The sequence below is a fragment of the Streptomyces sp. V3I7 genome (genome assembly GCF_030817495.1).
Taxonomy (GTDB): Bacteria; Actinomycetota; Actinomycetes; order Streptomycetales; family Streptomycetaceae; genus Streptomyces.
Window position 1 is genome coordinate 2,954,497 of the sequence record NZ_JAUSZK010000001.1, and the last position, 56,836, is coordinate 3,011,332.

General features: G+C 72.6%; 49 protein-coding genes (2 of these 49 running past the window's edge). 18 read left to right on the forward strand and 31 right to left on the reverse strand.

Annotation, left to right across the window (positions count from 1 at the left end):
* Nucleotides 1-20: the 5' portion of an MFS transporter gene (locus QFZ74_RS13625; RefSeq protein ID WP_307621088.1), read on the reverse strand. 1,294 nt of this gene lie to the left of the window's left edge; only the first 20 of its 1,314 coding nucleotides appear in the window; it begins with the start codon at nt 18-20; its stop codon lies off the left edge, out of view.
* A gap of 71 nt (nt 21-91) precedes the next feature.
* On the opposite strand from QFZ74_RS13625, the gene QFZ74_RS13630 reads away from it, so the two are divergent.
* Nucleotides 92-1,105: a GlxA family transcriptional regulator gene (locus tag QFZ74_RS13630; RefSeq protein WP_307621089.1), complete on the forward strand. Its 1,014-nt coding sequence runs from the start codon at nt 92-94 to the stop codon at nt 1,103-1,105.
* A gap of 264 nt (nt 1,106-1,369) precedes the next feature.
* On the opposite strand, the gene QFZ74_RS13635 is transcribed toward QFZ74_RS13630, so the two are convergent.
* Nucleotides 1,370-1,834 (reverse strand): ATP-binding protein, encoded by a 465-nt coding sequence (locus QFZ74_RS13635; RefSeq protein WP_307624142.1) that lies wholly within the window; start codon nt 1,832-1,834, stop codon nt 1,370-1,372.
* Nucleotides 1,835-2,457: 623 nt separating this feature from the next.
* Complete coding sequence (locus QFZ74_RS13640; protein WP_307621090.1) at nt 2,458-2,874, reverse strand: STAS domain-containing protein; 417 nt, start codon at nt 2,872-2,874, stop codon at nt 2,458-2,460.
* A 308-nt stretch (nt 2,875-3,182) separates the two neighbouring features.
* Between QFZ74_RS13640 and QFZ74_RS13645 the strand changes: the two genes are divergently transcribed.
* Both QFZ74_RS13645 and QFZ74_RS13650 read left to right on the forward strand, forming a co-directional pair.
* Nucleotides 3,183-3,776, forward strand: a complete 594-nt coding sequence (locus QFZ74_RS13645) for a sigma-70 family RNA polymerase sigma factor (protein ID WP_307621091.1) — start codon at nt 3,183-3,185, stop codon at nt 3,774-3,776.
* On the forward strand, nt 3,773-5,083 hold the full coding sequence (locus QFZ74_RS13650) for a maleylpyruvate isomerase N-terminal domain-containing protein (RefSeq protein WP_373462382.1): 1,311 nt from the start codon (nt 3,773-3,775) through the stop codon (nt 5,081-5,083). The genes QFZ74_RS13645 and QFZ74_RS13650 overlap by 4 nt, the downstream gene beginning before the upstream one ends.
* 39 nt (nt 5,084-5,122) lie before the next feature.
* On the opposite strand, the gene purU is transcribed toward QFZ74_RS13650, so the two are convergent.
* The gene (purU, locus tag QFZ74_RS13655) at nt 5,123-6,004 is read right to left on the reverse strand and encodes a formyltetrahydrofolate deformylase (protein ID WP_307621092.1); all 882 of its coding nucleotides are present in this window, start codon (nt 6,002-6,004) and stop codon (nt 5,123-5,125) included.
* A 46-nt stretch (nt 6,005-6,050) separates the two neighbouring features.
* Nucleotides 6,051-6,551, reverse strand: coding sequence for a hypothetical protein (locus tag QFZ74_RS13660; RefSeq protein ID WP_307621093.1), 501 nt, complete (start codon nt 6,549-6,551; stop codon nt 6,051-6,053).
* A gap of 117 nt (nt 6,552-6,668) precedes the next feature.
* On the opposite strand from QFZ74_RS13660, the gene QFZ74_RS13665 reads away from it, so the two are divergent.
* Nucleotides 6,669-7,979, forward strand: a complete 1,311-nt coding sequence (locus QFZ74_RS13665; protein ID WP_307621094.1) for an ABC transporter substrate-binding protein — start codon at nt 6,669-6,671, stop codon at nt 7,977-7,979.
* A gap of 41 nt (nt 7,980-8,020) precedes the next feature.
* Here the strand turns inward: QFZ74_RS13665 and QFZ74_RS13670 are convergent, their stop codons facing one another.
* Nucleotides 8,021-9,646, reverse strand: coding sequence for a hypothetical protein (locus QFZ74_RS13670; RefSeq protein WP_307621095.1), 1,626 nt, complete (start codon nt 9,644-9,646; stop codon nt 8,021-8,023).
* Between the two features lie 201 nt (nt 9,647-9,847).
* Nucleotides 9,848-11,233, reverse strand: a complete 1,386-nt coding sequence (locus tag QFZ74_RS13675; protein WP_307621096.1) for a transcriptional regulator — start codon at nt 11,231-11,233, stop codon at nt 9,848-9,850.
* A gap of 378 nt (nt 11,234-11,611) precedes the next feature.
* Between QFZ74_RS13675 and QFZ74_RS13680 the strand changes: the two genes are divergently transcribed.
* Genes QFZ74_RS13680 through QFZ74_RS13690 form a run of 3 tightly spaced genes read left to right on the forward strand, consistent with a single transcriptional unit; the run spans nt 11,612 to nt 14,740 of the window.
* Nucleotides 11,612-12,265: a bifunctional DNA primase/polymerase gene (locus QFZ74_RS13680; protein WP_307621097.1), complete on the forward strand. Its 654-nt coding sequence runs from the start codon at nt 11,612-11,614 to the stop codon at nt 12,263-12,265.
* Between the two features lie 43 nt (nt 12,266-12,308).
* On the forward strand, nt 12,309-13,103 hold the full coding sequence (locus QFZ74_RS13685; protein WP_307621098.1) for an ABC transporter ATP-binding protein: 795 nt from the start codon (nt 12,309-12,311) through the stop codon (nt 13,101-13,103).
* Entirely contained in the window at nt 13,100-14,740 is a 1,641-nt protein-coding gene (locus QFZ74_RS13690; RefSeq protein WP_307621099.1) for a transporter, read from the forward strand. Before QFZ74_RS13685 ends, QFZ74_RS13690 begins: the two co-directional genes overlap by 4 nt.
* A 143-nt stretch (nt 14,741-14,883) precedes the next feature.
* Here the strand turns inward: QFZ74_RS13690 and QFZ74_RS13695 are convergent, their stop codons facing one another.
* Both QFZ74_RS13695 and QFZ74_RS13700 read right to left on the reverse strand, forming a co-directional pair.
* Nucleotides 14,884-15,741 carry an alpha/beta fold hydrolase gene (locus QFZ74_RS13695; RefSeq protein ID WP_307621100.1) on the reverse strand — a complete coding sequence of 286 codons (858 nt, stop codon included), beginning with the start codon at nt 15,739-15,741 and terminating at the stop codon, nt 14,884-14,886.
* A 580-nt stretch (nt 15,742-16,321) separates the two neighbouring features.
* Nucleotides 16,322-17,014, reverse strand: coding sequence for a metal-dependent transcriptional regulator (locus QFZ74_RS13700; protein WP_307621101.1), 693 nt, complete (start codon nt 17,012-17,014; stop codon nt 16,322-16,324).
* A 242-nt stretch (nt 17,015-17,256) separates the two neighbouring features.
* On the opposite strand from QFZ74_RS13700, the gene QFZ74_RS13705 reads away from it, so the two are divergent.
* Nucleotides 17,257-18,012 carry an SIS domain-containing protein gene (locus tag QFZ74_RS13705; protein WP_307621102.1) on the forward strand — a complete coding sequence of 252 codons (756 nt, stop codon included), beginning with the start codon at nt 17,257-17,259 and terminating at the stop codon, nt 18,010-18,012.
* Nucleotides 18,013-18,028: 16 nt separating this feature from the next.
* On the opposite strand, the gene QFZ74_RS13710 is transcribed toward QFZ74_RS13705, so the two are convergent.
* Complete coding sequence (locus tag QFZ74_RS13710) at nt 18,029-19,417, reverse strand: PAS domain-containing protein (protein ID WP_307621103.1); 1,389 nt, start codon at nt 19,415-19,417, stop codon at nt 18,029-18,031.
* Nucleotides 19,418-19,852: 435 nt separating this feature from the next.
* Complete coding sequence (gene pdxH, locus QFZ74_RS13715; RefSeq protein ID WP_373462481.1) at nt 19,853-20,491, reverse strand: pyridoxamine 5'-phosphate oxidase; 639 nt, start codon at nt 20,489-20,491, stop codon at nt 19,853-19,855.
* A 268-nt stretch (nt 20,492-20,759) separates the two neighbouring features.
* On the opposite strand from pdxH, the gene QFZ74_RS13720 reads away from it, so the two are divergent.
* A complete protein-coding gene (locus QFZ74_RS13720; RefSeq protein WP_307621105.1) occupies nt 20,760-21,869 on the forward strand; it encodes a citrate synthase 2 in 1,110 nt (369 codons plus the stop codon).
* Nucleotides 21,870-21,928: 59 nt separating this feature from the next.
* Here QFZ74_RS13720 and QFZ74_RS13725 read toward each other — a convergent pair whose 3' ends face one another.
* The 10 genes from QFZ74_RS13725 to QFZ74_RS13770 all read right to left on the reverse strand — a co-directional run bounded on the left by QFZ74_RS13725 (nt 21,929) and on the right by QFZ74_RS13770 (nt 34,559).
* Nucleotides 21,929-22,957: an isopenicillin N synthase family oxygenase gene (locus QFZ74_RS13725; protein ID WP_307621106.1), complete on the reverse strand. Its 1,029-nt coding sequence runs from the start codon at nt 22,955-22,957 to the stop codon at nt 21,929-21,931.
* 299 nt (nt 22,958-23,256) lie between these two features.
* Complete coding sequence (locus QFZ74_RS13730) at nt 23,257-23,856, reverse strand: TetR/AcrR family transcriptional regulator (RefSeq protein ID WP_307621107.1); 600 nt, start codon at nt 23,854-23,856, stop codon at nt 23,257-23,259.
* Nucleotides 23,844-24,578, reverse strand: coding sequence for an enoyl-CoA hydratase family protein (locus QFZ74_RS13735; protein ID WP_307621108.1), 735 nt, complete (start codon nt 24,576-24,578; stop codon nt 23,844-23,846). The genes QFZ74_RS13730 and QFZ74_RS13735 overlap by 13 nt, the downstream gene beginning before the upstream one ends.
* Nucleotides 24,575-26,188 (reverse strand): 4-coumarate--CoA ligase family protein, encoded by a 1,614-nt coding sequence (locus QFZ74_RS13740; protein WP_307621109.1) that lies wholly within the window; start codon nt 26,186-26,188, stop codon nt 24,575-24,577. The genes QFZ74_RS13735 and QFZ74_RS13740 overlap by 4 nt, the downstream gene beginning before the upstream one ends.
* A gap of 52 nt (nt 26,189-26,240) precedes the next feature.
* Nucleotides 26,241-27,401, reverse strand: coding sequence for an acyl-CoA dehydrogenase family protein (locus QFZ74_RS13745; protein ID WP_307621110.1), 1,161 nt, complete (start codon nt 27,399-27,401; stop codon nt 26,241-26,243).
* A gap of 54 nt (nt 27,402-27,455) precedes the next feature.
* Nucleotides 27,456-29,360: a biotin carboxylase N-terminal domain-containing protein gene (locus QFZ74_RS13750; RefSeq protein ID WP_307621111.1), complete on the reverse strand. Its 1,905-nt coding sequence runs from the start codon at nt 29,358-29,360 to the stop codon at nt 27,456-27,458.
* Between the two features lie 5 nt (nt 29,361-29,365).
* Nucleotides 29,366-30,964 (reverse strand): acyl-CoA carboxylase subunit beta, encoded by a 1,599-nt coding sequence (locus tag QFZ74_RS13755; RefSeq protein ID WP_307621112.1) that lies wholly within the window; start codon nt 30,962-30,964, stop codon nt 29,366-29,368.
* A complete protein-coding gene (locus QFZ74_RS13760; protein WP_307621113.1) occupies nt 30,961-32,649 on the reverse strand; it encodes an acyclic terpene utilization AtuA family protein in 1,689 nt (562 codons plus the stop codon). The genes QFZ74_RS13755 and QFZ74_RS13760 overlap by 4 nt, the downstream gene beginning before the upstream one ends.
* On the reverse strand, nt 32,646-33,440 hold the full coding sequence (locus tag QFZ74_RS13765; protein ID WP_307621114.1) for a TIGR03084 family metal-binding protein: 795 nt from the start codon (nt 33,438-33,440) through the stop codon (nt 32,646-32,648). Before QFZ74_RS13765 ends, QFZ74_RS13760 begins: the two co-directional genes overlap by 4 nt.
* A gap of 138 nt (nt 33,441-33,578) precedes the next feature.
* Nucleotides 33,579-34,559, reverse strand: a complete 981-nt coding sequence (locus QFZ74_RS13770) for a DMT family transporter (RefSeq protein ID WP_307621115.1) — start codon at nt 34,557-34,559, stop codon at nt 33,579-33,581.
* Nucleotides 34,560-34,842: 283 nt separating this feature from the next.
* On the opposite strand from QFZ74_RS13770, the gene QFZ74_RS13775 reads away from it, so the two are divergent.
* Nucleotides 34,843-35,724, forward strand: coding sequence for a septum formation family protein (locus QFZ74_RS13775; RefSeq protein WP_307621116.1), 882 nt, complete (start codon nt 34,843-34,845; stop codon nt 35,722-35,724).
* 78 nt (nt 35,725-35,802) lie between these two features.
* Here QFZ74_RS13775 and QFZ74_RS13780 read toward each other — a convergent pair whose 3' ends face one another.
* Complete coding sequence (locus QFZ74_RS13780) at nt 35,803-38,604, reverse strand: FAD-binding and (Fe-S)-binding domain-containing protein (protein ID WP_307621117.1); 2,802 nt, start codon at nt 38,602-38,604, stop codon at nt 35,803-35,805.
* 207 nt (nt 38,605-38,811) lie between these two features.
* On the opposite strand from QFZ74_RS13780, the gene serC reads away from it, so the two are divergent.
* Complete coding sequence (serC, locus tag QFZ74_RS13785) at nt 38,812-39,930, forward strand: phosphoserine transaminase (protein ID WP_307621118.1); 1,119 nt, start codon at nt 38,812-38,814, stop codon at nt 39,928-39,930.
* A gap of 22 nt (nt 39,931-39,952) precedes the next feature.
* Here serC and QFZ74_RS13790 read toward each other — a convergent pair whose 3' ends face one another.
* Nucleotides 39,953-40,930, reverse strand: coding sequence for a WD40 repeat domain-containing protein (locus tag QFZ74_RS13790; RefSeq protein WP_307621119.1), 978 nt, complete (start codon nt 40,928-40,930; stop codon nt 39,953-39,955).
* 103 nt (nt 40,931-41,033) lie between these two features.
* On the opposite strand from QFZ74_RS13790, the gene QFZ74_RS13795 reads away from it, so the two are divergent.
* Both QFZ74_RS13795 and QFZ74_RS13800 read left to right on the forward strand, forming a co-directional pair.
* The gene (locus tag QFZ74_RS13795; protein WP_307621120.1) at nt 41,034-41,720 is read left to right on the forward strand and encodes an SGNH/GDSL hydrolase family protein; all 687 of its coding nucleotides are present in this window, start codon (nt 41,034-41,036) and stop codon (nt 41,718-41,720) included.
* Between the two features lie 88 nt (nt 41,721-41,808).
* Nucleotides 41,809-42,396, forward strand: coding sequence for a Uma2 family endonuclease (locus tag QFZ74_RS13800; RefSeq protein ID WP_307621121.1), 588 nt, complete (start codon nt 41,809-41,811; stop codon nt 42,394-42,396).
* Between the two features lie 39 nt (nt 42,397-42,435).
* On the opposite strand, the gene QFZ74_RS13805 is transcribed toward QFZ74_RS13800, so the two are convergent.
* Nucleotides 42,436-43,425 carry an aldo/keto reductase gene (locus QFZ74_RS13805; protein WP_307621122.1) on the reverse strand — a complete coding sequence of 330 codons (990 nt, stop codon included), beginning with the start codon at nt 43,423-43,425 and terminating at the stop codon, nt 42,436-42,438.
* A gap of 133 nt (nt 43,426-43,558) precedes the next feature.
* Between QFZ74_RS13805 and QFZ74_RS13810 the strand changes: the two genes are divergently transcribed.
* On the forward strand, nt 43,559-43,843 hold the full coding sequence (locus tag QFZ74_RS13810; protein ID WP_307621123.1) for a hypothetical protein: 285 nt from the start codon (nt 43,559-43,561) through the stop codon (nt 43,841-43,843).
* 126 nt (nt 43,844-43,969) lie between these two features.
* Here QFZ74_RS13810 and thpR read toward each other — a convergent pair whose 3' ends face one another.
* Nucleotides 43,970-44,542, reverse strand: a complete 573-nt coding sequence (gene thpR / locus QFZ74_RS13815; RefSeq protein ID WP_307621124.1) for an RNA 2',3'-cyclic phosphodiesterase — start codon at nt 44,540-44,542, stop codon at nt 43,970-43,972.
* A 39-nt stretch (nt 44,543-44,581) separates the two neighbouring features.
* On the opposite strand from thpR, the gene QFZ74_RS13820 reads away from it, so the two are divergent.
* Complete coding sequence (locus tag QFZ74_RS13820) at nt 44,582-45,094, forward strand: GNAT family N-acetyltransferase (RefSeq protein ID WP_307621125.1); 513 nt, start codon at nt 44,582-44,584, stop codon at nt 45,092-45,094.
* A gap of 39 nt (nt 45,095-45,133) precedes the next feature.
* On the opposite strand, the gene QFZ74_RS13825 is transcribed toward QFZ74_RS13820, so the two are convergent.
* Nucleotides 45,134-46,474: an MFS transporter gene (locus QFZ74_RS13825; RefSeq protein ID WP_307621126.1), complete on the reverse strand. Its 1,341-nt coding sequence runs from the start codon at nt 46,472-46,474 to the stop codon at nt 45,134-45,136.
* A 24-nt stretch (nt 46,475-46,498) separates the two neighbouring features.
* The gene (locus QFZ74_RS13830; RefSeq protein WP_307621127.1) at nt 46,499-46,936 is read right to left on the reverse strand and encodes a MarR family winged helix-turn-helix transcriptional regulator; all 438 of its coding nucleotides are present in this window, start codon (nt 46,934-46,936) and stop codon (nt 46,499-46,501) included.
* Between the two features lie 139 nt (nt 46,937-47,075).
* On the opposite strand from QFZ74_RS13830, the gene QFZ74_RS13835 reads away from it, so the two are divergent.
* Nucleotides 47,076-47,264, forward strand: coding sequence for a ribbon-helix-helix protein, CopG family (locus QFZ74_RS13835; protein ID WP_307624144.1), 189 nt, complete (start codon nt 47,076-47,078; stop codon nt 47,262-47,264).
* A 40-nt stretch (nt 47,265-47,304) separates the two neighbouring features.
* On the opposite strand, the gene QFZ74_RS13840 is transcribed toward QFZ74_RS13835, so the two are convergent.
* Nucleotides 47,305-48,756 carry an NCS2 family permease gene (locus tag QFZ74_RS13840; RefSeq protein ID WP_307621128.1) on the reverse strand — a complete coding sequence of 484 codons (1,452 nt, stop codon included), beginning with the start codon at nt 48,754-48,756 and terminating at the stop codon, nt 47,305-47,307.
* Nucleotides 48,757-48,938: 182 nt separating this feature from the next.
* On the opposite strand from QFZ74_RS13840, the gene QFZ74_RS13845 reads away from it, so the two are divergent.
* Complete coding sequence (locus QFZ74_RS13845) at nt 48,939-49,223, forward strand: DUF2530 domain-containing protein (protein WP_307621129.1); 285 nt, start codon at nt 48,939-48,941, stop codon at nt 49,221-49,223.
* 108 nt (nt 49,224-49,331) lie between these two features.
* Entirely contained in the window at nt 49,332-51,728 is a 2,397-nt protein-coding gene (locus QFZ74_RS13850; RefSeq protein WP_307621130.1) for an HAD-IC family P-type ATPase, read from the forward strand.
* Between the two features lie 21 nt (nt 51,729-51,749).
* Here the strand turns inward: QFZ74_RS13850 and QFZ74_RS13855 are convergent, their stop codons facing one another.
* From QFZ74_RS13855 to QFZ74_RS13865, 3 genes are all read right to left on the reverse strand, one after another.
* Nucleotides 51,750-52,580 carry a hypothetical protein gene (locus tag QFZ74_RS13855; protein ID WP_307621131.1) on the reverse strand — a complete coding sequence of 277 codons (831 nt, stop codon included), beginning with the start codon at nt 52,578-52,580 and terminating at the stop codon, nt 51,750-51,752.
* A 237-nt stretch (nt 52,581-52,817) separates the two neighbouring features.
* Entirely contained in the window at nt 52,818-53,750 is a 933-nt protein-coding gene (locus tag QFZ74_RS13860) for a hypothetical protein (RefSeq protein WP_307621132.1), read from the reverse strand.
* A gap of 181 nt (nt 53,751-53,931) precedes the next feature.
* Nucleotides 53,932-56,836: the 3' portion of a sacsin N-terminal ATP-binding-like domain-containing protein gene (locus tag QFZ74_RS13865; RefSeq protein ID WP_307624145.1), read on the reverse strand. It continues 245 nt past the right edge of the window; 2,905 of the gene's 3,150 nt are visible here — the last part of the coding sequence; the start codon falls outside the window, past its right edge; the stop codon is at nt 53,932-53,934.

Below are 56,836 nucleotides of genomic sequence, written 5' to 3' on the forward strand. Positions count from 1 at the left end.
GCTTCGGTTGTCTGGGTCACGTCTCAGAGCTTCCGATGCGGGAGCCGCTCCATCGAGTGGCCGGAGGGACAGCGTTCGTTAGGATCGGGCCATGTGCCGTGAGCCGGAGTTCCGTCCGCACCGCGTCGTCGTCCTCGCCCTGGACGGCCTGCTTCCCTTCGAACTGGGCATCCCCCACCGCATCTTCGGCCGCCCCGAGGACGCCGCGGGGCGGCGGCTGTACGAGGTCGTGACCTGCTCGGTGCGGTCGCCGGGCCGGGTCAGGACGGACGCCGACTTCGCCATCGAGGTCGAGAACGGCCCCGAGACGCTGGCCACCGCCGACACCGTCGTCATCCCGGCGTCGTACCGGCTGGGCCCGGTCTTCGACGAGGGCGTGCTGACCGAGGAACTGGCCGCCGCGCTGGCGCTCGTCCGCCCCGGCACCCGGCTCGCCTCCATCTGCACGGGCGTGTACGTCCTCGCCGCCGCCGGCCTCCTCGACGGGCGCCGGGCGACCACGCACTGGGCCGACGCCGAGCACCTCCAGCGGATGTTCCCCCGGGTCCGGGTGGACGCGGACGTGCTGTTCATCGACGACGGCGACGTGCTCACCTCGGCCGGGGTCGCCGCCGGGATCGATCTGTGCCTGCACATGGTGCGCCGCGACCACGGCACCGCGGTCGCCAACGAGGTCGCCCGCCGCACGGTCGTACCGCCGCACCGCGACGGCGGCCAGGCGCAGTACGTCCACCGCCCGGTGCCGGACCCTCAGCTCGCCACCACGACCGCCGCCCGCGCCTGGGCGCTGGGCCGGCTGCACGAGCCCATCCAGCTGCGCGACCTGGCCGAGCAGGAGGCGATGTCGGTACGCACGTTCACGCGCCGCTTCCGTGAGGAGGCCGGCGTCAGCCCCGGGCAGTGGCTCACCCAGCAGCGCGTCGAACGCGCGCGGCAGCTGCTGGAGTCGACGGATCTGTCGGTCGACCAGGTGGCCCGGGACGCGGGCTTCGGCACGGCGCAGTCGATGCGCCAGCATCTGCAGCAGGCGCTGGGGGTCACCCCGACCGCGTACCGGCGGACGTTCCGGGCCGCGGTGGGTCCGGGGGGTACGGAGATCCCGTAGCCCAGGGGCGAGGGGTGACGGGATGCCGACTGGCGGCGCGACCCGCTCCGAGCCCGGTTCCGGTGCGCCGCCATCCGGCTCGACCCACACTCGGCGAGGATCTCCGTCACCAAGACCCTCGCCGTCCCCTCGCGGCGAATCGTTGACCACAAGCGTCATCAATCGGTCACGAGGCGTCAACACCCGTACCGGCATTCGTCGTTTACATCCCGAATGCCGTGGGTGTGATGCGAGGCACCACCGGCGCACCACCGCGCAACCGCGCTACACGGCCTCGAAGGCCAGCCCCTCGTACAGCGACAGCCCGCATCCGTACGCCACCGCTGCGCTCTCCCGGGCCGGCGAACAGCGGTCCAGTTCGCACCAGATGCGCTTGCCCGCCCCCTCGGGGCTCCAGCCCCAGCGGTCCGCCAGGCCGTCGACGAGCGCGAGCCCGCGGCCGCCGGTCGCCTCGCCGCCCGCGCACCGCGGCACGGGCGCGCGGGTGCTGGCGTCGGCCACCTCCAGGCGCACGGTGGCCGCCTCCGCGGCCGTGCCCGGCAGGGACAGCCGCAGCACGGCCGGGCGGCCGGTGTGCACCACGGCGTTGGTGACCAGTTCGGAGACGAGCAGGACCAGGGTCTCGGCCAGCGGCTCGTCCGCCGCTATACCCGATCCGGCGAGCCGGGACCGGGCCCATCTCCGCGCCCGCCCCACCTCTGCGGGGTCGGGCCGGACCTCCAGCTGCACTTGAAGCACCTGCACCGTTCACACCATCCGAACCGGCGGACACATGAACCCACGCCGGGCGCACACGGCGACAACAGTCGCGCGCGCCGCGGCAAGGGCCACGATCGTAGCCATTTTCTGCATGGCCAGAACAACGGCCTGAACAACGGCCAGAACAAGGGTCACGGAATGTGATTCCCTTACGAGACAGCATGGTTGACGTACAGTCACGCCAACAAGCGCTTCGGGCATATTCCAGCGCGAAGGAGTACGCGTGCGGCATACTGTGCGACGCTCACCGCGGGAACTCGAACGAGCGAGGGAAAAGACCCCGGTCACCCGGTTTTCGGCGGCGCACACCGTCTGCTGCGGGGCCGCCCCGGGGGCAGCGCCGGCATGGCTCGTACTCGGAACCACTCGCATCCCACACAAGGTACCGGAGGGGACGGCCGACTCCGGGCTGTGACGAGTCACGCCTGGGACACAACCCGATATCGACACGCGGTGACCCCCTGATGCCACGATCCGTGACATCGATCAGGCGCGCGAGGAATACCGGCGGAGGGGCCCCGGGAATTCAACGGGGGAAGCCGAAAAGAGAGTTGTCCCGGAATGCGGATCAAGAAAGCGAAAGGGGCGGCGCGTCAGGCGGAGAGCGGGCTCGACTCCTCGGAGAGAGCGGCGTCGAGGTCGGGGTAGACGTCGAACAGGCGCCGTACGCCGAGGGCCGCGAGGACGCGGTTCACGTGCGAACTCCCGCCGCTGTCGGCCTCGCTCTGGCGGGCCTCGGTACCGTCCGCGCCGCGGGCGGGCAGTATGAGCCGCAGCCTGCCCCGGCAGGAGCGCATCAGGCGGCGGGTGGCGATGAGCACACCGACGCCGCTGGAGTCGCAGAAGAAGACCGCGTCGAGATCGAGGACGAGGCTGTGCTGCCCCTCGGCCACCGCGTCGTGCACCCGCTGGCGCAGTGTGGGCGAGGTCATCAGGTCCAGTTCGCCGGACACCCGCAGGACGGCCCACCCGCTCCGCTCGACGCTGGTCACCTTGAATGCCACGGCCATGCCCTCCGCTCGCCGGATCACCCGGAACCGCCCAGAAACGGAAGCAGCTCCTACGCTTCTTTCCGCGCGGCTGCCCAGCGGCCGTTCCCTGAAACCCCGGGGGCAAAACAGAAAGTGATCAACAAGGGGCTTGTTTCGGTCACACCCAGTCAGGTTCGATCGAACTGGTTCCACTACCACCTCCAACCTCCGCCGGGGCGCGCATTGCCATAAAGGGGCGTGCGCTCTCGTGGGCGCCGACTACATTCGGGGAGACGGGGAACACACGTCGGCCGGGCCGGACCGGGTCTCGGGGAGGGAGGGGCCGCATGGCGCAGCAGGACGCGCCGCCCCGACGGGACCGCAAGATGCAGCAGCGGCTCGCGCGCGGCGAGGCGGCCGCCCTCGGCGAGTTCTATGACCGGTTCGCTTCGCTCGTGCACAACCACGCCCATCGCGTGCTCGGCGACGAGCGGGCCGCCGACCGCGTCACCCGCGAGGTGTTCGCCCATGTGTGGGAGCACCCTGACGCGTACGACCCCAAGCAGGGCCCGCTGCGCACCTGGGTCGCCGAGCTGACGCACCGGCTCGCCGTGCAGCGGCTGCGCGCCGACGGGACCGCCGCCCTCACCGACGGCGGCGGCTCCGGGGAGCTGCCCGCGGAGGTCTCCGCGGCGGAGCTGGAGCGCAAGGTGCGCCACGCCTCGGTCGCCGCCCGCGCCGACTACATCGTCCACTCCATGCCGGCCCCGCTGCGCACCGCCCTGGAGCTGGCCTACTTCGAGCGCCGCGACTACCGCCAGACCGCCGCCGACCTCGGGGTCACCGAGGACGAGGCGCGCCGCCGGCTCCGGCTGGGCCTGCAGCTGCTCTCCACCGCCCACGACGCCGGTACGCCGCCGGAGTACGGCGGTGCCCTGTGACCGGGGCGGGGCGCGACGCGCGCGAGTGGGACACGGGCGGCGGCGACGGCGAGGGGAGCGGCGGTGGGGCGCCGCCGCCGGGTCCCGGCGGCCCGGGCGGGCACCGGCCGCCGCGCATTCCGGTGCCCCGCGCCTCCGTCGAGGACGGCGGACGTCCGCTGCCCGAGCCGGCCGATGCCGCCCCTGCGCCGCTCGTCCTCTCGCACGACGTGCTGCGCGCGCTGCTCGGGGCGTGGGCGCTGGCCGCCTGCTCGGCCGCGGAGACGGAGGCCGTCGAGGAGCACCTCGGCGACTGCGGCATGTGCGCGGACGAGGCGCGGCGGCTGCGCGAGGCGGTCGGCCTGCTCCGGCCGCCCGAGAGCCTCGACCTCGACCCGGCGCTGCGCACCCGCGTCCTTGAGGGCTGCCTCGACCGGCGCCCGCCGCGCATCCCGGTGCCCGAGTGGGCGACGCCGTACGACGCCGAGACCGCGCGGCTCGACGCGCTGCTGCAGGACTTCGGGGACGCGGAGTGGCACGCGCCCGTGCGCTTACGGTGGTTCGAGGGCGACGAGGCGGCGAGCCGCCGTACGACCGTCGCCGGGGTGATCGCGCATCTGCTGTCGGTCGACGGGCTGGTCGCGACCGCGCTGGGCCTCGCGGACCCGCTCGGGGACACGCCGGGCGAGGACGCGGTGGGGCCGGCCGCGCGCACCGAGGCGTTCTGGCGGGCGTCCCACCACCCGGCGACCCGCGCGGTGCGCACGCCGTGGCGGGAGCAGAGCCACCACCTCGTACGGACGGTGTCCTTCACGGGCAGCGGCTCGGGCCGGCTCGCCGTCTCCTACGGGGACTTCGGCCTGCCGTTGCGCGACGCGATGCTGGACCGCGCCTTCGAGTGCTGGGTGCACGCGGAGGACATCGCGGAGGCGGTGTCCTACCCGTACAAGCCGCCCGCGCCGCGTCACCGGCACCGCATGATCGACCTGGCCGCCCGCATGCTGCCGACCGCGCTCGCGGCGCGCCGTCAGGCGGGGCAGGCCTCGCCCCTGCCGTCCCGGCACCTCGTGCCCGCGGGCGAACCGGGCCGCAGCCTGCGCCTGGAGATCGAGGGCAGCGGCGGCGGCCACTGGCTGATCCCGCTGGACTCCCCGGGCGCGGTGGGCTCCGCCGACCACGAGGTGGCCCATGTCGCCCTGGACGACGTCGAGTTCTGCCGCCTCGCTGCCGGCCATGTCTCCCCCGAGGAGGCCGCCGCGGGCCAGCTCGGCGACCGCGAGGCCATCAGGGACGTGCTGTTCGCGACGGCGGGCCTGAGCCGGATGTGAGCCTGACGCAGGCCCCTCCCGCCGCAGGCGGCCTCGTTCCTACGCGAACACCACCGTGCGGCGGCCGTTGAGAAGGATGCGGCGTTCCGCGTGCCACTTGACGGCACGGGCCAGGGCCTGGCACTCGACGTCGCGGCCGACGGCGACCAACTGGTCCGGGGTGGCCTCGTGGCCGACGCGCTCGACCTCCTGCTCGATGATCGGGCCCTCGTCGAGGTCGGCGGTGACGTAGTGGGCGGTGGCGCCGATCAGCTTCACGCCGCGGGTGTGCGCCTGGTGGTAGGGCTTGGCGCCCTTGAAGCTCGGCAGGAAGGAGTGGTGGATGTTGATGATCCGGCCGCTGAGCGCCTTGCACAGGTCGTCCGAGAGGACCTGCATGTAGCGGGCCAGGACGACCAGTTCGACGTTCTCCTCGCGGACGATCTCCAGCAGCCGCGCCTCGGCCTGGGACTTCGTGTCCTTCGTCACCGGGATGTGGTGGAAGGGGATGCCGTAGGAGCCCACCAGCTCGGCGAAGTCGGTGTGGTTGGAGACCACGGCCGCGATCTCCACCGGGAGCGCGCCGGTGCGGGCGCGGAAGAGCAGGTCGTTCAGGCAGTGGCCGAACTTGCTGACCATCAGGACGATGCGCATCTTCTCGTCGGCCCGGTTGATCTGCCAGTCCATCTGGAAGGAGTCACCGATGGCCGCGAAGCTCGCGCGCAGCTTGTCCACCGTGAGGGGGGCGTCCGCGGAGAAGTGGACGCGCATGAAGAACAGTCCCGTGTCGTGGTCCCCGAACTGCTGGCTGTCCTCGATGTTGCAGCCGGTCATGAACAGATAGCTCGACACGGCGTGCACGATCCCCTTCCGGTCCGGGCAGGACAGCGTGAGGACGTACTGGTCGGCCGCGACCTCGGGGCGGGTGGACTGCTCGTTCATGCAGCACAGGGTCCCATACGGGGCCGCGCGCACGAGCAACCGTCCGCTAGGCGGACCGAGTCATGATCTGGAGCACCTCGAGGCTGCGCGGCGGCGCGTCGACCTCGTCCTCGTCGCCAGTCGCCATCCGGACGTGCGCGTCGCGTGCCGCGCGCACCGCCTCGGGCCACGCGTGGTGTTCGAGGTACGCCGAGACCGGGGCGTCCGGCCCGACCTGGTGCATGATCCGCAGCACCCGGAGTACGGCGGTGTCGACGAGCGCCGCCTCCTGCGAGTCCCGGAAGATCGTGCCGACGTACTTCTCGGCGGACCAGTTGTCCAGCCAGGTGTCCTCGACCAGCCGGTACACGGCGTCGGTGACGTCGCCGTACCCGTCCACACCTGCCAGCCAGACCTCCCGCTGGAACACCGGATCGGAGAGCATGTGCAGCGCGGAGCGCACGTTGCAGCGCCAGCGCCACCAGGGCATGTCGTTGAGCGGCATGCCGCCCATGGTGGATGAGCGACGGCCGCGACGGGAAGAGTTCTCCGAACCTTGCACGGTCACCGATCGTACGTTCCCGGCCGTGCGCCCCGGACCGGCCCCCGTAATTCACCTCAGGGTCACCCGCAGTTGACCACGGGTCACTGCCGGGTTAGTGATGTGGCGGAATGGTGTGGGCCCATGACCGGCAGGCGACTCCCCCGCAAGACCGTCCTCCCCACCCTCACCCGGCCCGTCAGAACCGCCGCGCTGGCGGCGGCCGCGCTGGCGGCGTGCGGGTCACTCATCGCCGGCTGCGGGCTCGTCCCCGGCATCACGGCGGGCGCCGGGGACGACACCGTCAAGGTGATGACGTGGGCCCCGGAGGGGACCGGGGCGACCAACAAGCCGGGCATGCCCGCCATGGCCCGCGCCTACGCCCGCTGGATCAACGCCCATGGCGGCATCGTCGGCCGCGAGCTGAAGGTCCTCACCTGCAACGACCACAACGACAACGTCGGCGCCGCGAAGTGCGCCCGGCGCGCGGTGGACGCGGACGTCGTCGCGGTCGTCGGCTCCTACAGCCAGTTCGGCGACTCCTACCTCGCCCCGCTGGAGAGCGCCGGCATCCCCTACATAGGCGGCTACGGCGTCACGAACGACGAGTTCACCAGCACCGTCTCCTACCCGGTCAACGGCGGCCAGCCCACGCTCCTCGCCGGTCTCGGCAAGGCCCTCGCCGGCGGCTGCGGCCCCGTCGCCCTGGTACGCCCCGACAGCATCGCGGGCGACGAGCTGCCCACCCTGCTCGACTCGGGCCTGACGTCCGGCAGCCACCAGGCGGCGCACGACCAGCTCGCCCCCGAGGACGCCACCGAGTACGGCGGCCACGCCGACCGGGCGCTGCGCGAGGCGACCGGGACCGTCGGGAAGAAGGGGTGCGTGGTGCCCGCGCTCGGGGACCGCACGGACACCTTCATGGACTCCTTCCGGCGCGCCCGCGCGGACTTCGCGCCGGTGCGGACCGCCACCGTGCTCGGCAGCGTCGACCAGACGGTGATCAACGCGACGGGCGGCGCGAACGGCCCGTACGAGGGGGCGTACATCACGGGCTGGTACCCGGTGGCCTCGGACGCCCGCTGGGACCCGATGAAGAAGGTGATCAACGAGCAGGCCTTCGGCGACAACCGCATCGACCCCGCGGACGCCGGAGTGGAGACCACGTGGATCGCCTACACGGTGCTGAAGGCCGTCCTGGAGAGGCTCGGCACCGGTGAGGTGAGCGCCGACACCGTGCGGCACACCCTCGACGACGGGCTCCGGGTGAACACCGGCGGCCTCACGCCCACGCTCCACTGGTCCGACGGCGGCAAGCTCGCCGCCGTCGGCTTCCCCCGCCTGGTCAACACCGACGTGACGCTCCAGGTCGTACGACAGGGCCAGCTGGTGTCGGCCCGGCGCGGCGGTGCCGTGGACGTGACGAGGATGCTGGACGCCGCCGACATCGGCTGAGGCGGACCGGTCCCGGCCGCCTCAGCCGCGTCCGCGCCGGCTCACAGCTGGGTGGGCTGGCGCGGGGTCAGGCCGTACTTCTTCGCGATCGTGTTCCACAGCGACGCCGCCTTGGCCTTCTGGGCGCTGGCGGTGCCGCTCTCCCGGTTGCCGGCCAGCTGCTGCGCGGTGCTGCGGGCCTGGCCCTTGTGGCAGCCGTGCTTGCCGGCGACCTGGCCGGCCCACGCCGCGTAGTGGTTGTCGGCCGCGGCCGAGGCCTGCCACGCCTTGGTGAGGGCGTCGGTCAGCGCGGCGTGGTTCGGCAGCTGGTCGACGTTCAGCTTGGACAGGCTGGCGACCAGGCCGGTGCGCTGCTTGGCGGCGTTGCGCAGGCCGGCGGCGGCCTGGCCGAGGTTGCGGCAGGACTTCACGGCGGCCACCGAGTTGATCACCGCGGCGCGGCTGCTGCCGCTGTCGGAGAGCAGCTTGTCCAGGGCGACGGCCTGCTCGCGGGCCGCGTCGGTGGAGGGCGACGCCTCGGCCGCGGGGGCGGAGGCGGCGACGGTCTTGTTCTTGCCCTCGTCCTTGTCGCTGTCCCCGCCGCCGCTCAGCAGCGCACCGGCGCCGATGCCGAGGACGACGATGCCGACGCCGACGGCGGCGATGACCGGCACGCGCGAGCCGGTGCGCCCGCCGCCCCGGCCGCCCCCGTCCACCGGGGCGTACGCCGGCGGCTGGCCGTAGGGAGTCTGCGGCTGACCGTAGGGGGTCTGCGGCTGACCGTAGGGGGCCTGCGGCTGACCGTAGGGGGCCTGCGGCTGACCGTAGGGGGCCTGCGGCTGACCGTAGGGGGTCTGCGGCTGGACCTGCGGAAGCTGCTGGGTGAACGCGGGCATGCCGGCGTCCCCGCGGAAGAGGTTGTCGAACTCGGCGGGCGGCTGCCGGTCCCCGCCCGCGCCGTACCCGCCGGCGACCGGAGGGATGTACTGGGTGGCGTCCGCACCGGCGGACGGCTGCGGCTGCGGCTGCGCGCCGTGGCCCAGGAACTGCGTCTGCGCGCCCCCGGCCTCGGGCGGCAGCGCCCCCGGACCCACGGGCGGCAGGAACTGGGTGGCCCCGTCGTCGGCGGGCGCGGAGGCGGCCACCGGCGGCAGGTACTGGGTGGCGCCGTCGGCCATGGCGGGGGCGCCGGGCGCGAGGTAGGGGTTGGCGCCGCCGGCGGCCGGAGGCAGCGGGGGCGCGGCGGGCGGCAGCGGCGCCGCGGCCGCGTGACCGCCGGGGAGGTACGGCTGGCGCGGATCGGGGGCGCCCTGGCCGTACGGGGGCTGCGCGCCCGCGCCGTAGGCCTGGCCGCCGTACGGGGAGCCCTCGGGCGGCAGGGCGCCGGCGCCGGAGGCGTCCTGACCGGACTGGTGCCACTGCACGGGCTGCTGCTCCGGGGTGCCCCACTCCTGGGCGGGCGGCGGGCCCCAGGCGTGGCCCTGGTCGTGCTGGGGCTGCTGCTGCTCGGGCCCCCACGGCTGGCCCCACGCCTGACCTCCGGACGGGGCCGCGGCCGGGCTCGGGCCGACCGGGGCGACCGGGTGGGCGGGGCCACCGCCCGGTATGCCCGGCAGCAGGGGCTCGCCACCGTCGGAGGGCAGCACGATGCCTTCGCGTGCGGGCTCGCCCTGTCCACTCTGCGTCACCGGGACTCCTACGAATGGGGGACTTCGGAATGTCGGCTCACGCTACCGGGTCCCCCGAGCCGGGTGCCACGCCGCACCGGGCGAGATCTTTTTCCCTGTGACAGTTGCAACAAACTCACCTGTGACCACGGTAACAAAAGCGGTCCCCAGGCCGTTACTTATGTCACCTGCGTATGTCACCTCTCGCCCGTCCGGCGGCTCTCACGCGGCGGTCCGCAGATCCAGCCGCGCGCCGAACTCCCGTACCACCGCCTCGTCCCGGTACGGCTCCAGCCGCTGCTGGAAGTCCTCCAGATACTCGGCGCCCCGGTTGGAGCGCAGCTTCTCCAGCAACTCGACCGCCCTGAGCGCCGTATGGCAGCCCTGTTCGACCTCGCGCTGCTGGACCTGGGCGGTGGCGAGCAGCACATAGCCGATGGCCCGCCGCCGCGCCCGCGTCTCGGGGTGGCCGTCCAGCGACTCCTGCGCGCAGCGGGCCGCCGCCTCGGCCTGGCCCAGGTCACGGTGGCAGTGCGCCAACTCGTCGGCCAGATAGGCCTGGTCGAAGTGCGCGATCCACACCGGGTCGTCCCCCGCCGCCGGATCGGCCGCCTCCATGGCGGCGACGGCCCGCCCGGACGCCACCTGGGCCGCCCGTACGTCGCCCATCAACGCGTGCCCGCGCGCCTCGGCGGCGTGGAACATCGCCTCCGCGCGCGGGGGGACCCGACCGCGCGCGCCCTCCTGGGCGGCGCGCGCCAACTGCGCGATCTCGCGCGGGTTTCCGAGCTGCGCGGCGAGATGGCTCATGGACGCGGCGAGCACATAGCCGCCGTACCCGCGGTCGCCCGCCGCCTGCGCCAGGCGCAGCGACTGGATGTAGTAGCGCTGGGCCAGCCCCGGTTGGCCGGTGTCGACGGCCATGTAACCGGCGAGTTCGGTCAGTCGGGCCACCGCCGCGAACAGATCGCGGCCGACCGCCTCCCGGTAGGAGCCGGCGAGCAGGCCGGAGACGACGCTGTTGAGGTAGTGCACGACGACGGGGCGCACATGCCCGCTGCCGTACTGGTGGTCGAGGCCGGTCAGCGCCTGGGTCATGGCGCGGACGGCGGCCACGTCGGACTGCCCCACGCGCGGCCCCGCCTGGCGCGCCACCTGGGCGTCCGGTGCCGTGATCAGCCAGTCGCGGCTGGGCTCGACCAGCGCGGACGCGGCGGCGGACGAGCCGGACAGGAAGTCCCTGCGGCCCACGTCGCTGCGCCACAGCTCGCAGACCTGCTCGATGGCGCCGAGGACCGTCGGCGAGAACTGCAGGCCGACGCCGGAGGCGAGGTTCTTGCCGTTGGCCATGCCGATCTCGTCGATGGTGACCGTACGGCCCAGCTTGCGGCCGAGCGCCTCGGCGATGATCGCCGGTGCGCGGCCCCGCGGTTGCTGTCCGCGCAGCCAGCGCGCCACGGACGTCTTGTCGTAGCGCAGGTCGAGTCCGTGCTCGGCGCCGCACATGTTGACCCGGCGGGCCAGCCCGGCGTTCGAGCATCCCGCTTCCTGGATGAGCGCCTGCAGCCGTTCGTTCGGCTGCCGCGCGACGAGAGGCCTTGCGGCCATGGCGTACCCCCTGCTTTCCGGCGGCTCTCCCCTTCGGCTCGCTCGCCTGTGGCTGCGGTGCTGCCCGTGCACCGGATCGTGTTGCCTTGCGCGGCCGTCCGCCGCGGTGGCGAAAAGTCCGGCCTTGAAGATCGATGCCCCGTGGACATACCGACAATGCGAGGCATGGGAGGATTGCCGGGGTAAGCGCCCATGCTTCCCCTCCCCTTGGCTACCCGCCCCCGGTCCGCTTCCTCCCGCGCGCCCCTGCGGATGCATCCATGCGCCCCGTTGGGCGGACCGGCGCTCCTCCCCCTGCGGAATCGATGCGTCTCCCGCGCGCGCAAGGGCACGCGTGAGGGGCCGTAACCCGCGGTGGGCGCGGCAGTTGAGTGGGTCGTGGAAGAGACGATCCCGGCCGCCCATGCCGCCCAGATCCCGCAGCAGCGCGGGGAATCGTTGCTGGAGACCGCCGTTCGCTACGTCGAGGAACGCCACTGGGAGGTGTTCCCCGGCACCTGGCTGGAGTCCGCCGACGGGGTACGGCGCTGCTCGTGCGGCGAGGCGGCGTGCGCGGCGCCCGGCGCACACCCGGCGCGCGACGACTGGGCGACGCAGGCGACCGGCAGCGCGACCACCGCCCGGCGGATGTGGCAGCAGCATCCGGCCGCGTCCATCCTCCTGCCGACCGGACGTACCTTCGACGCGCTGTCCGTCCCGGAGAGCGCCGGGTTGCTCGCGCTGGCCCGGATGCGGCGGATGGGGCTGACGCTGGGGCCGGTGACGCTCTCCCCGGACCGGCGCACGCACTTCTTCGTGCTGCCCGGCGCCTCGGCGAAGGTGCCGGACCTGGTGCGCACGCTCGGCTGGTCGCCGGCCTCGCTCGACCTGGTCGCGCTCGGCGAGGGCGGCTACGTCGCCGCCCCGCCCACCCGGTACGGCCTCGGCGGCGCCGTGCAGTGGGCGTGCCGCCCCACGCCCGCCAACCGCTGGCTGCCCGACGCCGACGAGCTGATCCCGGCCCTCGCCTACGCCTGCGGCCGCGACCGCTGACCGCCCTGCCCCGCCGGAGGGCCGTCCCCCGTAGGGTCTTCGCATGACGGAGGGAACAGAGGCGGGCGCAGCCGCCGTACGCGTAAGCGGTCTGTGGAAGCGGTTCGGCCAGCAGGTCGCCGTCGCCGGGATCGATCTGGAGCTGCCCGCCGGGAAGTTCATCGGACTGGTCGGGCCCAACGGAGCGGGGAAGACCACCACGCTCTCGATGGTGACCGGGCTGCTCAGGCCGGACCAGGGGACCGTCGAGGTCGTGGGCCACGACGTGTGGCGGGACCCGGTGGCGGTCAAGGCCCGCATCGGCGTGCTGCCCGAGGGGCTGCGGCTCTTCGAGCGGCTGTCGGGCCGTGAACTGCTCGGCTACTGCGGGCGGTTGCGGGGCCTGCCCGGCGCCGAGACGGACAAACGGGCCACGCAACTGCTCGACATACTCGACCTGGCCGGGTCCCAGCACAAACTGGTCGTCGACTACTCCACCGGCATGCGCAAGAAGATCGGGCTCGCGGCCGCACTCCTGCACAACCCCGAAGTCCTCTTCCTGGATGAGCCGTTCGAGGGCGTCGACCCGGTGTCCGCGCAGACCATCCGGGGCGTCCTGGAGCGCTACACGGCCTCCGGCGCCACCGTCGTCTTCTCCTCCCACGTGATGGAACTCGTCGAGTCGCTGTGCGACTGGGTGGCCGTGCTGGCCGCGGGCCGCATCCGCGCGACCGGCACGCTGGCCGAGGTGCGCGGGGAACACGCCACGCTCCAGGACGCGTTCCTGGACCTGGTCGGCGCGCGCGGGCGGCACGCCGGCGCGGACCTGGACTGGCTGGGCGGCGGGGCGGCCCGATGACGAGCCTCGACTCCCCCACGCCTCTTACCGCCGCCGCGAGCACGCCGTCCCGGGCCTCCGTGACCGCCACCGTCGTCCGGCTGAAGCTGTCGCTGCTGCGCAACGGGCTCAGGCAGTCCACGGGCCGGCAGACCGCGTTCATCCTCGGTGGCCTCGGCGCGCTGCTGTTCACCGCGACGCAGTTCCTCGGGCTGGTCTTCCTGCGCGGACACGCCCACGCCGACGTCGTCGCCGTCCTGGGCACGGTCGTGCTCGCGCTGGGCTGGGCCGTGATGCCGCTGTTCTTCCCGGGCGGCGACGAGACGCTCGACCCGACCCGGCTGGTGATGCTGCCCCTGCGGCCGCGTCCGCTGGCGCGGGCCCTGCTGGTCGCGTCCCTGGTCGGCATCGGCCCGCTGGCCACGCTGCTCCTGCTGACCGGCGGCGCGGTGTCGGTGGCGCACGGGGCGGCGGCCTGGGTCACCGCCGTCGTGGCCGTCCCGCTGGCCCTGCTGGTGTGCGTGGCGCTCGCGCGCGCGGTCGCCGCGGCCAACGTACGGCTGCTGACCAGCCGCAAGGGCCGCGACCTGGCCGTGCTCAGCGGACTGGTCATCGCGGTCGGCGCCCAGCTGGTCAACTTCGGGGCGCAGCGCCTCGGTTCGGCCGGTCTCGGTCAGCTCGACCCGGTGGCCGACGTGGTGCGCTGGCTGCCGCCGGCGTCCGCGGTGGGCGCGGTGCACTCGGTGAGCGAGGGGGCGTACGGGACGGCCGCCGTCCAACTGCTGCTGACCGCGGCCGCGCTGGCGCTGCTGGTCACGGTGTGGGCGGGCAGCCTGACGCGGCTGATGACCGCGCCGGACGGCTCCACGATCCAGCCCGAGGACTCCGCCGCGCGCGAGCGCACCTCTGCCGGCCTCGGCCGGCTGCTGCCCGCGGGCCGCACGGGCACGGTCATGGAGCGCTCCCTGCGCTACATCTGGCGCGACCCCAAGACCAAGGCGGCCTGGATCACCTCCCTGGCCATCGGCCTCATCGTGCCGGTGTTCAACGCGCTCCAGGGCCGGGGCTCGATCTACTTCGCGTGCTTCGCCGCGGGGATGCTCGGCATCCAGATGTACAACCAGTTCGGGCAGGACACGTCCGCGTTCTGGATGGTGGCCATGACCATCTCCTCCCGCCGGGACGCCTGTCTGGAGCTGCGCGGGCGGGCGTTGGCCCTGCTCGTCGTCACCCTGCCGTACGCGACGCTCGTGACCGTCCTGACCACCGCCATGCTCGGCGCCTGGTCGCGGCTGCCTGAGGTCCTCGGCCTGTCCTTCGCCCTGCTCGGCGCGATGCTGGCGACGGGCGCGTGGGCCTCGGCCCGCTTCCCGTACTCGATCCCGCAGGAGGGCCACAAGAACGTGGCCCCGGGGCAGGCGGGCCTGGCCTGGATCTCGATCTTCGGCGGCATGGTCGCGGCGGCCCTCCTGTGCGCCCCGGTCATCACCCTCACCATCTGGCTGAACATCAGCGCGGACGGCGACGCCTGGACCTGGCTCCTCCTCCCGACGGGCGCGGCCTACGGGACGACGGTCACGCTGCTGGGCCTACGCCTGGCGGCCCCACGCACGGCGAGCCACCTGCCGGAGATCCTGACGGCGGTGAGCAAGGGCTGAGACCAGTCGGCGCGGGGAAGCCGACGGGACCCGATAACGCCGGGCACTGCCACCCCCAGGGGCGCGAGGAACTGCGCGACCAGCCACAACGAACCCGCACCCGCCACTCAACCGAAACCACGCAAACGACCAGGCGCCCCGCCCTACGACGCAAGCACCCGCTCCAGGAACGGCTCGATCGCCCCCCGCCACGCCTCCGGCTGATCGTAGGGAACGAGATGCCCGGCGTCGGCGATCTCCGCGTACTCGCCCTGGGGCAGCACGCGGACCATCTCCTGCGCCTCCGCCCGCCCCAGCTCGCCGTCGAGGCCGCGGACGACCAGCGTCGGGCACTGGACCTGGGCCAGCTCCTCCCAGTGCGCGTCGTACACCCACGTCTCCCGGGACCGGAGCATCTGGTCCGGCTCGAAGACGGGGCGCCAGCCGTCGGGGAACTCGTGCATCACCTCGGCGTAGAACTCGCCGCGCGCCGGGCTCGGCCGCTCCACCCAGGGATCGTCCTCGCCGAACCACTTGCGGACGTCGGCGATCGTGGCGAACGGAACGGGCCACGACTTGAACCAGTCGGCCCACTCCCGCTGCGAGGCCGCGCCGAGCGCGGAGGCCCGCATGTCGCAGATGACCAGCCCGCGCACCAGGTCGGGCCGCTTCGCGGCGAGCTGCCAGGCGGTGAGCGCGCCCATGGCGTGGCCGATGAGCACGGCCGGGCCCAGCCCGAGCTGTTCGAGGGCCGCCTCCGCGTCCTCGACGTACGCCTCGCGGCTGAGGGCGGCCTGCGGGAGCTTGTCGCTCTGCCCGTGGCCGCGCTGGTCGAGGGCCACGGCCCGGTGCCGCTCGGAGAGCCAGCGGGCGGTGGACGCCCAGTGCGAGGCCCGGCCCATCAGGCCGTGCAGCAACAGCACTCCGGGATGGTGCTCTGGGTCCGCCTTGGGAGGGTCCGCGAAATCCCAGGCGGCGAGGCGTACGCCACCTGCTCCCGTCACGTCGATACGCCGTGCCATGGGTCCTGGCACCCCCCTAGCTCCGCTCGGCCCGCGCGCCGCTCGTGCCCGCCGGTCCTGCTCCGGGTCCTGCCTGACTCGTACCGCTGTCCTGCCGCTGCTGCCCTGCCGTGGGTGTCTCCACGCTCCCCCGTGGCCACATCCCTCCGCACGCTATCGAATGGCTATTCGAAAATGCAGCCTCCGTAGACAACACCCCTCATTTGGGTGACCCCTTTTTTGGAATGATCCCCTCCCCCGAGGGGAGTCTTCCCCGGGAGGCGGACCGCTCGGGGAAAAACGGTCCGAGGGGAATGACCCTGAGAGCTCGGGGCTCCGGGTCAGCACAGGGGAGGACAGGCCCCGGCGTCGTACGGCGCCGGGGCCCACCCCATGTCTGCGGCCCATTCCGCTCCCCTTCGGTCATATGCCTATCGCGACAGCCTGGCACGGGATTCGTCCGAGCGCTGCCTTTCGGCGCACTGAATTGCAGATTCGGCGCCGTTCGTCAGAACGCCACAACCACCTCGCCGGTCACGTCAATTGACGACCTTTTGGGGTTGCCGGGTTGCCCACAGGCCGGCCGAAATCAGCGCCCGGCTCAGCGCTTGGCGACGAACACGTGCGAGGCGATGTCCGCCGCCAGCTCCGCCGCCTCACCGCCGCTGCCCACGAGCACCCCGCCCGCGGACTCCGTCACACTCACCACCGAGCCCGGCTGCACACCCGCGCGGCGCAGCGTGTGCATCAGCTGCGCGTCGGTCTGGATGGGCTCGCCGATGCGCCGTACGACGACCGTCTTGCCGTCCGCGCCCGGCTCCAGGTCGGCCAGCGACACCATGCCCTCGTCGAGGAACGGGTCGGCGCCGTCCTTCTCGCCCAGCTCCTCCAGGCCCGGGATGGGGTTGCCGTACGGCGACTCGGTCGGGTGGCGCAGCAGCTCCAGGACGCGGCGCTCCACCGCCTCGCTCATCACGTGCTCCCAGCGGCAGGCCTCCGCGTGCACCTGCTCCCACTCCAGGCCGATCACGTCGACGAGCAGGCACTCGGCGAGCCGGTGCTTGCGCATCACGCGCGTGGCCAGGCGGCGGCCCTCGTCGGTGAGCTCCAGGTGCCGGTCGCTGGCCACGGACACCAGACCGTCGCGCTCCATCCGCGCCACCGTCTGGCTCACCGTCGGCCCGCTCTGGTCGAGCCGCTCGGCGATGCGGGCGCGCATGGGGACCACGCCTTCCTCTTCGAGCTCGAGGATGGTGCGGAGATACATCTCCGTGGTGTCGATCAGTCCGGACATACGTGCCCCTCGATTACCTCTGCCGGAAGCTCACCGCTCTCCGGCGCGTGCGCTGGCCCTGGCTTCAATTCTGACGCATACCACTGACAACCGTGCCGTCCCGCCGAAACCCCTCGGGCGCCCGCGGGCGGGCGTGCGCGGCGGCCCGCGGCACCCTACGGCCCAAGGCCCGGCCGTATTGACAGCGCCCCGGTCCGAACACCACGGTGAGCCGCGACACTGGCGCTGCGAAGGGGCACCGTATGAGTGACGGGACGTCGGCCGAGCGGTTCTTCGACGCCGCCATCGGGCTGCTGGAGCGGGTCCGCCGGGAGGAGGCGGAGGCCGTCCGGTCGGCGGGCGCCCTGCTCGCGGACACCGTCGAGGCCGGTGGCCGGCTGTTCGCCTTCGGCGCCGGGCACTCCTCCCTCGCCGCGCAGGACGTCGTGTACCGCGCGGGCGGACTCGCCCTGATGAACCTGCTCGCCGTGCCCGGCGTCGTGGGCGTCGACGTCGTCCCCGCCACGCTCGGCTCCGCCCTCGAACGCGTCGACGGTCTCGCGAGCGCCGTCCTCGACACCTCGCCGCTCCGCGCCGGCGACGCCCTCGTGATCATCTCGCTCTCCGGGCGCAACGCCCTCCCCGTGGAGATGGCGATGGCCGCCCGCGCGCGGGGCGTCAAGGTCATCGGCGTGACCTCGGTGGCGTACGCCGCGGAGACGACGTCCCGGCACAGCTCGGGGACGTATCTGACGGACCACTGCGACGTCGTCCTCGACTCGAAGATCGCGATCGGCGACGCGGAACTCACCCACGACACCATTCCGGCCCCCTTCGCCCCCGCCTCCACGGTCGTCACCTCCGCGCTCCTCCAGGCGGTCGTGGCCACGGCGGCGACCGCCCTGGCCGAGCGCGGTGTCGAGCCGCCGCTGCTGCGCTCGGGGAACATCGACGGCGGCCACGAGTGGAACAGACGGATCCTCGACACGTACCGGGACCGGATCTTCTACCAGCGCTGACCGACGGGGACCGCGCCTAGCTGCCGTCCTCCCTCACCACCCGCGCCAGGTCCAGTGCCGCGCCGATCCGCGCCGCGACGTCCTCCGCGTACGCCGCGTCCGACCGCTCGAAGCGGCTGCGGCCGGCCCCGCGCAGGAAGGTCACCACGCCCAGCGTGCGGCCCCGGCTGCGCAGCACGGCGCACAGGGCGTGCACGCCGTCGTCCGGCCACTGGCGCTCCCGCGCCCAGTCCCGGACCTGCTCGGCCATCGCCGCGCCGCCGGCGTCCGCGCGCACCGTCCCGGCCCGCTCGGCGCACTGGAGGGCCGGGTGCCCCGGCGGGTAGCGCACGGGCAGGCCGGCCTGGCCGGTGAGCGCACTGGGGCCGGGCGCCCCGGACGGCGTGGCCGCCACCCGCACCAGCCGCACCGGCCCCGGCGCCGCGCCCTCGTCCCCGGCCGCGCCCGCCACCCGGTCGATCAGCGCGTGGTCGGCGAAGCCGGCGAGGGCGAAGTCCAGATGGACGGTGACCGCCTCCGCCGGGTTCTCGCACTCGGCGGCGGCGCGGGCCGCCCGCTGCAGCTGGTTGGTGCGGAAGCGCAGCTGGGCCGCCTCCTGCTCGCCCTGCTTGGCCTCGGTCACGTCCTCGAACAGCCAGCCGACCCCGAGCGGGACCGGCTCCTCGGCGAGCGGCGAGGCCAGCCGTACGAAGGAACTGCGCCAGCAGCGCCGCTTCTCGCCCTCGGGCGTGCGCACGGTGACCCACATCTCGGCGGGCGCGGGCGGGGCGCCCTCGGCGAGCACATGGGTGAGCGCGCCTTCCAACTCCTCGACGCCCCGGGCGAGCAGCTCGCCGAGCGGCCGCCCCAGCACGGACGTACGCCCGATGCCCAGCGCCCGGGCCGCGTAGGTGTTCACGACGGCCGGGCGCAGATCCGCGTCGACCAGCACGACGCCCCACGACGCGTCCTCGAACAGCGCCTCGCTCAGCGCGATGGACCGCTCCAGGTCCATCTGCGCGTGCACCTCGCTGAACGCGCAGTACACCCCCGCCGGCTTGCCGTCCGGTCCGCGTACGGCGGCGGACTGGGTCCGTACGAGCACCCGTCCGCCGTCCTTGGTGACGAGCGCGAACTCGTGCACCTGGCGGCCGGGCGCGTGCATGGCGGACAGCAGCCGCTCCTCGACCTCCCCGGCATCGGCGCGGCGCACCGCCCAGCCCGCGAACCCCTTGCGGCCCACGGCCTCGGCCGCGGTCCATCCGAGGATCCGCTCGGCCTCCCGGTTCCAGTGCGTCACGGCCCCGTCCGCGTCGAAGGCACACAGGGCCGCGTCCATCCCCTCCAGCAGGGCGGCGAGCAGATCGGATCCGCCCCCGTCCTCCCCCAGTTCGTCGGTGGTCCCACTACGCCGGGATGCACTCACCTGGACCCCCTGCAGCCTGCGTCCGCACGTACAGCGCGGCAGTGCGCTCGCTCACTGCCCCTCATTCAACTCGAACGTGACGCAGCACACACTTGGTTCCCGCAAGATTGAGTCAATCGTTGTGCGGAGCCGGTCGGCTCGACGTCTCTCACCGTCTCGGAAAAACAGTTGAGCCCGTCCCCGTTGCTTCCTATGGTGGCGCTTACGTGGGAAAGGAGGTGATCGGGTACATGAGTGAAACCCGGACGCGCGAGGTGGCTGCGGGCTAGCGCCCGGCACCACGCCCAGTGCGGTGCCGGACCCGCGCGTGTGAGTTGCGCGCAGCCGGCCCAATTCAGCGCAGTCACCCGACCCGCGAGCTCGCCGGTACGTCCGGCCGGCTTCTCCGCCTCGTGGCGGGGGGACCCGAGCTCGCGGGTCGTCTGCGTTCCGGGGTCACGGGCTGAGGCGCTCCACGCGCCAGGTGCCGTCCGGCTCGGCGACGTAGCGCAGCCGGTCGTGCAGCCGGTTCTCGCGGCCCTGCCAGAACTCGACCATCTGAGGGGCGACACGGAAGCCGCCCCAGTGCGGCGGCACCGGAACCTGCTCGCCCTCGGGATACCGGGCGCTCAACTCCGCGTACGACGCCTCCAGTTCCCCTCGGGAGGGGATCACCGAGGACTGGGCGCTCGCCCAGGCGCCGAGCTGCGAGCCGTGCGGCCGGGTGCGGAAGTAGGCGGCGGTCTCGTCGCGGCCCGTGCGGCGGGCGGTGCCGGTGACGACGACCTGGCGGGCGAGCGGGTGCCAGGGGAAGAGCAGCGAGACGTACGGGTTCTCGGCGAGGTCGCGGGCCTTGCGGGAGTCGTAGTTCGTGTAGAAGACGAAGCCCTGCTCGTCGTACTGCTTCAGCAGGACCGTGCGGGAGCTGGGGCGGCCCTCGGCGTCGGCCGTGGAGACGACCATCGCGTTGGGTTCGTAGACCGGTCCGTGCGCGGCGGCCAGCGCGGCGTGCTCGAACCAGTTTCTGAACTGGTCCATCGGGTGTGCGGCCAGTTCGGTCTCGTCGACGCCCTCGACGCGGTAGTGCTTGCGCATCGCCGCCGGGTCGAGGAGGGGCTCGTGGTCGGTCACGCGGTCATCTTGCCGTATGCGCGTACGGCTATGTGTGGCACTGAGTGCCGCAGCCCCTCCCGCACCGTGACACTCGGGGATATGGTGCTGATGCCCGTTGCGGCCGGGTGACCACCGGCCGACCGGGGCATCACCGGGTGACCGCCGCGGACCGCGCGTCTGGGATCGACCGCGGAGCCACGGCCACGCCCGCGTTCCGGCAGTCCCCGCAATCGACCTGAGGAGCCGCCTGATGTCCGACTTCGTACCCGGACTCGAAGGAGTCGTCGCGTTCGAGACGGAGATCGCCGAACCCGACAAGGAGGGCGGGGCCCTGCGGTACCGGGGCGTCGACATCGAGGAACTGGTGGGCAGCGTCTCGTTCGGCAACGTGTGGGGACTGCTCGTCGACGGCGCCTTCAACCCCGGCCTGCCGGCCGCCGAGCCGTTCCCGATCCCCGTGCACTCTGGCGACATCCGCGTGGACGTCCAGTCGGCGCTCGCCATGCTCGCCCCGGTGTGGGGCCTGAAACCGCTGCTCGACATCGACGAGGAGCAGGCCCGCGACGACCTCGCGCGGGCGGCGGTGATGGCCCTGTCGTACGTCGCCCAGTCCGCGCGCGGGCAGGGGCTGCCGATGGTGCCGCAGAGCGAGATCGACAAGGCGCAGTCGATCGTCGAGCGGTTCATGATCCGCTGGCGCGGCGAGCCGGACCCCAAGCACGTCGCGGCTGTGGACGCCTACTGGACCTCCGCCGCCGAGCACGGCATGAACGCCTCCACCTTCACCGCCCGCGTCATCGCCTCGACGGGCGCGGACGTGTCCGCCGCCCTCTCCGGTGCCGTGGGCGCCATGTCGGGTCCGCTGCACGGCGGCGCGCCCTCTCGCGTGCTCGGGATGATCGAGGAGATCGAGCGCACCGGTGACGCGGAGGCGTACGTCCGGAAGGCCCTGGACAAGGGCGAGCGGCTGATGGGCTTCGGCCACCGGGTGTACCGGGCCGAGGACCCGCGCGCGCGGGTGCTGCGGCGCACCGCGCGGGAGCTGGGCGCGCCGCGCTTCGAGGTGGCGGAGGCGCTGGAGAAGGCGGCGCTGGAGGAGCTGCACAACCGTCGTCCGGACCGTGTCCTCGCGACGAACGTGGAGTTCTGGGCGGCGATCATGCTGGACTTCGCCGAGGTCCCGGCGCACATGTTCACGTCGATGTTCACCTGCGCCCGGACCGCCGGCTGGTCGGCGCACATCCTGGAGCAGAAGCGCACCGGACGCCTGGTGCGGCCGTCCGCGCGCTACGTCGGCCCCGGCCCGCGCAGCCCGCGCGAGATCGAGGGGTACGAGGACATCGCCCCGCAGACCCGCTGACGCGAGCGGCACGCGCGCGTGGAGGCAAGACGGCGTCCACGCGCGCGTGCGGGGCCGGGTCAGGCGGCGCTGAGCAGGTCCGCGTGGTGCCGCTGGGCGACCAGCGGGTGGGCGCGCAGCTTGCCCTTCAGCTCGTTGTAGCCGTACTCGGCGAAGAGCGGGTTGGCCGGGTCGTCGGTGACGCCCGGGGCGGTGGAGGCGTGCGGGAAGACCAGCGGCTCCACGCGCGCGTCCAGACGCGGGTTGTAGAAGAACGGCACGGAGAAGCGCTCGGTGGCGCCGGGCGGGCTGACCACGCGGTGGCGGGTGGCCAGCAGGTAGCCGTTGGTCGCCACCTCCAGCAGCTCGCCCAGGTTGACCACGAAGGCGCCGTCCATCGGCGGCACGTCGTGGTAGTTGCCGTCCTCGCGCAGCACCTGGAGACCGCCGACCGTGTCCTGGAGCAGCAGCGTCAGGAAGCCGTAGTCCTTGTGGATGCCGACGCCCTGGCTGGAGCCGTCGGCCGCGCTGCCGGGGTAGCGCACCAGCTTGAGGTGCGGGTAGGCGCTGCCGCCGAAGAGGGCGTCGTAGAAGTCGGCGGGGGCGCCGATGGCGGTGAGCAGTTCGTGCAGCAGCCGCTCCGCGACGGCGCTGAGCTTGTCGACCCAGGCGAGGGCTGCGGTCCGCAGCTCGGGCAGGGCGGCCGGCCACTGGTTGGGGCCCTGGAGCCACCAGTACGCGGGCTCGCCGGGCCCCGGTATGTGCGCGGGCCGCTCGGCGCCGATGTCGAGCTGGTCGCGCCAGTCGCGGGCACCCGCGGTGCGCTCGTCGCCGGTACGCGTGTAGCCGCGGAAATGGGGCGAGTTCACGTTGTCGAGGGCGAGCCGGTCGGCCTCGGGGAGGGCGAAGAAGGCGCGCATGGCGGTGAGCAGGGCGTCGGTGTCGGCCCGCGTCACACCGTGTCCGACGAGCTGGAAGAAGCCGACGTCGTGGGCGGCGCTGTGCAGCTGCTCGTGGAAGCGTGCGCGCTCCTCCGGTCCGCGGTCGGCGGCCGAGAGGTCGATGATCGGGAGCTGGGCGTACGACGGGTCGGTCGTGGTGTGCGTCATGGGTGCGTCCGCAGGTTGTTCGGGGCCCGGGCGGCCGCCGGGGGTGGGGCGGGGGCCACGGGTGCCGGAAAGGACCGGGAAGGGAACCGGGAAACAGGGATGGAGGTCAGGCAGAGCGCCGACACGCCATGCTTGTGACACGCACGTAGTCCACGTGGCGGCGTCGGACAAGCATCGGAAGCATGGGCCCTAGGGTAACGCCCTGAAACCGTTGCCTCTCCGCCGCCGGCCCGAGCGGGGCGCCCGCACCACGGTTCCGTGTGACGTATGTCTCCGCGCGGGACTCCCGCCGGGAGACGTCAGCCCAGCGCCTCGTCCAGCAGCTTCGCCCACTGGGCCACGACCCGCTGCCGGCGTGCCATGTCGTCGGTGAGGAGGTTGGCGAGGCCCAGGCCCCGGGCCATGTCGAGCAGGCCCTGGACGGACTCGCGGACGCCGGGGCACGCCTCGTCGACGCCCAGCAGCTCCACCGCGATGCGGTGGGTCTCCCGCCCGACCCGGGCCTCCAGCTCGGTGACGCGCGGCCGCAGCTGGTCCTCGTCGGATGCGGCGACCCACAGGTGGAGGGCGGCCCGGAAGAGCGGGCCGGTGTACAGGTCGACGAGGGCGGTGACGACGGCCCGGCGGTCGGCGGGGCCCTCGGGGAACAGGTCGCGCAGGGCGGTGGAGCGCTCCTCGGCGACGTACTCGACGGCAGCGGTGAACAGGTCCTCGCGGGTCGGGAAGTGGTGCTGGGCGGCGCCGCGTGAGACCCCGGCGCGTTCGGCGACGACGGAGACCGTGGAGCCCGCCCAGCCGTGCTCGGCGAGGCAGGCCACGGCGGCTTCCAGCAGCCGCTGCCGGGTGGCCCGGCTGCGGTCCTGCTTGGGGTGGCGGTCGGCTGCGGTCACAGCACCCATGCGGGATCCCGTCGTTCTAGGAAGGCCGTCGTCCCCTCCCGGGCCTGGGAGGTGGAGAACAGCCGGGCCGAGAGTGCGACTCGTTCGGCCGCGTCCCGGTCGAAGGCCTCCAGCACCCTAGTCGTGAGCAGCCGTTTCGTCGCGGCCAGGGCCTCGGGGGCCGAGCGGCGCAGGCCGTCCAGTACGGGCTCCAGTACGGCGTCGACGTCGTCGCCGGCCGCCGTCAGCAGCCCGGTGCGCACCGCCTCGGCCGCGTCGAAGCGCTCGCCGGTGAGGCAGAGCCGGGCCAGGGCACGCGGGTCCGCGCGCGGGATCACCGGCAGTGAGATGACGGCCGGGGCGAGACCGATCCGTACCTCGGTGAACGCGAACGTGGCGTCGTGCGAGGCGGCCGCGATGTCGCAGGCGGCCAGCAGTCCGAGGCCGCCCGCCCGGACGTGCCCCGTCACCCGCGCGACGACCGGCTGGGGCAGCTCGACGATCTGCCGCAGCAGCCGGACCAGGGCGTCGGGCTCGGGCGGGTCGCGCAGGTCGGCGCCCGCGCAGAAGGTGTTGCCCGAGTGGGTGAGGACGACGGCGCGTACGGCGCTGTCCCCGGCGCACTCGGCCAGGGCGTCCGAGAGTTCGCCGACGAGCGCGGCGGACAGGGCGTTGCGGCTGCCGGTGGCGTCCAGGCTGAGCGTCTCGACGCCCCGCGCGCGGGTGCGGCCGATCGAGGTCATGAGCGCTCCTTGGCGTCGGGTTCGGCGTGCGGCCCCGACTTCCCTGCCCCCGCCCGCAGTTCGCGGCGGAGGATCTTCCCGGAGGCAGCGCGCGGCACCGCGTCGATGAAGGTGACCCGCCGGATCCGCTTGTAGGGGGCGACGCGTTCGGCGACGTGCATCATGACCTCGCCCTCGGTGAGGGCACCGGCGGTGGGCTGGCGGACGACGTGGGCGTGCGGTATCTCGTTGTGGTCCTCGTCGTAGACGCCGATGACGGCGGCGTCCGCGATGCCGGGGTGGGTGAGGAGGTGGGCCTCCAGCTCGGCCGGGGCCACCTGGAAACCCTTGTACTTGATGAGCTCCTTCACCCGGTCGACGACGAACAGCCAGCCGTCGGCGTCGACGTAGCCCACGTCGCCGGTGTGCACCCAGCCGTCGGCGTCGATCATGTCGGCGGTGGCGTCGGGTCGGCCCAGGTAGCCCTTCATGACCTGGGGGCCGCGGATGAGGATCTCGCCGGCCTCTCCGGCGGCGAGGTCCCGGCCGGGGTCGTCGAGGGAGACGATGCGCATCTCGGTGCCGGCGATGAGCCTGCCGACGGTGCCCGCGGGTGCCCGGTCCATGGCGTCCAGCGGGACGACGTGCGTGCCGGGCGAGAGTTCCGTCATGCCGTAGGCCTGGCCCACGGGCGGCAGCCCGAGGCGTTCGGAGCAGGCGGCGGCGAGGTGGGCGTCCAGGGGCGCGGCGGCGCTGATGACGAACCGCAGGGACGAGAGGTCGTAGCGGGCCACGGCCGGATGCTTGGCGAGCGCCAGAACGATCGGCGGGGCGACGTACAGGCTGGTGATGCGGTGCCGTTCGATGGCCGCGAGGAACGTCTCCAGCTCGAAGCGGGGCAGCACGACGACGGTGGCGCCCTGCCTGAGGGGCGCGTTCATCAGCGCGGTCAGGCCGTATATGTGGAAGAAGGGCAGGACGGCGAGGATGCGGTCGCCGGGCCCGGCCGGGATCGCGGGCTCCAGCTGGGCCAGGTTGGTGGCGATCTGGCGGTGGGTGAGCATGACGCCCTTGGGGACGCCGGTGGTACCGGAGGAGTACGGCAGGGCCGCGACGTCCTCGGCCGGGTCGACGGCGACGGCGGGATCGGGCGCGGTGCAGGAGAGCAGGTCGGCCAGGGAGCGGTGGCCGCTCGCCCGGTCGCACACGAATATCTCCTGTATGCCACCCGCGAGTTCGGCCGCCCGGCGGGCCGTCGCCAGCAGCGGCGAGACGGTGACCAGCCAGCGGGCGCGGGAGTCCCGCAGCTGCTTGGCCACCTCCTCGGGCGTGGCGAGCGGGTGCACGGTGGTGACGGACGCACCCGCGCGCGTGGCCGCGTAGAAGGCGGTCGGGAAGGCGATGGTGTTCGGGCTGTGCAGGGCGAGGACGTCGCCCTTGCGCACACCGGCTTCGGCCAGCCCGGCCGCGATGCGCCGGTGGAACCGGTCCACTTGGTTGTACGTGAGGGTGGTGCCGTCCGTGCCGTCGATCAGGGCCGGCAGGTCGCCGAACTCGGCGGCGCGGCCGAGAACGGCCTCGTGGATGGGCAGTTCGACGGGCGGGACGTCTGCGTACTCGCTGTGGAACACGGTTCCTCCTCGCGGAACGGCGGTGCGCGCGGGCGGGGGCCGGGAGGGGGCCTCAGTACGACTTGGGCAGACCCAGGCTCTGGTGGGAGACGTAGTTGAGAATCATCTCCCGGCTCACCGGGGCGATACGAGCCACGCGCGCGGCCGTTATCAGCGAGGCGATCCCGAACTCGCGTGTGAGGCCGTTGCCGCCGAGGGTGTGCACGGCCTGGTCGACGGCCCGCACACAGGCCTCCGCGGCCGCGTACTTGGCCATGTTGGCGGCCTCGCCCGCACCCATGTCGTCGCCCGCGTCGTAGAGATGGGCGGCCTTCTGCATCATCAGACGGGCGAGTTCGAGGTCGATGTGGGCCTGGGCGAGGGGGTGCGCGATGGCCTGGTGGGCGCCGATGGGCGCCTTCCACACGGTGCGGTCACGGGCGTACTCGACGGCCCGGGCGAGCGCGAAGCGCCCCATGCCGATCGCGAACGCCGCCGTCATGATCCGCTCGGGGTTGAGCCCGGCGAACAGCTGGAGCAGCCCGGCGTCCTCCTCGCCGACGAGCGCGTCCGCCGGAAGTCGTACGTCGTCCAGGACCAGCTCGAACTGCTTCTCCGCGGCCTGGAGTTCCATGTCGATCTGGTGGCGCTGGAAGCCCTCGGTGTCGCGCGGGACGATGAACAGGCAGGGCTTGAGGCGGCCGGTGCGGGCGTCCTCGGTGCGGCCGACGATCAGGGTGGCGTCGGCGACGTCGACGCCGGAGACGAACACCTTGCGGCCGGTGAGCAGCCAGTCCGTGCCGTCCCTGCGGGCGGTGGTGGTGATGCGGTGGGAGTTGGACCCGGCGTCGGGCTCGGTGATGCCGAAGGCCATGGTGCGGGTGCCGTCGGCGAGCCCGGGCAGCCACTGCTGTTTCTGCTGCTCGGTGCCGAAGCGGGCGATGACGGTGCCGCAGATGGCCGGGGAGACGACCATCAGCAGGAGCGGGCAGCCGGCGGCGCCCAGCTCTTCGAGCACGATGGAGAGTTCGGCTATGCCGCCGCCTCCGCCGCCGTATGCCTCCGGCAGGTTGACGCCGAGGTAGCCGAGCTTGGCGGCCTCGGACCACAGTTCGTCCGGGTGGCCCTTCTCGGCGACGACGCGGGTGATGTAGTCGCGTCCGTAGCGTTTGCCGAGGGCGGCGACGGCGGAGCGGAGGGCCTTGTGTTCTTCGGATTCGATGAGGGTGGTCACGGATGTCCTCCGAGTGCGGCTTGAGTGTGGTTGCTCGCGCAGTTCCCCGCGCCCCTAGGTTTCTTGCACTACCGCCAGCAACATGCCTGGCTCCACCTGTTTCCCAGGCGTGGCATGCAGCGCCGTCAGTGTCCCCGTGACCGGCGCGGAGATCTGGTGCTGCATCTTCATCGCCTCCAGCCAGATCAGCGGCTGGCCGGCGGTGACGGCGGATCCCTCGGTCAGACCGTCGGCGAGGCGGACGACCGTGCCCGGCATGGGCGCGAGCAGGGAGCCGGGGGCGTGGTGCGCGGCCGGGTCGGGGAACCGGGGCAGGGCGGTGAGGGCGGTGGCGCCCACGTACACCTGATCGTCGCCGTACCGGGCGACCTCGAACCTCCGCCGGACGCCGTCCACTTCGAGGACGACGAGGTGCGCGTCGGCGCGCACCACCCGCACCCCGCCGGCCGCGAGCCCCGCGCGCGTGTGCCGGTACGCGACCTCGTACTCCTCGCCCGCCATCAGGTAGCGCTTGGTCTGCGGCCCGGAGGGCAGGTTGCGCCAGCCGCCGAACCGGGAGCGGCCGTGCGCGTCGGCGAGGGCGGCGGCCAGCGCAACTAGAGGTGGTCGCGCAGCGACTCCGGTGAGGGCGGTGGTGGGAGACGGGTGGGCGTACGGGTCGGGGGCCGGGCCGGTGAGGGCGGCGAGGTGGCGGTCGTAGAAGCCGGTGTCCATGCGGGCGGCCGTGAACTCCTCGTGCCGCAGCGAGCGGACGAGCAGGTCGCGGTTGGTGACCGGGCCGTGGACTGCCGCCCGTTCCAGGGCGCCGGAGAGCCTGCGGAGCGCCTCCGCGCGCGTGGGGGCGTGGGCGACGACCTTGGCGAGCATCGGGTCGTAGTGCACGCCGATGCCGTCGCCGTCGGTGTAGCCGGTGTCCAGGCGGACGCCGTCCGGCACGGCGAGGCGGTGCAGGGTGCCGGTCTGCGGAGCCCACGCGCGAGCGGGGTCCTCGGCGTAGAGGCGGGCCTCGACGGCGTGGCCCCGCGCGCGCGGGGGCTCGCTCTCCAGCGCGTGCCCCTCGGCGACGCGGATCTGGAGCGCCACGAGGTCGATGCCGAACAGGGCCTCGGTGACGGGGTGTTCGACCTGGAGGCGGGTGTTCATCTCCAGGAAGTGGGCCGTGCCGTCGGCGACGAGGAACTCGACGGTGCCCGCGCCGACGTAGTCGACGGAGCGGGCGGCGCGGACGGCCATCGCGTACAGCTCGTCGGTGAGGGCGGGGTCCAGAGCCGGTGCCGGGGCCTCTTCGATCACCTTCTGGTGGCGGCGCTGGAGGGAGCAGTCACGGGTGCCGAGCGTCCACACCGTGCCGTGCGTGTCGGCGAGGACCTGCACCTCGACGTGGCGGCCCCGCTCGACGTACGGCTCGACGAACACCTCGCCGTCCCCGAAGGCGCTCGCGGCCTCGGCGCGGGCCCCGTCGAGGGCGCCCTCCAGCTCCTCCAGCCGCCGCACGATCCGCATCCCGCGCCCGCCGCCGCCCGCGGCCGCCTTCACCAGCACCGGCAGATCGGCCTCGGTGACCTCGGCCTCGCCGAGCGGCGCGATGCCCATCAGCTCCTTGGCGCGCGTCTTGGACGCCATCGCCTCGATCGCCTCCGGGGGCGGCCCGATCCACGTGAGACCGGCGTCGAGGACGGCGCGGGCGAAGTCGGCGTTCTCGGAGAGGAAGCCGTAGCCGGGGTGCACGGCGTCCGCGCCGGCCAGGGCGGCGGCCTTCACGATCAGATCGCCGCGCAGGTACGTGTCGGAGGGCGACGCGCCCGGCAGCCGTACCGCCGTGTCGGCCACGCGCGCGTGGAGCGCGTTCTCGTCGGCGTCCGAATACACCGCGACGGTACGGATGCCCAGTTCGCGGCAGGTACGGAAGATCCGGCAGGCGATCTCGCCCCGGTTGGCGACCAGCAGAGTCGACATCATGAGCCTCACATCCGGAAGACGCCGAAGCCGCCCCGCGCGCCCTCGTAGGGGGCGGTGTGGATGGCGGACAGGCACAGGCCGAGGACGGTGCGGGTGTCGCGCGGGTCGATGACGCCGTCGTCGTACAGCCGCCCGGACAGGAACATCGGCAGCGACTCCGACTCGATCTGCTGCTCCACCATGGCGCGCAGCGCGGCGTCGCCCTCCTCGTCGTACGGCCGTCCCTTCGCGGCGGCCGACTGCCGGGCGACGATCGACAGCACGCCGGCGAGCTGCTGCGGGCCCATGACGGCCGACTTGGCGCTGGGCCAGGCGAACAGGAAGCGCGGGTCGTAGGCACGGCCGCACATGCCGTAGTGCCCGGCGCCGTACGAGGCGCCCATGAGCACGGAGAGGTGGGGGACCTTCGAGTTGGAGACGGCGTTGATCATCATCGCGCCGTGCTTGATGATCCCGCCCTGCTCGTACTCCCTGCCGACCATGTAGCCGGTGGTGTTGTGCAGGAAGAGCAGCGGGATGTCGCGCTGGTTGGCGAGCTGGATGAACTGGGCGGCCTTCTGCGACTCCTCGCTGAACAGCACCCCTTGGGCGTTCGCGAGGATGCCGACGGGATAGCCGTGCAGGGCGGCCCAGCCGGTGGTCAGGCTCGTCCCGTACAGCGGCTTGAACTCGTCGAAGTCGGAGGCGTCGACGAGGCGGGCGATGACCTCGCGCGGGTCGAAGGGGGTCTTCAGGTCGCCGGGGACGATGCCGAGGAGCTCCTCCGGGTCGTACTTGGGCGGCTCGGCCGGGCCCGGATCGGCGTACGCCTTACGGTGGTTGAGTCGGGCGACGACGCGCCGCGCCTGCCGGAGCGCGTCCCGCTCGTCGACGGCGAGGTGGTCGGCGAGGCCCGACACGCGCGCGTGCATCTCGGCGCCGCCCAGGGACTCGTCGTCGCTCTCCTCGCCGGTCGCCATCTTCACCAGGGGCGGGCCGCCGAGGAAGACCTTCGCCCGCTCCCTCACCATGATCACGTGGTCGGACATGCCGGGGACGTACGCGCCGCCCGCCGTGGAGTTGCCGAAGACGACGGCGACGGTGGGGATGCCGGCGGCGGAGAGGCGGGTGATGTCCCGGAAGATGGCGCCGCCGGGGATGAAGATCTCCCTCTGGGAGGGCAGGTCGGCGCCGCCGGACTCGACCAGGCTGATGCAGGGCAGCCGGTTGGCGAGCGCGATGTCGTTCGCGCGCAGGGACTTCTTCAGCGTCCAGGGGTTGCTGGCGCCGCCGCGCACGGTCGGGTCGTTGGCGGTGATCAGGCACTCGACGCCCTCGACGACCCCGATGCCGGTGACGAGGGAGGCGCCGACCGCGTAGTCACTGCCCCAGGCGGCCAGCGGGGACAGCTCCAGGAACGGGGTGTCCGGGTCGAGGAGCAGCTCGATGCGCTCGCGGGCGAGCAGTTTGCCGCGCTGGCGGTGCCGTTCGACGTACTTCGGGCCGCCGCCGGCGAGCGCCTTGGCATGCTCGGCGTCGAGCTCGGCGAGCTTGGCGAGCATGGCCGCGCGGTGGGCGCGGTGGCCGGGGCTGCCGGCGTCCAGGGCGGTGGGCAGAACGGTCAAAGGAGAGCCTCCGGGATGTCCAGGTGGCGGGAGCGCAGCCATTCGCCGAGGGCCTTGGCCTGCGGATCGAAGCGGTGCTGGGCGGCGACGCCCTGACCGAGGATGCCCTCGACGGTGAAGTTGAGGGCGCGCAGCCGCGGGAGGACGTGCCGGGTGACGGTCAGTCCGGCCGTCTCCGGCAGGAGTTGGCGGAACAGGTCGGCGGTGAGGGTGTGGGCGAGCCACCGCCAGGCGTCGTCGGTGCGGACCCAGACCCCCACGTTGGCGTTGCCGCCCTTGTCCCCGCTGCGGGCACCGGCGACCAGGCCGAGCGGTGCGCGGCGCACGGGCCCCGGGGCAAGAGCCTCCGGGAGGGGCGGCTCCGGTACGTCGTCGAGGATGCGGGTGTCCTGGGGCGGGGCCACAGCGACCCGCCGCCCGTCATGGAGGACGGCCACATGGTCGACGGCACCATGGGGGACGTACACATCCTCGAAGACCCCATAAGGCGCGCCCTTCCCCGGTGGTGCGAGCACATGGAAGCCCGGGTAACTGGCCAGCGCCAGTTCGATGGCGGCCCCGCTCAGCGCCCGCCCGACGACCTGCTGGTCCGGGTCCCGTACGACGAGCCGCAGCAGTGCGCTGGCCGTCTCCTCGGTGTCGGCGTCGGCCCGGTCGGTGCGGACGAGCTCCCAACAGGTCTCGGCCGGCGGCGACTTGGCGAGCGCGTCGCCCATCTGCTCCCGTACCAGGGCGGCCTTCTCCTCGATGTCGAGCCCGGTGAGGACGAAGACGACCTCGTTGCGGAAGCCGCCGAGGCGGTTGAGGCCGACCTTGAGGGTCGGCGGCGGGGCCTCCCCGCGCACTCCCTCGATCCGCACCCGGTCGGGTCCGTCGGGGGTGAGCCGTACGGTGTCGAGGCGGGCGGTGACGTCGGGTCCGGCGTACCGGGCGCCGCCCGTCTCGTACAGCAGCTGCGCCGTGACCGTGCCGGTGTCGACGAGGCCGCCGGTGCCGGGGTGCTTGGTGATGACCGCGCTGCCGTCCTCGTGGAGTTCGGCGAGCGGGAAGCCGGGACGGCGGACGTCGGCCCCCCGGAAGAAGGCGTAGTTCCCGCCGGTCGCCTGTGTCCCGCACTCCAGGACGTGCCCGGCGACGACCGCGCCCGCGAGCCGGTCGTACTCCCCGGGTCCCCAGCCGAAGTGGGCGGCGGCGGGCCCGGTGACGAGCGCGGCGTCGGTCACCCGCCCGGTGACCACGACGTCGGCGCCCTCCCGCAGGCAGGCGGCGATCCCGAAGCCGCCGAGGTAGGCGTGGGCGGCGAGGCTGCCGGGGTAGGCCGTGGTGAGGTCGTCGCCCTCGACGTGGGCGACGCGCACCGGGATGCCGAGCCGGTCGGCCAGCGCCCTGACGGCGTCGGCGAGCCCGGCGGGGTTGAGCCCGCCGGCGTTCGTCACGATCCTCACCGACCGCTCGTGGGCGAGTCCGAGGCACTCCTCCAGCTGGCGCAGGAAGGTGCGGGCGTATCCGGCGGACGGGTCCTTCAGCCGGTCCCGGCCCAGGATCAGCATGGTGAGTTCGGCGAGGTAGTCGCCGGTCAGGACGTCCAGTTCACCGCCGGTGAGCATCTCGCGCAGGGCGTCGAAGCGGTCGCCGTAGAAGCCGGAGGCGTTGCCGACGCGCAGGGGGGTGCGCGGGGCGCTCACCACACGGAGCCCTTCGGCGCGCGGCCTGCGCCGGGCGGGCCCGCGAAGGCCTGGGCGATGTCGAGCCAGCGGTCGGCGTCGGGGCCCTCGGCGCGCACCTCCAGGTCGGCGCGGTGGGCGCGCTGGGTGACCAGCAGGCAGAAGTCGAGGGCGGGGGCAGTGACGCGCTGGGCGGCGTCCTCGGGCCCGTAGGCCCACAGCTCGCCGCCGGGAGCGGTGATCTCCACCCGGAACTCCTCGGCGGGCACGGGCAGTCCCCGCGCCCCGTAGGCGAAGTCCCGTGCGCGCACCCCGATGCGGACCACATGCTTCAGCCGGTCGGTAGGTGCGCGGCGCACACCCAATGTGTCGGCGATGTCCTGTCCATGGGCCCAGGTCTCCATGATCCGGCCCGTGGCCATGGAGGCCGCCGACATAGGCGGCCCGTACCAGGGGAAGCGCGTCCCGGGTGCCGTGGCCCGCAGGGCCCGGTCGAGCGCGGCCCGCCCCTCCCGCCAGCGCGCGAGCAGTTCGGCCGGCTCCAGCCGGGCCCCCTCCTCCGCACCCTCGTCGACGAACGAGTCCGGCGCGGTGAGGGCCTTCTCCACCAGCGTGCGGAAGGCGTCCGCGTCCGTGACGGCGAGCAGGGCGGAGCGGTCGGTCCAGTGCAGATGCGCGATCTGGTGGGCGACGCTCCAGCCGGGCGCGGGGGTCGCGAGCCTCCACTGCCCGGGACTCAGGTCGGCCACCAGCCGATCGAGTTCCTCGCTCTCCTCACGCAGGTCGTCGAAGACGGGCGTCGGATCGGACACGATGCGCTCCCCTCGGGGCACGACGGTGTGCGGCGCGGTGCGTGAAGGAGCATGGCAGCGGGGCAAGAAACAAGCAAGCGTGCTTGCATGACTTTTCGAGGCGACCCAGCGGCCGCCGTCGCAAGGACCGGAAGAGGTTCAGGAGACCGGGCCGGGCTCCACGACCTTCCCCCGGCCCACCTGCGTCCGTACCGCTCCCATGCTCGCCGCGATGACCAGGGCGATCGCGGCCGCCTCCGTGAGGGACAGGGCCTGGTGCAGGACGAAGAAGCCGGCCGTGGCCGCGATGGCGGGTTCCAGGCTCATGAGGATGGCGAAGGTGGAGGCGGGAAGGCGCCGCAGGGCGAGGAGTTCGAGGGTGTAGGGCAGGACGGAGGACAGGACCGCCACCGCCGAGCCGAGCGCGAGGGTGGTGGGGTGCAGCAGCTTGCCGCCCGACTCGGCGATGCCCAGCGGCACGAACAGCAGCGCCGCCACCGCCATGGCCAGCGCCAGCCCGTCGGCCTGCGGGAAGCGCCGCCCCGTACGGGCGCTGAAGATGATGTACGCCGCCCACATGGTGCCCGCCCCCAGGGCGAACCCGACCCCCAGCGGGTCCAGGTCGCTGAAGCCTCCCCCGCCTAGGAGGAAGACGCCGGCGAGGGCCAGGGCCGCCCAGAGCGCGTTGATCGCGCGGCGGGAGGCCAGCACCGACAGCGCCAGGGGACCCAGCACCTCCAGGGTGACCGCGGGACCCAGCGGGATACGGGCTACGGCCTCGTAGAACAGGCCGTTCATCGCGCCCATCGCGGCACCGAAGACGATCACCGTGCCCCAGTCGGCGCGCGAGTGGCCGCGCAGCCGTGGCCGGCAGACCAGCAGCAGGATCACCGCCGCGGCGACGAGCCGCAGCGTCACCACGCCGAGCGCGCCCGCCCGCGGCATCAGGGTCACGGCGAGCGCGCCGCCGAACTGGACCGAGATGCCCCCGGCGAGCACCAGCCCGACCGGCCCCAGTGAGCCGAACGAGCCGAACCCGCGCGGGGCTCCGCCCGCGGCCGGGGAGGCGGCGACCGCGTCCGGGACGACGGCCGGGGAGGACGAGGTCGAGGCGGCGGCGCTGCTGCCGGGGTTACTCACAGGGCGGTCCCAGGGGTGACTCGGATCAGATCGCGTCGGATCTCGGATCGGGGTTTTCGTTCATCACGATGCGTTTCATTCATCACGATGCGTTTCGTCCATCGCGATGTACTGCCAAGTCCAGGGTAGTGACCTCGGTCAGGAGTGTGAACCTTTTATGCGGCTGTCTCATATCCCGAGCGCCGCCCCTCGCGTACAACCCTTGCGGCCCATGGCGGGTCAGGACATCCGGCGAGCCACGACCGGGCTCGTCACCACGGTTCAGCAAGAGGATGTGCACGTCATGAAGGCCCGTACCCAGTCCCGTTCCCTGCGGGGCATATCCGCTGTCGTCGCCCTGCTCGCGGTCGGCGCGGTGGGGTGCTCGGATCTCGCCGACAGCGCGGCGGACGGCGCGAAGAAGGCGGTCCGCACGCGGTCGGTGTTCTCGCTCGGCGTCGGGGACTGCTTCAACCCGGACGGCAAGGCGACGGGCGAGGCCCTCACGGTCGAGATCGTGCCCTGTGGCGAGGCACACCGGGGTCAGGTCGTCGGCGACTTCTCGCTCCCCGGAAAGAAGGCGTTCCCCGGTGACAAGGCGGTCTCGGCGGTCGCCGACCAGCGGTGCCCGGCGGAGGCGGGCCGGTTCAGTCTGGACACCTGGGCGCTGCCCAAGGGCGTCGACGTCTTCTACTACACGCCGACCAAGGACAGCTGGGCCACCGGCGACCGCGCCGTGAGCTGCACCTACACCAAGGAGTCGGGTACGTTCACCGGCTCGCTGAAGGCCGACGCGAAGTCCATGAAGCCCGCCCAGGCCGCGTACCTGAAGGGCGCCAACGCCGTCTACGACACCCTGTGGGCGAACCAGTCCGACGCGGACTACGTCGAGGACGACCTGAGCGGCTACAAGAGACAGGCCAAGGCCGTGGCCGCCGCCCTCGACGCGCACCTCAAGGGGCTGCGGGGCGTGCAGGGCGCGGAGGTCGGCAAGCTCCGCGCGCAGCTGGAGAAGAGCGCCGTCCACTGGGAGAAGGCCGCGAAGGCCCCCGACGCCGACGCGTTCTTCCTCGACTACGACCCGGCCTTCGCCGGCATCGACCCGCACAAGACGGTCGCCGCCCGCAAGGAACTGGGCCTGGCCACCACCGTCCCGGCCGACGACGCCAAGGTCTGGGCGGACTGACCTCCCTCCCCTCCACGCGGGGCCGCGACCCGTGTCGCGAGCAGGGCCGGCCCGGTCCCGCGTGATCTCCCGCTGTCCCTACGCCGTGCCTCCCTCCTCCAGCGCCTCCGCCAGTACCTCCGCCAGGTGCCGTCCCCGCACCCCCGCGAGCTGCTCCAGCTGCGTGCGGCAGGAGAAGCCGTCGGCCAGGACCACCGTGCCCTCCGGCGCCTCCCGTACCGAGGGAAGCAACCGCTCCTCGGCGCAGGCCTTCGACACCTCGAAGTGACCTTGTTCGAAGCCGAAGTTGCCCGCCAGGCCGCAGCAGCCGCCGGTCAGTTCGCCGGTGAGGCCCGCGGCCTCGCGCAGGCGGCGGTCGGGGACGTCGCCCAGGACCGCGTGCTGGTGACAGTGGGTCTGGCCGGCGACCGGGCGCCGCACGGCGGGTGGCGTCCAGTCCGGGGCGTACCGCTCCAGCACCTCCGCGAACGCGACGACCTTCGCGGCCAGTTGAGCCGCGCGCGGGTCGTCGTACAGCAGCTCGGGCAGGTCGGAGCGCAGGGCGGCCGCGCAGCTCGGCTCCAGGACGGCGATGGGCGCGGACGTCCCCAGCACCGGCTCCAGTACGTCGAGCGTGCGGCCCATCACCACGCGGGCGCGGTCGAGTTGGCCGGTGGAGACGTAGGTCAGTCCACAGCAGACCGGCCCTCGGGGAACCGGTCCGGGAGCGAGCCCCGCCATCTCCAGCACGCGTACGGCCGCCCGTCCCACCGAGGGTGAGAGGTGCTCGGTGAAGGTGTCCGGCCAGACGATGACCCGCTCTCCCGGGCTGGCCGCCCCACGTCTCCGCCACCACCGGCTGAACGTCTCCGTCGTCACCCGCGGAAGCTCCCGCTCGGGCGCGATCCCGCCCAGCCGTTTCGCCGCCCGCGCGAGCGGCCGTACGGACGCGAGCGCGTTGACCAGCCGGGCCGTGCGCGTCCGGGCCACCCAGCGCAGCCACACCGGCAGCCACCCCATCGCGTAGTGGGCGGCCGGGCGGCGGCGCCCCGCGTAGTGGTGGTGCAGGAACTCCGCCTTGTACGTGGCCATGTCGACCTCGACCGGGCAGTCGGAGCGGCAGCCCTTGCAGGACAGGCACAGGTCCAGCGCGTCCCGGACCTCGGTCGAGCGCCAGCCGTCCGTGACCACCTCGCCCGCGAGCATCTCGTGCAGCAGCCTCGCCCGGCCGCGCGTGGAGTGCTCCTCCTCGCCGGTCGCCCGGAAGGACGGGCACATCACCGAGGAGCCGGCCGCGGACGTCGTACGGCACTTCGCGACGCCCACGCACCGGCGCACCGCCGCCGCGAAGTCCCCGCCGTCGGCCGGGTAGCCGAAGGCCACGTCCACGGGCTCGCGCGGCAGGACCGAGAAGCGCAGGTTGCTGTCCAGGGGCGCGGGGCGCACCAGCATCCCGGGGTTGAGCAGGTCATCGGGGTCCCAGACGGCCTTCGCCCGCTCGAAGAGGGCCACCGTCTCCTGTCCGTACATCACCGGCAGCAGCTCCGCGCGGGCCTGCCCGTCGCCGTGCTCCCCGGACAGCGAGCCCCCGTGCGCCACCACCAGTTCCGCCAGGTCCCGCGAGAACCGCCGGAACCGGCCGACGCCCGGCTCCGTCAGCAGGTCGAAGTCGATGCGGACGTGGATACAGCCGTCGCCGAAGTGCCCGTACGGCGTGCCGCGCAGGCCGTGGGTCGTCAACAGGCCCCGGAAGTCCCGCAGATACGCCCCCAGCCGGGCGGGCGGCACCGCGCAGTCCTCCCATCCCGGCCAGGCCTCCGTGCCGTCCGGCATGCGGGTCGCCGTGCCGCTCGCGTCCTCCCGGATGCGCCACAGGGTCCGCTGGGCGTGCTCGTCGGTCACCACCAGGGAGTCGACGACGTGGGCCGCGCGGACGACCGCCTCCGCACGCGCGCGGGCCTCGCCCGGTGTCGCGCCGCCGGTCTCGACGAACAGCCAGGCACCGCCCTTCGGCAGCCCCGCCGCCGATCGCACCAGGTCGGCCGCCATGCCTTCCACCGTCAGCGGGCCCAGCGGCAGCAGGCCGGCCGCGGCGTCGGCGGCGGCGCCCTCGTCGGCGTACCCGAGCACGGCCAGGGCCCGCGCGCGGGGCGCCTCGACGAGCCGGACGACCGCCTGCGTCAGCACGCCCAGGGTGCCCTCCGAGCCGCAGAAGGACCGGGCGACGTCGGCGCCCCTCTCGGGGAGCAGCGCGTCCAGCGCGTACCCGGAGATGCGGCGGGGCAGGTCGGGGAAGCCGGTGCGCAGCCGCGCCAACTCGCCCTCCGCCAGGGCGCGCAGGCCCTCCGGCGCTCCCGCCCAGTCGCGGCCCGGTCGCAGCCGCTGCCCGCGCGCGGTGAGCACCTCCAGCTCCCGTACGTTGTCCGCGGTGGTGCCCCAGGCCACCGAGTGCGAGCCGCAGGCGTTGTTGCCGATCATCCCGCCGAGCGTGCACCGGCTGTGGGTGGAGGGGTCGGGGCCGAAGCGCAGACCGTGCGGGGCGGCGGCCTCCTGGAGGCGGTCGAGGACCAGGCCCGGCTGGACGACGGCGGTACGCGCGCCGGGATCTATCTCCAGCACCCGGTTCATGTGGCGGGTGAAGTCCAGCACCACGCCCGTGCCGGTCGCCTGTCCCGCGATGGACGTACCCCCGCCGCGCGCCACGACCGGCACGCCCCGCGCGCGGCACACCGCGAGGACGGCGGCCACGTCGTCGGCGTCCCGCGGCGCGACGACCCCGAGCGGGACCCGCCGGTAGTTGGAGGCGTCCATGGTGACCAGTGCCCGGGAGGTGACGCCGAACCCCACCTCGCCCCGGACGGCCGCACGCAACGCCCGCTCCAGATCCGCCGTCTCCGTCATCCGCGCCCCCTCCTCCGCATCCGTCCCGTCCGCCGTCGTGCCATGCGTCCAGGATGCATCCGATCACGCACCGTCATCGCGGCTTGTCCACAGGGCCGCGCGTTCTACTGATCTTCGTACGACCGCACAAGTCCATCAGCCGGAGAGCGTCGTCTCATCCGACGGACAGGGCTTCGTCCGCTTTCGCCGAGGAGATACCCTCCCGCCGTGGCTGAGATCCAGATTCCTGCTGACATCAAGCCCGCCGACGGTCGATTCGGCGCGGGCCCCTCCAAGGTGCGGGTGGAGGCGCTGGACGCGCTGGCCGCCACCGGTACGTCCCTCCTCGGTACCTCCCACCGCCAGGCCCCGGTGAAGAACCTGGTCGGCCAGGTCCGCGAGGGCATCAGCTCCCTGTTCTCCCTCCCCGACGGCTACGAGGTCGTCCTCGGCAACGGCGGCTCCACCGCGTTCTGGGACATCGCCACGCACGGCCTGATCGAGAACAAGTCCCAGCACCTCACCTTCGGCGAGTTCTCGTCCAAGTTCGCCAAGGCCGCGAAGCTCGCCCCCTGGCTGGCCGATCCCACGATCGTCTCCGCCGACCCCGGCACCCACCCCGAGGCGCACGCCGAGGCGGGCACCGACGTCTACGCCTTCACGCACAACGAGACCTCCACCGGCGTCGCCATGCCGATCAGGCGGGTCGAAGGCGCCGACGAGGGCTCCCTCGTCCTCGTGGACGCGACCAGCGGCGCCGGCGGCCTCCCCGTCGACATCGCCGAGACGGACGTCTACTACTTCGCCCCGCAGAAGTCCTTCGCCTCCGACGGCGGCCTGTGGATCGGCGTCTTCTCCCCCGCCGCGATCGAGCGCGCCGAGCGGATCCACGCCTCCGGCCGTCACATCCCGGAGTTCTTCAGTCTGCCCACGGCGATCGACAACTCCCGCAAGAACCAGACCTACAACACCCCCGCCCTCGCCACCCTCTTCCTGCTGAACCAGCAGCTGGAGTGGCTCAACGGCCAGGGCGGCCTGGACTTCGCCACCGGCCGCACCAAGGACTCCTCGACCCGCCTGTACACCTGGGCGGAGGAGTCCAAGTACGCCACCCCGTTCGTCGCCGACCCGGCCAGGCGCTCCCAGGTCATCGGCACGATCGACTTCGCCGACGAGATCGACGCGGCGGCCGTCGCCAAGACCCTGCGCGCCAACGGCATCGTCGACACCGACCCCTACCGCAAGCTCGGCCGCAACCAGCTCCGCGTCGCCATGTTCCCGGCGATCGACCCCGCCGACGTCGAGGCGCTGACGGCCTGCGTCGACTACGTGATCGACAGGCTCTGACGCCGAGTTCAGAGGGACACGCTCAGCCCCGTCGCCGCAGCCGCCGGAACCCGAACAGGACGGCCGCGGCGACGGCGACGGCGATCGCGCCGGTCGTGACGCGGCCGTCCTTCAGGCCGCCCGCGCCTGAACCGACAACGGAATTCCCGTCGCCCGAGGGCGACTTGGAGGCGCCGCCCGCAGCCCCGGGCGCGTCCTTCGCCGTCACCTGGCTGTCGGCCCCCTCGCTGCCGTACATCAGCCTGGTGCCGTCGGCGGAGTAGGTGACGGACTCGCCCTGTCGCTGCAGCGGCATCTGCAGCTGCCCCTCGCGCTTGATCCGCCCGCCGTTCCAGTCGTAGGCGATCCCGCCGAAGTAGCCGCGGACGGCGAGCCGGCGGCCGTCCGGTGAGAAGGCGGCGTCGGTGGCCCACAGGTCGACCGGGGCGACGGGCCGGAAGACGTTGCTGCCCGAGGCGGACAACTGGGCGGGTCCCTCGTACAGGTGCCCGCCGTTCTCGTTCTTGTCGATGAGGTAGACGCGCCCGGTGGTGGGGTGCACGACGAGCGACTCGGCGTCGCGCGGCCCGTTCGCGTACTTCACGACGTACTGCGTGGCCCGGATCGTCTGGTCCTTCAGCACCCTCGGCTCGGGCAGCCGGTAGATCCAGACGTACGGCCACCTGCCGCCGAAGTTGTCGCCGATGTCACCGACGTAGATCTGGTTGCCGGGCCCGATGGAGATGGCCTCGACATCCCGCGGGGTGCCGACGCCGGTGAGGGTCACCGTGGCGACGGTCTTCCCGGTCGCGCTGTCCACGGCGTAGAGGTAGGGGCCGTCGTCGCTGTCGTTGTGGGTCCAGTAGACGCCGGGGTGGAGCCGGGAGGCGGCGAGGCCGCTGGACTCGGTGATCCGCGGGTCCCTGATCGTGAACCCCTGGTCCCCGTCGGCGGCGGAGGCGGGCGCGGCCACCGCACCCGTGAGCAGAAGCCCGGCAAGGAGGGCGAGCGATCGGCGCATGCCCCAAGACTGCCATCCCGCACGCCCGTTCGCGGCCCCCGACGTGGCGGTCCTCACACCCCGCCGGGGCGTGGTACCCCCCGTGATCGGCCATCATGATCTGATGCTCAGGTTCATGCCCGTCGGTGACTCCATGACGATCGGAAGCGCGGGCGAACACACATGGCGCCACCGGCTGTGGCAGCACCTGTGCGGCTCGTACGGCGGCCCGTTCACCTTCGTCGGCCCGCGCGAGACGCTGTACGACAAGTCGGCCGAGGCCCCGACCTCGTACGCCTACGCCGACCCCGACTTCCCGTGCGCCCACCTCGCCGGCTGGGGCGAGGGCTGGCTGCACATGGCCCCGCTGATCGGCGAGGCGATACGCGCCTCGCGCGCCGACGTCCTGCTGGTCTCCCTCGGCCTGATCGACCTGGGCTTCTACACCGACGCCGAGCAGACCGCGGACAACGTCCGCGCCTTCGTGACCGCGGCCCGGGAGGCCCGCCCACGCATCCGCATGGTCGTCCTCCCGGTGATCCCGAACATCCGCGCCTCGGCGGACGAGCCCTTCGCGACCCAGGTGAACCGTTTCAACGAACTCCTGGCGAAGACCCTGGCCGACCTCGACGAACCCCGCTCCCCGCTCCTCCTGGCGTCCCCTCCCCCGGCGTACGACATCCACACCGACACCTACGACGGCACGCATCCCAACGCGAGCGGCGAGCACAAGATCGCGGAGGCTTTCGCGGCGGCGATGTACGAGGCGTGGGGCCTGGGTGAGCCGTACGAGGCGACGGCGTCGGCCTGACCGGAGCCCCGCCGTGTCCCGGTGACCGTGCGTATCGTTGTACCGCGCGGCTGTACTCGTGCGAGTGCAGCCGGGGAGGAGCGCCACGATGACCGTCCTCGAAGACAGGATCGCGATGGCCGAGAGCGACAACACGGGCACGCTGGACGAGATGTTCGAGCGGCTCGAGAAGATGCCCGTCCCCGAGGGATACAAGGTCGAGATCGTCGAGGGGACCGTCTACATGTCGCCGCAGCGGGACACCCACTGGGAGATCATCGCGGACATCTATGAGCAATTGCGGACCAAGTACCCCCGCAAGCGCGTGAAGTCCGACGTCCGCATCGACTACCCGGGGCACCTCAACGGATTCGCGACCGATGTGACGGTGGTCGCCGAGGGCGCCGTCAAGACGGGCGACGGTCACTGGCGCTACCAGGACGTCGAATTCGTCGCGGAAGTGATCTCCAAGGGCACCGCCGCCAACGACTACGGTTCCAAGAAGACCGCGTACGCCGTCGCCGAGGTGCCCGTCTACGTCATCGCCGACCCCTACCTGGGCCGCTGCCACGTCTACACCCACCCCAAGGGCAAGGACTACACGATCGAGACGAGGGTGGACTTCGGCACCGACATCGACCTGACCGGCACCGAAGTCGGCCTCATCCTCAAGACCGACGAGTTCCCCCGCGACTGACCTCCGGGCGACCCTCGCTCGAGCGGTCTGCCTACGGCCTCACCACGCGAACGCCTCCGGCGCGGGACCGGGCCCCGGGAAGATCGTGTCGAGGTCGGCCAGCAGTTCCTCGCTCAGCTCCAGGTCGAGGGCGCGCAGGGCGCTCTCCAGCTGGGACAGCGTGCGCGGGCCGACGATCGGGCCGGTGATGCCGGGGCGGGTGAGCAGCCAGGCCAGGGCGACCTCGCCGGGTTCGAGGCCGTGCTTGTCGAGGAGGTTCTCGTACGCCTGGACCTGGGCGCGCAGGGGCGCCTTGGCGAGGGCGTCGGCCGCGCGGCCCGAGGTGCGGCGGCCGCCCTCGACCTCCTTCTTGAGGACGCCGCCCAGCAGTCCGCCGTGCAGCGGCGACCACGGGATGACCCCGAGGCCGTACGCCTGCGCGGCCGGGATGACCTCCATCTCGGCGCGGCGCTCGGCGAGGTTGTACAGGCACTGCTCGCTCACCAGGCCGACCATGGCGCGCCGGGCCGCCGCCTCGTTCATCTGGGCGATCTTCCAGCCGGGGAAGTTGCTGGAGCCCGCGTAGAGGATCTTTCCCTGCTGGAGCAGGACGTCGATGGCCTGCCAGATCTCGTCGGCGGGGGTGTCCCGGTCGACGTGGTGGAACTGGTAGACGTCGATGTAGTCGGTCTTCAGCCGCTTGAGGCTGGCGTCGACGGCCCGCCGGATGTTGAGCGCGGAGAGCTTGTCGTGGTTGGGCCAGGCCGGGCCGTCGGGGCCCATGTTGGCGTACATCTTGGTGGCGAGCACCACCTTGTCGCGGCGGTCACCGCCCTGCGCGAACCAGCTCCCGATGATCTCCTCGGTACGGCCCTTGTTCTCGCCCCAGCCGTACACGTTCGCGGTGTCGAAGAAGTTCAGGCCGGCGTCCAGCGCGGCATCCATGATGGTGTGGCTGTCGGCTTCGCCGGTCTGGGGGCCGAAGTTCATGGTGCCGAGGACGAGCCGGCTGACCTTGAGTCCCGTGCGTCCGAGCTGCGTGTACTCCATGAGGCCCAGCCAACGCCTTCGAGGGCGCTCGAAGCAAGGACAGCGCGCGCACGGACGCCCGGACGGTCCGGGTCCGGGTCCGGATCCGTGTCTGGGTCCGTGTCCGTGTCCGTCTCCGGGGGAGGAAACAGTGATGGTGACGTACCTGATGGTGGCGCGGCTGCCCGAGGGCGGGCTGCGGGACTTCGACGCCTACGAGCGGGCCGTGCTGCCGCTGCTGGCCGAGCACGGCGGGACGCTGGAGCGGCGGCTGCGCACACCGGACGGCCGCGTCGAGGCCCACCTCGTGAGTTTTGCCGGCGACGACGACTTCGCCGCCTTCCGCGCGGACCCCCGGCGCTCGTCCGCCGCGCCGCTGCTGGCGGCCTCCGGGGCGGAGATCGAACTCCTCGCCGTGCGCGACGTCGCGGGGGCGTGACACGGCCGTGGGCCGGGGCCGGCGGTCTACCTTCCGACCACCGACGCCAGCGCCACCACCACGAACATCAATACGAGCGCACCGGCCATGATCCGGTTCCGGGTTTTCGGGTCCACGTACTCGAGGTTAACCGGCGCCCCCGAGTGGCCAGCGGGCGACCGTCTCGTAGCGGGGCTGCTCGCCCAGCGTCCCCGACGTCGGCAGGTTGCTGCGGACCAGGGCCAGCTCGGCCACCGTCCAGGTGCGGCTGGTGAACGCGTGGAGGAGGGTGACGTACGGCCGGACGTCCAGGTGGTCCCGGCTGCGGGCCACCGTCAGATGGGCCTTGTAGCGCCGGTGCTCCCCCATCGCCATGCCCGCCTTCCGCCCGGCCGCCTCGCTCCGGTCGGCCAGCAGCCGCAGCGTCTCCAGGTCGCCCTCGGCGCCCGCCCACAGGGCCCGGCCGTGCCCGAACTGGCCGCCGCCGGAGACGGCGAGCGGGAACGGGGCCGTGCGATGGGCCGCGCGCGCCAGGCGGTCCGACAGGCCGGGGACGAGCTCGTCGCCGACCTCGCCGTAGAACGCGAGCGTGTAGTGCCAGCCGGGGCGGCCGGTCCAGCGCAGCCCGTCCGCGCCGGGCAGCCTCTTCAACTCGGCCACCTCTGCGGCCAGTTCGTCGGCCACGTCCGGTGGGGGCAGTACCGCGGCGAAGAGTCTCATACGCTCACCTTCGCAGAAGAGGGCGGGCATGATGAGGTCATGGCGATCACCATCCGCGAGGGCGGCCCGGACGACCTGCCCGTGATCCTCGGCATGTTCGACAGCGCGGTGGAGTGGCTGGTCGCACAGGGCCGGACCCGGCAGTGGGGCACCGACCCGTGGTCGACCGATCCAAAAGCCGTGGCGATGATCGAGCGGTACGTCCGTGCGGGCACGCCCTTCTTCGCCGAGGTCGACGGCGCTCCCGCCGCCACCCTCACCCTCACCGACGCCCCCGGCTCGTATCTGGAGCCCGCGGGCGAACCCGAGCGCTACATCCACCTGCTCGCCTCCGACCGCCGCTTCAAGGGCCACGGCGCCGGTGCCGCCCTGCTCGCCCATGCCGCGGAGGTGACCCGGCGAGCGGGCGTCTCCCTGCTGCGCGTGGACTGCTACGCGGGCGACGACCGCAAGCTGGTCGCCTTCTACGAGCGCAACGGCTTCACCCCGGTCGAGGAGTTCACGTTCGGGGCGGACAAGTGGCCGGGCATGGCGCTGGCCCGGAGGGTGTAGCACGCGCTCAGCGGCACGGCTCGCCCTCCGGGGAGCGGCTCACGCCGCCGCCAGCTGCTCCCGCTCGCGCGGGACCAGCCGCACCTGGGGATGGCCGTGGTGCCAGCCCACCGACAGGCGCAGGCCGCCGACGCGGGCCAGGATCAGGCCGATGGTGACGGCTCCGAGCGCCGACAGGGCGCCGCCGAGGGCGAAGCCGACCCGTGGGCCGTAGGTGTCGGTGACCCAGCCGACGACCGGGGCGCCCAGCGGCGTACCGCCCACGAAGACCATCATGAACAGGGCCATCACGCGGCCGCGCATGGCCGGGTCGGTGCTCATCTGGATCGCGGTGTTCGCCGTGACGTTGAAGGTCAGGCCGAAGATCCCGATCGGGACCATGAGCGCCGCGAACAGCCAGTACGACGGGGCGAGCGCGGCCACGACCTCCAGGACGCCGAAGGCCACCGCCGCCACGGTCAGCACCCGCAGCCGGGCCGTGCCGCGCCGGGCGGCGAGCAGCGCGCCGACCAGCGAACCGGCCGCCATCAGCGTGTTGAAGAGGCTGTAGGCGCCCGCGCCGCCGTGGAAGACGTCGTCGGCGAAGGCCGACAGCCACACCGGGAAGTTCAGGCCGAAGACGCCGATGAGGCCGACGAGGACGATGGGCCAGATGAGCTCGGGCCGGCCCGCGACGTAGCGCAGCCCCTCCCGCAGCTGGCCCTTGCCCCGCGGCGCGCGCTCGACCGCGTGCAGCTCACGGGCGCGCATCAGCATCAGACCGACGAGCGGGGCGACGAAGGACAGGCCGTTGAGGAGGAACGCCCAGCCCGTGCCCACGCCGGTGATGAGCAGACCGGCCACGGCGGGGCCGACCAGCCGGGCGGACTGGAAGTTCGCGGAGTTCAGGCTGACCGCGTTCTGGAGCTGGGCGGGGCCGACCATCTCGGCGACGAAGGACTGCCGGGCCGGGTTGTCCACGACCGTGGCGAGACCGACGGCGAAGGCTGCCACGTAGACGTGCCACACCTGGACGTGGCCGGTGAGGGTCAGCGCGGCGAGGGCGAGGCCGGTGAGGGCCATCGACGTCTGGGTGACGAGCAGGGTCGGGCGCTTGGGCAGCCGGTCGACGAGGACACCGCCGTACAGGCCGAACAGCAGCATCGGCAGGAACTGCAGGGCCGTCGTGATGCCGACGGCCGCCGATGAGCCGGTCAGGCTGAGGACCAGCCAGTCCTGGGCGATGCGCTGCATCCACGTCCCCGTATTGGAGACGACCTGGCCCAGGAAGAAGAGGCGGTAGTTCCGGATGCTCAGCGAGCTGAACATCGAGGACTTGGTGCGGGTGGGGGTAGAAGTGATCGGTGCGGGGGCGGAAGCTGCTCCGGATCCCGTACTCAAAGGCTTCGCCTCCTCAGTGGCTGCTTACAGATGTGCGAGCTTCTCCAGCACGGGGGCGGCGGCGCGGAGTTTCGCCCACTCGTCCTCGTCGAGGCCATCGACCAGACCGGCCAGGAACGCGTTGCGCTTGCGCCGGCTCTCCTCGAGCATCGCCTCGGCCTGCTCGGTCTGCGTGACGACCTTCTGGCGCCGGTCCTCCGGGTGCGGCTCCAGACGGACCAGCCCCTTGGACTCGAGCAGTGCCACGATGCGGGTCATCGACGGCGGCTGCACGTGCTCCTTGCGGGCGAGTTCGCCCGGGGTGGCCTTTCCGCAGTTCGACAGTGTGCCGAGCACCGACATCTCGGTCGGGCTCAGCGACTCGTCGACCCGCTGGTGCTTGAGCCGGCGCGACAGGCGCATCACGGCGGAGCGGAGGGCGTTCACGGCGGCGGCATCGTCGCCATGCGTAAGGTCCGGCATGTCTTTAGAGTAACTCATTACCCTCTCTAAGGACCACTCGGGGCATGTCCTGATCATGCACCGGACAGCACACAGTCACCCATATGAGTGAGGAGGCTCCGGAAAGCGACACACCGGACGACCGGATATGGCGACCCTCATAGCCATGGGGACCAGCGTGCTCAGTCTGCGGATAGACGGGGAGCTGCTCGACCGGCTCCGACACCATGCGGCCAAAAGAGGAATGAGCGTCCAGGACTATGTGGTCCGGACGCTCATTCGGGACGACTTCGACGAGCGGTTCCAGGCCGCCGTCGAGGAGACGGAGAAGTTCTACGGGGTCACGTGAGCGCGGCTCACGTGCGGCCGGCTCGGGCCGGCGGCCCCGCTCAGGTGAGGCCGAGGGCCGGCATCAGGTAGTAGAAGGTGAACACGGCGGCGACGACGTACATCGCCACCGGGATCTCGCGGCCGCGGCCGACGGCCAGGCGCAGCACCACGAAGGTGATGAAGCCCATGCCGATGCCGTTGGTGATCGAGTAGGTGAACGGCATCATCACCATGGTGACGAAGGCCGGGGCCGCGATCGTGAAGTCGCTCCAGTCGATCTCCTTGACCGAACCGGCCATGATCAGGAAGCCGACGGCGACCAGTGCCGGGGTGGCCGCCTGGGCCGGGACCATCGTGGCGACCGGCGTCAGGAACAGCGCCAGGGCGAAGAGCGCGCCGGTGACGACGTTGGCGAAGCCAGTACGGGCTCCCTCGCCGACACCCGCGGTCGACTCGACGAAGCAGGTGTTGGCGGACGCGGAGCCCGCGCCACCGGCGGCGACGGCGATGCCGTCCACGAAGAGGACCTTGTTGATGCCGGGCATCTGGCCCTCGGCGTCGGTCAGCTTCGCCTCGTCGCTGACGCCCATGATCGTGCCCATGGCGTCGAAGAAGCTGGACAGCAGGACGGTGAAGACGAACAGGACGCCGGTCAGCACGCCGACCTTGCCGAAGCCGCCGAAGAGGCTGACCTGGCCGAGCAGGCCGAAGTCCGGGGTGGAGACGGGGTTGCCCGGCCACTCCGGAACGGTCAGGCCCCAGGAGGGCACGTGGGCGACGGCGTTGACGATGCCCGCGAGGACGGTCATCGAGACGATCGAGATCAGGATCGCGCCGGGGACCTTGCGGACGATGAGCGCGAGCGTGAGCAGGACGCCGAGGATGAAGACCAGGACGGGCCAGCCGCCCAGGTGACCGTCGGCGCCCAGCTGGAGCGGGACGGTGGTGTGGGCGACGTCCGGGATCCGGCTGACGAAGCCGGAGTCGACGAGTCCGATCAGCATGATGAACAGGCCGATGCCGATGGCGATGGCCTTGCGCAGGCCGTACGGCACGGCGTTCATCACGCGTTCGCGCAGGCCCGTGGCGACGAGCAGCATGACGACGAAGCCCGCGAGGACGACCATGCCCATCGCGTCGGGCCACGACATCCGCGGCGCGAGCTGGAGCGCGACGACGGAGTTCACGCCGAGGCCGGCGGCGAGGGCGATCGGCACGTTGCCGATGACGCCCATCAGGAGGGTGGTGAACGCGGCGGTGATGGCCGTGGCCGTCACAAGCTGCGCGTGGTCGAGCTGATGCCCGTACATGTCCTTCGCGCTGCCCAGGATGATCGGGTTCAGCACGATGATGTACGCCATCGCGAAGAAGGTGGCGACACCGCCTCGGATCTCACGGGGGAGGCTGCTGCCCCGCTCGGAGATCTTGAAGAAACGGTCGAGGGCGCCGTGAGTGGGCGCCTTCCCCGGCTGCTCCGGGGCAGGAACCTTGGCGGATGCCGAGGCGGACATGCGGAACCTCATCACCAACGGGGCTCCCCCCGGTCCGCGTTGGAGTTTCATACGAAGGGAAGTGGTCAGAGACAAACGGTTTCAGTATGAACGTATGAGCACGACTTCGCTAACTTCGCGCATGGATCTGGACGGGTCGTAAGGAAATCGGAACCTCCCGTAAAGCCTCGTAAGCTGTGCGCATGACGAAGTGGACCCCCAAGCACGAGGCACCGGAGCCCCTGGAAGGCCCCGTGGTCGCCACCATCACCGGCGGCACCGTCCTCTGGTTCGTCCTCTTCCTCGCCCAGCTCCCCTTCTACGGCTGGTTCGCCGACCACGGCCACGTCTGGTGGATCTGGACCTGCCTGGCCGGCGCCGGCCTGGGCCTGATCGGCATCTGGTACGTCCGCAAGCGCGACGCCGCGATCAGGCGGGCGGCTGCCGCCGACGAGACGCCGACGCGCTCGGAGGCGGACGTCAGCTGACGGCTGCCGCCGGACTCGGCCGACCGAGTCGGTTGGTGGGCGAGGCGGGCCGACCTCCCGGCGGGAGCCGTCAGGCGGGTGGGCCAAGGCGCACGTACCGTCGAAGGCATGACGCACATCGACGCGGGCGCCGAGTTGGATCCGGTGCACCCGGTCCCGCTGCCGTCGGCCCCGTCGAGCGGCCTGACCACCGCCGAGGTCGCGGAGCGCATCGCACGCGGTGAGGTCAACGACATCCCCGTCCGCTCCAGCCGCTCCCTGGCGGAGATCGTCCGCGCGAACGTCTTCACCCGGTTCAACGCGATCATCGGCGTCCTGTGGCTGATCATGCTGTTCGTCGCCCCGATCCAGGACAGCCTCTTCGGCTTCGTGATCCTCGCCAACACCGGCATCGGCATCGTCCAGGAGTGGCGCGCGAAGAAGACCCTCGACTCGCTCGCCGTGATCGGCGAGGCCCACCCCACCGCCCGCCGCGACGGCATCGCCCTCCAGGTCGCCACCAACGAGATCGTCCTCGACGACCTCATCGAGATCGGCCCCGGCGACAAGATCGTGGTGGACGGCGTCTGCGCCGTCGCCGACGGCCTGGAGATCGACGAGTCCCTGCTCACCGGCGAGGCCGACCCCGTCGTCAAGCACCGCGGCGACCCGCTCATGTCGGGCAGCTTCGTCGTCGCCGGCAGCGGCGGCTTCACCGCCACCAAGGTCGGCCGCGAGGCGTACGCCGCCCAGCTCGCCGAGGAGGCCTCCCGCTTCACGCTGGTCCACTCCGAGCTCCGTACCGGCATCTCGACGATCCTCAAGTACGTCACCTGGATGATGGCCCCGGCCGCCCTCGGCCTGGTCGTCACCCAACTGGTCGTGCAGCGCAACGACCTGAAGGACTCCCTCGCCCGCACCGTCGGCGGCATCATCCCCATGGTCCCGGAGGGGCTCGTCCTGCTCACCTCCGTCGCCTTCGCGATCGGCGTCATCCGGCTGGGCCGCAAGCAGTGCCTCGTGCAGGAGCTGCCGGCCATCGAGGGCCTCGCCCGCGTCGACACCGTCTGCCTCGACAAGACCGGCACGCTCACCGAGGGCGGCATGGACGTCACCGAGCTGCGGCCGCTCAACGGCTGCGACATGGGTTACGTCCGCCGGGTCCTCGGCGCGCTCGGCGAGTCCGACCCGCGCCCCAACGCCTCCCTGAAGGCGATCATCGCGGCCTGCCCGGACAGCGAGGAGTGGCGCTGTGTGGAGTCGCTGCCCTTCTCCTCCGCCCGCAAGTACAGCGGCGCCACCTTCAGCGAGGGCGACGGCGTGAGCAGCACCTGGCTGCTCGGCGCCCCCGACGTCCTGCTCACCGACGCCGACCCGGCCCTCGCCGAGACTGAGCGCCTCAACCAGCGGGGGCTGCGGGTCCTGCTGCTCGCCCGCGCCACCCGGGACCTGGACGACGCCGGCGTCACCGAGGACGCGGGCCCGGCCGCCCTCGTCGTACTGGAGCAGCGGCTGCGCCCCGACGCCGCCGAGACGCTGCGCTACTTCGCCGACCAGGACGTGAGCGCCAAGGTCATCTCCGGCGACAACGCGGTGTCGGTCGGCGCGGTCGCCGCCAAGCTCGGGCTGAACGGCCGGGCGGTCGACGCGCGCCGACTGCCCGCCGAGCCGCACGCGATGGCGGAGGCGCTCGCTGACGCCACCGTCTTCGGCCGGGTCACCCCGCGCAGGAAGCAGAACATGGTGGGCGCCCTGCAGTCGCAGGGACACACGGTCGCGATGACCGGGGACGGGGTGAACGACGTGCTGGCCCTGAAGGACGCGGACATCGGCGTCTCGATGGGCTCCGGCTCGGAGGCGACCCGGGCCGTCGCTCAGATCGTGCTGCTGGACAACAGCTTCGCCACCCTGCCGTCGGTGGTGGCCGAGGGCCGCCGGGTCATCGGCAACATCACCCGGGTGGCCACGCTGTTCCTGGTGAAGACCGTCTACTCGGTGCTGCTGGCCGTGCTGGTGGTGTGCTGGCAGGTCGAGTACCCGTTCCTGCCCCGGCACCTGACGCTGCTGTCGACGCTCACCATCGGCGTGCCCGCGTTCTTCCTGGCGCTCGCCCCCAACAAGGAGCGGGCGCGGCCCCACTTCGTGCGGCGGGTGATGCGGTACGCCGTCCCGGGCGGGGTGCTGGCCGGCGCGGCGACCTTCGCGACGTATCTGCTGGCCCGGCACTACTACACGGGCCCGGGCGCACTGGCCGCGGAGACGAGCGCGGCGACGCTCACGCTCTTCCTGATCTCGATGTGGGTGCTGGCGATCATCGCCCGCCCCTACACCTGGTGGCGGGTGGCGCTGGTGGCCGCGATGGGCGTGGCGTTCGTGTTCGTGCTGACCGTGCCCGCGCTCCAGGACTTCTTCGCGCTGAAGCTGGTGGGGGTCACGATGCCGTGGACGGCGGTGGCCGTCGCGACGGTGGCGGCGGTCGCCCTGGACTTCCTGTGGAAGTGGGTCGACCGCCGCTTTCCCGCGTGAGGCCGCCTGCGGCCTAAGGGCTTACTGCACGTCGACGTAGTCGGCGGAGGAGTTGACCGCCGGGGTCGTCGAGGTGCCGGCGAAGCTGAAGCGCCAGTAACCGTCGTAGTTCGCGGTGGTGGTGGCCTTCACGTTGCCGTACGAGTCCGACGTCACCGTCTTGATGGTGGTGTACGTGGTCGTACCCGCCTTCTCGAACTGGAGCTTGACCGACTGCTGGGTGTAGCCGGCGTACGCGTGCGTGTCCCAGTTGGCGCGGGTCAGCTTGCCGGTGGCGGTCAGGGTCTTGCCCTTGGCGACCGGCTCCGGGCCCGCGTTGACGGTGAGCTTGGAGTAGCGCTGGAGGAGGGTGGTGGCGAGGCCGCCCTGGTCCTTGAAGCCGACCTTGCTCATGTCGGGGTTCTGCTGGTCCTGGCCGTTGAAGGCGTAGGCCTCGGCGGCGGCCGTCCAGGTGCCGGGGTCGGAGTTCGTCAGCTCGTCGCCCGGGTAGACGTCGATGGTGCCCGTGCAGGTGGCGGTGGTCGACGTGACGACCGTGCAGGTGGCGAAGTCGTCGCCCTCCAGGGTCTTGCTCGGGTCCTCCAGCGAGCCCCGGTAGAGGATGGCGTCGCTGTAGAAGTCGGGCGCGGTGACGTCCACGTCGGAGCCGTGCGTCAGCGTGTACGAGTAGGTCGTGCTGACCTCGTTGGTGGTGCCGACCTTGATCGCCTTGGCGATCTGGAAGTTCGAGAAGCTGACGCTGCTCATCGTGTACGGGGTGCCGGTCTCACCCGCGGCCTGCGCAGCCGGAACGGCGAGGGCGGAGAGGGCCAGGGCGCCGGAGACGGCGGCCACGGTGGCTCGAATGCGCATGTACGTTCCCCTGATGGAGAAGGCTGGGCACGGGGCCCAGAGAATCGGCGAGTCTGTTGACTCACGCGATCAGATCCGCGACGCCGTCGACTGGTTGTACGCCGAAGACTCCGAACGGCCAGTCTTTGACCGTTGATTGCCAACCGATGACCGGAAGCGGAAGAAACGGTTCGACCCCGGAGCCGCGTGCGCGATTCCGGGGCCGGACACAGGACTGCTTGACGCAGTACGTGCTGCTTACTGCACGTCGACGAAGTCGGGGTAGGAGGTGACCGCCGGGGTGGTCGAGGTGCCCGCGAAGGAGTAGCGGTAGTAACCGTCGTAGCCCGCGGTGGTCGTGGTCTTCAGGTAGCCGGTGGAGTCCGACGTGATGGTCTTCAGCGTGGTGTAGCTGGTGGTGCCCTGCTTCTTGTACTGGAGCTTCACCGACTGCAGGGTGTAGCCCGCGTACGCGTGCTTGTCCCAGTTGGCGCGGGTGAGCTTGCCGGTGACCGTGATGGTCTTGCCCTTGCTCACCGGCTCCGGCGAGGCGTTGACCGTCAGCTTGGAGTAGCGCTGGAGCTTGGTGGTGGCGAGCCCGTCCTGGGTGGCGTAACCGACCTGGCTCCAGTCGGCGTCGGGGTCGTCCGGGTCCTGGCCGTTGTAGTCGACCGCCCAGCCGTCCGCCTTCCAGCTGGCGGCGTCCGCGTTGCTGAGCTCGTCGCTCGGGTAGATGTCGATCGTGCCCTTGCAGGTGGCGACGGTCGACGTGCTGTCGGTGCAGACCGGCCAGTCGTCACCGAACAGCATGTTGGACGGGTCGTCGTAGGAACCGCGGTAGATCTCGACGTCCATGTAGAAGTCGGGGTCGTTGACGTCGACGTCCGCCGGGTGCGTGACCGTGTAGGTCACCGGAACCGTCACCTGGTTGCTGATGCCCGCGACGATCGGCTTGCCGCTGTTGATCTTCACGTTGGAGAACGTGAGGTCCATCTCGTACGGCTCGCCGTCCGCGGCGGTGGAGCCGGTGAACGCGGTCTTCGACGAGGCGGCCTCGCGCGCGATCTGCGCGGTCTTGAGGATGTCGGCGCGGCTGGGCGAGGAGTCGCCGGCGGCCTGCGCGGCCGGAACGGCCAGGGCGGAGAGAGCCAGGGCGCCGGAGACGGCGGCCACGGTGGCACGAATGCGCATGCATTCCCCCGATGGGAGAAGGGGCCCCGCGGCGGCGGTCGTTCCTCGCGGCTCGTCGGCGCCACGGGGCCCAAGTGATGGTGGAGTCTGTTGACTCAGGTGATCAGATCTCCGACGGGAGTACTTGGTTGTACGGATGACAAAGATTTTGTGAGGGAATTATCGAGATCGGTACGGGGGTTCAGTCGAACCAGCGGTCCCGGGCCAGTTCCTCCGTGCGGGACGGGTCCTCCAGCAGCGCCGCGACCTCGAACCGGCGCGGCCACTGACCGGCCGCCCAGGCCAGCCCCGCGGCGACGCCTTCGAGGGTCGAGGCGTGCAGCACCCCGTCGTCGGCCAGCCGCCAGTCGATCTCCACGCCGTCGACGACGAGTTCCTCGTGCTCGACGTAGCGGTCGGGCGTGCGCGGGCCGAGCAGCACCCGCACCGGCTCCGGTACGTCGTGCTCGGTGCCGTCGGAGTCCACCCGGCCGGTGACGGACTCGCTCAGCCGCCGCACCTGGAACAGCTCCGCCAACTCGGCGGCCCGGGCGGGCCGTACGGGCAGCAGCGGGACGCCCTCGGTGAAGGGCAGCAGGTCGGGCGAGTCGACGACCACCGCGTCCGCCGCGTCGACGACCGTCACCCGCCCGTCGATCACCGCCCGCACCTCGTCCGGCAGGGTCACCTGTTCGGGGTCGACGTCGGCCAGCGCGCCGTACAGACCGTGCAGTTGGGCCGCGGTCACCGGGCGCTCGGGGTCGGCGAGCCGCTCCAGCAGTTCGGCGGCGCCGCCGGGCTCGTCGAGCAGCGCGGCGACGGAGGTCCGTACGCCGAGCGCGCGCAGCACCTGCTCGTCCTCGAAGCCGGTGGCGCCCGCCTCGTCGTACAGCCCGTGCAGCAGGGGGTCGCCGCCCGCGGCCAGCAGACCGGCGGGCCGGCGGCCGTCCAGGACGGGGTGCCCGCGCAGCCACCAGGCGGTGTACGGGCGTACGACCTCATGGGTGCCGTCGGGCAGCAGGATCCGCACCGGCTGGGTGAGCGCGTCGCGCAGCGGCGGCTGGGCGAGCAGGGCGAGGGCCTCGGGCCAGCGGTCGTCGTCGACGAGGTCGAGGTCGCGCACGGCGACGAGCTCGGTCGCGACCGGCGGTACGGGGCTGTCGGGGAAGCGGTCGAGAATGTCCTCGCACCACACGTCGACGGAGTCGAGCAGGCCCGCGTCGTCGGGCTCGGCGAAGTCGCCCTCGCGCGGCTCCAGTTCGTCCGGGTCGAGGACGACGTCCGTGGCGCGGACGAGGGCGAAGTCGGCGAGGACGCCGCACGCGGCCAGCGGCTGCTCACCCCACCGCTCGGCCAACTCGGCGTCCACGGACGCCAGTTCGTCCTCGCGGATGACCCGGGCGAAGGGGCTGCCGGGCAGCACCAGCTCGCCGGCGGGGGCGAGTTCGCCGTCCTCGTCGGGCAGCGCGAGGGCGCCGAGCCAGGGCTCGTCACCGGGTTCGAGGCCGGCGTCGCGGACGAGGGAGAGGACGGTGTCGGCCAGTTCCTCGGCGTCCGGGGCGTCCTCCTCCCAGAGCGCCCCGCCCTCGTCGTCCAGGGAGGCGGCGACGGCGGCGCGCACCTGCGGCGTGGTGAGGACGGCTCGCGGGGTCGCGGGCAGCGCGCCGAGCTTCTCCAGCAGCGGGTGGGTGGCGTCGGGGTGCGCGACCTTCAGTCCGAGCCGGGCGAGGACCTCCGGGTCGAGGCCGGCGGAGTCCGGGGTGGGGAGCAGGACCTGGCGCGGGCCGATCGTCGTACGGCGGTCGGCCAGCGGCACGGGCAGGCCGGACAGCCGGTCCGGGTCCACGCCGGCGAGGCTGTCGTAGAGCCGCCACCACCAGTCGGCGTCCTTCTCCAGCCCGGCCAGGCGGTCGATCGCGTCGGCGAGCGAGAGGCGGCCGACGCCGAGCGTGCGCAGTTCGGGGCGGCGTTCGAGACCGGCCGGCAGGAGGGTGGGCAGCACCTCGGCGAGGACGCGGACGGTGTCGTGGCCGGCACCCTCGACGACCTCGGCGTCCCGCGGGCGCAGGGCCTCGGGCAGGTCGGCGTCGTGGCCCTCGGCCACCACGGCGGGCGGCAGGAAGGCGGTGCGCGGCAGCCGCTGGAGGATCGCCTGCCGCAGCGCCCCGTCGAGCTCGCCCTTGCCGAGCGGGCCCGGTACGAGGTCGATGATGCCGTCGGTCACCGGGCGCCAGTCGGCGAGGAGCCCGGCGTACGCGTCCGCCGCGCGCTGCACCAGGAAGTCGGTGAGCGGGCCGGGGGCGGCGTGGCGGCGGGTGGAGTCGAGCGGGAAGGAGGCGATGAGCAGGGCGGGGATGCCAAGGGGCTCGTCGCTGGGGGTGGGGGCGTGGACGACGGGGGTGGTGCGCGGGCGGGCGGGGGTGCCGTCCGGGTCGGGCACCGCCCAGGTGACCGACCAGTGCGGGCGCAGCCGCTCCTCGAGCGGGCGGTCGGCGAGCAGGTCGGGGGTGAGCGGGCCGTGCGCGGTGGCCGTACGCCAGCGGGTCGTGCCGTCACGGGAGTCCGCTACGACGGTGAAGGCGCCGTCGGTGTGCCGGCGCAGCGTGCGGGGCTCCTCGCCGTTGATCTCGACGACCACTTCCTCCAGGCCGGGCAGGGCGAGGAGGAGGGCGTCGTCGACGGCGTGCAGGAGCCGTTCGGCGAGGTCGGTGGCGGCGGTGTCGCGCAGCGGGAGGATGACGACCGTGTCGTACGGGTCCGGGGCGGTGCCCTCGGCGGCGAACGGGAGACGGAGGAGGGGGACGTGCCCGTCGCGCCGTCGGACCTCGTCCCCCAGGCCCGGGCTGTGGCGGGCGGTCTCGGCGGCCAGTTCGCGGGCTTCGGCGAGGGACCAGCGGACGCCGCCGTGCCGGCCGACGACGGCGGGCTCGTCGGTGACGGCGAGGACGGCGGCGAAGCCGACGCCGAAGCGGCCGACGGTGGCGTGGGGCTGCGGCTCGTGCTGCGGCTGCGGCTGGGTGTCGCGCTTCGCGGAGGCGCGGAGGGTGGAGAGCGACTCGACGCCGACGGCGTCCAGCGGGGCGCCGGTGTTGGCGGCGAACAGGACG

Bases quoted from the DNA above. Each gene is read 5' to 3' on its own strand.
- QFZ74_RS13800 (WP_307621121.1), top strand. From the start codon at position 41,809: ATGACCGTCCTCGAAGACAGGATCGCGATGGCCGAGAGCGACAACACG.
- QFZ74_RS13685 (WP_307621098.1), top strand. From the start codon at position 12,309: ATGACGGAGGGAACAGAGGCGGGCGCAGCCGCCGTACGCGTAAGCGGT.
- QFZ74_RS13730 (WP_307621107.1), bottom strand. From the start codon at position 23,856: ATGGGTGCTGTGACCGCAGCCGACCGCCACCCCAAGCAGGACCGCAGC.
- QFZ74_RS13725 (WP_307621106.1), bottom strand. From the start codon at position 22,957: ATGACGCACACCACGACCGACCCGTCGTACGCCCAGCTCCCGATCATC.
- QFZ74_RS13735 (WP_307621108.1), bottom strand. From the start codon at position 24,578: ATGACCTCGATCGGCCGCACCCGCGCGCGGGGCGTCGAGACGCTCAGC.
- QFZ74_RS13750 (WP_307621111.1), bottom strand. From the start codon at position 29,360: ATGATGTCGACTCTGCTGGTCGCCAACCGGGGCGAGATCGCCTGCCGG.
- QFZ74_RS13795 (WP_307621120.1), top strand. From the start codon at position 41,034: ATGCTCAGGTTCATGCCCGTCGGTGACTCCATGACGATCGGAAGCGCG.
- QFZ74_RS13780 (WP_307621117.1), bottom strand. From the start codon at position 38,604: ATGACGGAGACGGCGGATCTGGAGCGGGCGTTGCGTGCGGCCGTCCGG.
- QFZ74_RS13705 (WP_307621102.1), top strand. From the start codon at position 17,257: ATGAGTGACGGGACGTCGGCCGAGCGGTTCTTCGACGCCGCCATCGGG.
- QFZ74_RS13695 (WP_307621100.1), bottom strand. From the start codon at position 15,741: ATGGCACGGCGTATCGACGTGACGGGAGCAGGTGGCGTACGCCTCGCC.
- purU (WP_307621092.1), bottom strand. From the start codon at position 6,004: ATGAACGAGCAGTCCACCCGCCCCGAGGTCGCGGCCGACCAGTACGTC.
- QFZ74_RS13805 (WP_307621122.1), bottom strand. From the start codon at position 43,425: ATGGAGTACACGCAGCTCGGACGCACGGGACTCAAGGTCAGCCGGCTC.
- QFZ74_RS13820 (WP_307621125.1), top strand. From the start codon at position 44,582: ATGGCGATCACCATCCGCGAGGGCGGCCCGGACGACCTGCCCGTGATC.
- QFZ74_RS13665 (WP_307621094.1), top strand. From the start codon at position 6,669: ATGACCGGCAGGCGACTCCCCCGCAAGACCGTCCTCCCCACCCTCACC.
- QFZ74_RS13855 (WP_307621131.1), bottom strand. From the start codon at position 52,580: ATGCGCATTCGAGCCACCGTGGCCGCCGTCTCCGGCGCCCTGGCCCTC.
- QFZ74_RS13810 (WP_307621123.1), top strand. From the start codon at position 43,559: ATGGTGACGTACCTGATGGTGGCGCGGCTGCCCGAGGGCGGGCTGCGG.
- QFZ74_RS13850 (WP_307621130.1), top strand. From the start codon at position 49,332: ATGACGCACATCGACGCGGGCGCCGAGTTGGATCCGGTGCACCCGGTC.
- QFZ74_RS13645 (WP_307621091.1), top strand. From the start codon at position 3,183: ATGGCGCAGCAGGACGCGCCGCCCCGACGGGACCGCAAGATGCAGCAG.
- QFZ74_RS13690 (WP_307621099.1), top strand. From the start codon at position 13,100: ATGACGAGCCTCGACTCCCCCACGCCTCTTACCGCCGCCGCGAGCACG.
- QFZ74_RS13845 (WP_307621129.1), top strand. From the start codon at position 48,939: ATGACGAAGTGGACCCCCAAGCACGAGGCACCGGAGCCCCTGGAAGGC.
- thpR (WP_307621124.1), bottom strand. From the start codon at position 44,542: ATGAGACTCTTCGCCGCGGTACTGCCCCCACCGGACGTGGCCGACGAA.
- QFZ74_RS13640 (WP_307621090.1), bottom strand. From the start codon at position 2,874: ATGGCCGTGGCATTCAAGGTGACCAGCGTCGAGCGGAGCGGGTGGGCC.
- QFZ74_RS13830 (WP_307621127.1), bottom strand. From the start codon at position 46,936: ATGCCGGACCTTACGCATGGCGACGATGCCGCCGCCGTGAACGCCCTC.
- QFZ74_RS13720 (WP_307621105.1), top strand. From the start codon at position 20,760: ATGTCCGACTTCGTACCCGGACTCGAAGGAGTCGTCGCGTTCGAGACG.
- QFZ74_RS13775 (WP_307621116.1), top strand. From the start codon at position 34,843: ATGAAGGCCCGTACCCAGTCCCGTTCCCTGCGGGGCATATCCGCTGTC.
- pdxH (WP_373462481.1), bottom strand. From the start codon at position 20,491: ATGCGCAAGCACTACCGCGTCGAGGGCGTCGACGAGACCGAACTGGCC.
- QFZ74_RS13675 (WP_307621096.1), bottom strand. From the start codon at position 11,233: ATGGCCGCAAGGCCTCTCGTCGCGCGGCAGCCGAACGAACGGCTGCAG.
- QFZ74_RS13700 (WP_307621101.1), bottom strand. From the start codon at position 17,014: ATGTCCGGACTGATCGACACCACGGAGATGTATCTCCGCACCATCCTC.
- QFZ74_RS13630 (WP_307621089.1), top strand. From the start codon at position 92: ATGTGCCGTGAGCCGGAGTTCCGTCCGCACCGCGTCGTCGTCCTCGCC.
- QFZ74_RS13790 (WP_307621119.1), bottom strand. From the start codon at position 40,930: ATGCGCCGATCGCTCGCCCTCCTTGCCGGGCTTCTGCTCACGGGTGCG.
- QFZ74_RS13860 (WP_307621132.1), bottom strand. From the start codon at position 53,750: ATGCGCATTCGTGCCACCGTGGCCGCCGTCTCCGGCGCCCTGGCTCTC.
- QFZ74_RS13840 (WP_307621128.1), bottom strand. From the start codon at position 48,756: ATGTCCGCCTCGGCATCCGCCAAGGTTCCTGCCCCGGAGCAGCCGGGG.